The sequence below is a fragment of the Microbacterium sp. XT11 genome (assembly GCF_001513675.1).
GTDB lineage: Bacteria > Actinomycetota > Actinomycetes > Actinomycetales > Microbacteriaceae > Microbacterium.
The window spans coordinates 2,339,285-2,390,587 of the sequence record NZ_CP013859.1 but is presented as its reverse complement, the minus strand read 5'-3'; the positions used below and the strand labels follow the sequence as shown (position 1 = coordinate 2,390,587).

General features: G+C 66.2%; 76 protein-coding genes, 1 tRNA gene and 1 other RNA gene (2 of these 78 only partly in view). 15 read left to right on the top strand and 63 right to left on the bottom strand.

Features of this window, described 5'->3' with window-relative positions:
• The 4 genes from AB663_RS11190 to AB663_RS11175 all read left to right on the top strand — a co-directional run.
• Positions 1-3, top strand: the end of a protein-coding gene (locus tag AB663_RS11190; RefSeq protein WP_067198964.1) for an IclR family transcriptional regulator. The gene continues 783 nt to the left of window position 1, outside the view; the window shows 3 of its 786 coding nt (coding positions 784-786); the start codon falls outside the window, past its left edge; its stop codon occupies positions 1-3.
• A 33-nt stretch (positions 4-36) separates the two neighbouring features.
• Positions 37-474: a MarR family winged helix-turn-helix transcriptional regulator gene (locus AB663_RS11185; protein ID WP_067198963.1), complete on the top strand. Its 438-nt coding sequence runs from the start codon at positions 37-39 to the stop codon at positions 472-474.
• The gene (locus AB663_RS11180; protein WP_067198962.1) at positions 471-1,697 is read left to right on the top strand and encodes an MFS transporter; all 1,227 of its coding nucleotides are present in this window, start codon (positions 471-473) and stop codon (positions 1,695-1,697) included. Before AB663_RS11185 ends, AB663_RS11180 begins: the two co-directional genes overlap by 4 nt.
• 105 nt (positions 1,698-1,802) lie before the next feature.
• Positions 1,803-2,279: a YbaK/EbsC family protein gene (locus AB663_RS11175; RefSeq protein WP_067198961.1), complete on the top strand. Its 477-nt coding sequence runs from the start codon at positions 1,803-1,805 to the stop codon at positions 2,277-2,279.
• Between the two features lie 63 nt (positions 2,280-2,342).
• Here AB663_RS11175 and AB663_RS11170 read toward each other — a convergent pair whose 3' ends face one another.
• Both AB663_RS11170 and AB663_RS17760 read right to left on the bottom strand, forming a co-directional pair.
• The gene (locus AB663_RS11170; protein ID WP_157541046.1) at positions 2,343-3,851 is read right to left on the bottom strand and encodes an Ig-like domain-containing protein; all 1,509 of its coding nucleotides are present in this window, start codon (positions 3,849-3,851) and stop codon (positions 2,343-2,345) included.
• Between the two features lie 482 nt (positions 3,852-4,333).
• The gene (locus AB663_RS17760) at positions 4,334-4,561 is read right to left on the bottom strand and encodes a DUF3263 domain-containing protein (RefSeq protein ID WP_198147860.1); all 228 of its coding nucleotides are present in this window, start codon (positions 4,559-4,561) and stop codon (positions 4,334-4,336) included.
• Between the two features lie 259 nt (positions 4,562-4,820).
• On the opposite strand from AB663_RS17760, the gene AB663_RS11165 reads away from it, so the two are divergent.
• On the top strand, positions 4,821-5,084 hold the full coding sequence (locus AB663_RS11165; protein ID WP_067198958.1) for a hypothetical protein: 264 nt from the start codon (positions 4,821-4,823) through the stop codon (positions 5,082-5,084).
• Between the two features lie 60 nt (positions 5,085-5,144).
• Here the strand turns inward: AB663_RS11165 and AB663_RS11160 are convergent, their stop codons facing one another.
• The 4 genes from AB663_RS11160 to AB663_RS11145 are packed head-to-tail and all read right to left on the bottom strand — an operon-like array spanning position 5,145 to position 7,067.
• The gene (locus tag AB663_RS11160; RefSeq protein WP_067198956.1) at positions 5,145-5,483 is read right to left on the bottom strand and encodes a hypothetical protein; all 339 of its coding nucleotides are present in this window, start codon (positions 5,481-5,483) and stop codon (positions 5,145-5,147) included.
• On the bottom strand, positions 5,480-5,758 hold the full coding sequence (locus AB663_RS11155) for a hypothetical protein (RefSeq protein WP_067198954.1): 279 nt from the start codon (positions 5,756-5,758) through the stop codon (positions 5,480-5,482). The genes AB663_RS11160 and AB663_RS11155 overlap by 4 nt, the downstream gene beginning before the upstream one ends.
• A 2-nt stretch (positions 5,759-5,760) precedes the next feature.
• Positions 5,761-6,189 carry a hypothetical protein gene (locus AB663_RS11150; protein ID WP_157541044.1) on the bottom strand — a complete coding sequence of 143 codons (429 nt, stop codon included), beginning with the start codon at positions 6,187-6,189 and terminating at the stop codon, positions 5,761-5,763.
• Positions 6,186-7,067: a hypothetical protein gene (locus AB663_RS11145; protein WP_067198949.1), complete on the bottom strand. Its 882-nt coding sequence runs from the start codon at positions 7,065-7,067 to the stop codon at positions 6,186-6,188. Before AB663_RS11145 ends, AB663_RS11150 begins: the two co-directional genes overlap by 4 nt.
• Positions 7,068-7,141: 74 nt before the next feature.
• On the opposite strand from AB663_RS11145, the gene AB663_RS11140 reads away from it, so the two are divergent.
• The gene (locus AB663_RS11140; protein ID WP_067198947.1) at positions 7,142-9,238 is read left to right on the top strand and encodes an acyltransferase family protein; all 2,097 of its coding nucleotides are present in this window, start codon (positions 7,142-7,144) and stop codon (positions 9,236-9,238) included.
• Here AB663_RS11140 and AB663_RS11135 read toward each other — a convergent pair.
• Positions 9,223-10,944 (bottom strand): collagen-like triple helix repeat-containing protein, encoded by a 1,722-nt coding sequence (locus AB663_RS11135; protein ID WP_198147859.1) that lies wholly within the window; start codon positions 10,942-10,944, stop codon positions 9,223-9,225. The two genes, AB663_RS11140 and AB663_RS11135, sit on opposite strands and share 16 nt — an antisense overlap.
• A 4-nt stretch (positions 10,945-10,948) precedes the next feature.
• Entirely contained in the window at positions 10,949-11,374 is a 426-nt protein-coding gene (locus AB663_RS17190; protein ID WP_067198941.1) for a hypothetical protein, read from the bottom strand.
• A 153-nt stretch (positions 11,375-11,527) separates the two neighbouring features.
• Between AB663_RS17190 and AB663_RS11125 the strand changes: the two genes are divergently transcribed.
• Positions 11,528-11,977: a DUF732 domain-containing protein gene (locus tag AB663_RS11125; protein ID WP_067198939.1), complete on the top strand. Its 450-nt coding sequence runs from the start codon at positions 11,528-11,530 to the stop codon at positions 11,975-11,977.
• Here AB663_RS11125 and AB663_RS11120 read toward each other — a convergent pair.
• The 18 genes from AB663_RS11120 to AB663_RS17405 form a co-directional block, all read right to left on the bottom strand.
• Entirely contained in the window at positions 11,974-12,666 is a 693-nt protein-coding gene (locus AB663_RS11120; RefSeq protein WP_067198938.1) for a hypothetical protein, read from the bottom strand. The two genes, AB663_RS11125 and AB663_RS11120, sit on opposite strands and share 4 nt — an antisense overlap.
• Complete coding sequence (locus AB663_RS11115; RefSeq protein ID WP_067198937.1) at positions 12,666-13,757, bottom strand: hypothetical protein; 1,092 nt, start codon at positions 13,755-13,757, stop codon at positions 12,666-12,668. Before AB663_RS11115 ends, AB663_RS11120 begins: the two co-directional genes overlap by 1 nt.
• A gap of 11 nt (positions 13,758-13,768) precedes the next feature.
• Positions 13,769-14,551 (bottom strand): hypothetical protein, encoded by a 783-nt coding sequence (locus AB663_RS11110; RefSeq protein WP_067198935.1) that lies wholly within the window; start codon positions 14,549-14,551, stop codon positions 13,769-13,771.
• Positions 14,551-16,716, bottom strand: coding sequence for a hypothetical protein (locus AB663_RS11105; protein WP_157541041.1), 2,166 nt, complete (start codon positions 16,714-16,716; stop codon positions 14,551-14,553). Before AB663_RS11105 ends, AB663_RS11110 begins: the two co-directional genes overlap by 1 nt.
• 345 nt (positions 16,717-17,061) lie before the next feature.
• A complete protein-coding gene (locus AB663_RS11100; protein WP_067198931.1) occupies positions 17,062-17,460 on the bottom strand; it encodes a hypothetical protein in 399 nt (132 codons plus the stop codon).
• A gap of 98 nt (positions 17,461-17,558) precedes the next feature.
• Positions 17,559-18,128 (bottom strand): phage tail tube protein, encoded by a 570-nt coding sequence (locus AB663_RS11095; RefSeq protein ID WP_067198929.1) that lies wholly within the window; start codon positions 18,126-18,128, stop codon positions 17,559-17,561.
• 70 nt (positions 18,129-18,198) lie between these two features.
• A complete protein-coding gene (locus tag AB663_RS11090; protein ID WP_067198927.1) occupies positions 18,199-18,624 on the bottom strand; it encodes a hypothetical protein in 426 nt (141 codons plus the stop codon).
• Positions 18,621-18,890 carry a hypothetical protein gene (locus AB663_RS11085; RefSeq protein ID WP_067198925.1) on the bottom strand — a complete coding sequence of 90 codons (270 nt, stop codon included), beginning with the start codon at positions 18,888-18,890 and terminating at the stop codon, positions 18,621-18,623. The genes AB663_RS11090 and AB663_RS11085 overlap by 4 nt, the downstream gene beginning before the upstream one ends.
• A 4-nt stretch (positions 18,891-18,894) precedes the next feature.
• On the bottom strand, positions 18,895-19,287 hold the full coding sequence (locus AB663_RS11080) for a hypothetical protein (protein WP_067198922.1): 393 nt from the start codon (positions 19,285-19,287) through the stop codon (positions 18,895-18,897).
• A complete protein-coding gene (locus AB663_RS11075) occupies positions 19,287-19,703 on the bottom strand; it encodes a hypothetical protein (protein ID WP_157541039.1) in 417 nt (138 codons plus the stop codon). Before AB663_RS11075 ends, AB663_RS11080 begins: the two co-directional genes overlap by 1 nt.
• Complete coding sequence (locus tag AB663_RS11070) at positions 19,630-19,965, bottom strand: hypothetical protein (protein WP_067198918.1); 336 nt, start codon at positions 19,963-19,965, stop codon at positions 19,630-19,632. The genes AB663_RS11075 and AB663_RS11070 overlap by 74 nt, the downstream gene beginning before the upstream one ends.
• 18 nt (positions 19,966-19,983) lie before the next feature.
• Positions 19,984-20,925, bottom strand: a complete 942-nt coding sequence (locus tag AB663_RS11065) for a phage major capsid protein (RefSeq protein ID WP_067198917.1) — start codon at positions 20,923-20,925, stop codon at positions 19,984-19,986.
• A 68-nt stretch (positions 20,926-20,993) separates the two neighbouring features.
• Positions 20,994-21,638, bottom strand: coding sequence for a phage scaffolding protein (locus AB663_RS11060; RefSeq protein ID WP_067198915.1), 645 nt, complete (start codon positions 21,636-21,638; stop codon positions 20,994-20,996).
• 8 nt (positions 21,639-21,646) lie between these two features.
• On the bottom strand, positions 21,647-23,107 hold the full coding sequence (locus tag AB663_RS11055) for a phage portal protein (RefSeq protein WP_067198913.1): 1,461 nt from the start codon (positions 23,105-23,107) through the stop codon (positions 21,647-21,649).
• Positions 23,104-24,522, bottom strand: a complete 1,419-nt coding sequence (locus tag AB663_RS11050) for a hypothetical protein (protein WP_067198911.1) — start codon at positions 24,520-24,522, stop codon at positions 23,104-23,106. The genes AB663_RS11055 and AB663_RS11050 overlap by 4 nt, the downstream gene beginning before the upstream one ends.
• Before the next feature lie 28 nt (positions 24,523-24,550).
• Complete coding sequence (locus tag AB663_RS11045) at positions 24,551-24,916, bottom strand: hypothetical protein (protein ID WP_067198909.1); 366 nt, start codon at positions 24,914-24,916, stop codon at positions 24,551-24,553.
• Between the two features lie 462 nt (positions 24,917-25,378).
• On the bottom strand, positions 25,379-25,672 hold the full coding sequence (locus AB663_RS11040) for a hypothetical protein (RefSeq protein ID WP_067198907.1): 294 nt from the start codon (positions 25,670-25,672) through the stop codon (positions 25,379-25,381).
• 17 nt (positions 25,673-25,689) lie between these two features.
• Positions 25,690-26,079 carry an NINE protein gene (locus AB663_RS17405; protein ID WP_198147858.1) on the bottom strand — a complete coding sequence of 130 codons (390 nt, stop codon included), beginning with the start codon at positions 26,077-26,079 and terminating at the stop codon, positions 25,690-25,692.
• Between the two features lie 22 nt (positions 26,080-26,101).
• On the opposite strand from AB663_RS17405, the gene AB663_RS11030 reads away from it, so the two are divergent.
• Positions 26,102-26,569 (top strand): hypothetical protein, encoded by a 468-nt coding sequence (locus tag AB663_RS11030; protein ID WP_067198905.1) that lies wholly within the window; start codon positions 26,102-26,104, stop codon positions 26,567-26,569.
• 149 nt (positions 26,570-26,718) lie between these two features.
• On the opposite strand, the gene AB663_RS11025 is transcribed toward AB663_RS11030, so the two are convergent.
• Genes AB663_RS11025 through AB663_RS10885 form a run of 30 tightly spaced genes read right to left on the bottom strand, consistent with a single transcriptional unit; the run spans position 26,719 to position 40,682 of the window.
• Positions 26,719-26,961: a hypothetical protein gene (locus AB663_RS11025; protein ID WP_067198903.1), complete on the bottom strand. Its 243-nt coding sequence runs from the start codon at positions 26,959-26,961 to the stop codon at positions 26,719-26,721.
• Positions 26,954-27,178 carry a hypothetical protein gene (locus AB663_RS11020; protein WP_067198901.1) on the bottom strand — a complete coding sequence of 75 codons (225 nt, stop codon included), beginning with the start codon at positions 27,176-27,178 and terminating at the stop codon, positions 26,954-26,956. The genes AB663_RS11025 and AB663_RS11020 overlap by 8 nt, the downstream gene beginning before the upstream one ends.
• On the bottom strand, positions 27,171-27,620 hold the full coding sequence (locus AB663_RS11015; RefSeq protein ID WP_067198899.1) for a hypothetical protein: 450 nt from the start codon (positions 27,618-27,620) through the stop codon (positions 27,171-27,173). Before AB663_RS11015 ends, AB663_RS11020 begins: the two co-directional genes overlap by 8 nt.
• Positions 27,617-27,859, bottom strand: coding sequence for a hypothetical protein (locus AB663_RS11010; protein WP_067198897.1), 243 nt, complete (start codon positions 27,857-27,859; stop codon positions 27,617-27,619). Before AB663_RS11010 ends, AB663_RS11015 begins: the two co-directional genes overlap by 4 nt.
• Complete coding sequence (locus tag AB663_RS11005) at positions 27,852-28,061, bottom strand: hypothetical protein (RefSeq protein ID WP_157541034.1); 210 nt, start codon at positions 28,059-28,061, stop codon at positions 27,852-27,854. The genes AB663_RS11010 and AB663_RS11005 overlap by 8 nt, the downstream gene beginning before the upstream one ends.
• Positions 28,061-28,810, bottom strand: coding sequence for a hypothetical protein (locus AB663_RS11000; RefSeq protein WP_067198893.1), 750 nt, complete (start codon positions 28,808-28,810; stop codon positions 28,061-28,063). Before AB663_RS11000 ends, AB663_RS11005 begins: the two co-directional genes overlap by 1 nt.
• Positions 28,803-29,417, bottom strand: a complete 615-nt coding sequence (locus AB663_RS10995) for an ead/Ea22-like family protein (RefSeq protein WP_067198891.1) — start codon at positions 29,415-29,417, stop codon at positions 28,803-28,805. The genes AB663_RS11000 and AB663_RS10995 overlap by 8 nt, the downstream gene beginning before the upstream one ends.
• On the bottom strand, positions 29,410-29,727 hold the full coding sequence (locus AB663_RS10990; protein WP_067198889.1) for a hypothetical protein: 318 nt from the start codon (positions 29,725-29,727) through the stop codon (positions 29,410-29,412). Before AB663_RS10990 ends, AB663_RS10995 begins: the two co-directional genes overlap by 8 nt.
• Positions 29,720-30,373 carry a hypothetical protein gene (locus tag AB663_RS10985; protein ID WP_067198887.1) on the bottom strand — a complete coding sequence of 218 codons (654 nt, stop codon included), beginning with the start codon at positions 30,371-30,373 and terminating at the stop codon, positions 29,720-29,722. Before AB663_RS10985 ends, AB663_RS10990 begins: the two co-directional genes overlap by 8 nt.
• Entirely contained in the window at positions 30,370-30,639 is a 270-nt protein-coding gene (locus AB663_RS10980; RefSeq protein ID WP_083511214.1) for a WhiB family transcriptional regulator, read from the bottom strand. The genes AB663_RS10985 and AB663_RS10980 overlap by 4 nt, the downstream gene beginning before the upstream one ends.
• Positions 30,636-31,676 (bottom strand): hypothetical protein, encoded by a 1,041-nt coding sequence (locus AB663_RS10975; protein ID WP_067198885.1) that lies wholly within the window; start codon positions 31,674-31,676, stop codon positions 30,636-30,638. The genes AB663_RS10980 and AB663_RS10975 overlap by 4 nt, the downstream gene beginning before the upstream one ends.
• Entirely contained in the window at positions 31,673-31,852 is a 180-nt protein-coding gene (locus tag AB663_RS10970; RefSeq protein WP_067198882.1) for a hypothetical protein, read from the bottom strand. Before AB663_RS10970 ends, AB663_RS10975 begins: the two co-directional genes overlap by 4 nt.
• On the bottom strand, positions 31,852-32,055 hold the full coding sequence (locus AB663_RS10965) for a hypothetical protein (protein ID WP_067198880.1): 204 nt from the start codon (positions 32,053-32,055) through the stop codon (positions 31,852-31,854). Before AB663_RS10965 ends, AB663_RS10970 begins: the two co-directional genes overlap by 1 nt.
• On the bottom strand, positions 32,052-32,537 hold the full coding sequence (locus AB663_RS10960; protein WP_067198878.1) for a hypothetical protein: 486 nt from the start codon (positions 32,535-32,537) through the stop codon (positions 32,052-32,054). Before AB663_RS10960 ends, AB663_RS10965 begins: the two co-directional genes overlap by 4 nt.
• On the bottom strand, positions 32,527-32,910 hold the full coding sequence (locus AB663_RS10955) for a hypothetical protein (protein WP_067198876.1): 384 nt from the start codon (positions 32,908-32,910) through the stop codon (positions 32,527-32,529). The genes AB663_RS10960 and AB663_RS10955 overlap by 11 nt, the downstream gene beginning before the upstream one ends.
• A gap of 21 nt (positions 32,911-32,931) precedes the next feature.
• A complete protein-coding gene (locus tag AB663_RS10950; protein ID WP_067198873.1) occupies positions 32,932-34,122 on the bottom strand; it encodes an AAA family ATPase in 1,191 nt (396 codons plus the stop codon).
• Positions 34,119-34,859 carry a helix-turn-helix domain-containing protein gene (locus tag AB663_RS10945; protein WP_067198871.1) on the bottom strand — a complete coding sequence of 247 codons (741 nt, stop codon included), beginning with the start codon at positions 34,857-34,859 and terminating at the stop codon, positions 34,119-34,121. The genes AB663_RS10950 and AB663_RS10945 overlap by 4 nt, the downstream gene beginning before the upstream one ends.
• On the bottom strand, positions 34,856-35,260 hold the full coding sequence (locus AB663_RS10940; protein ID WP_067198869.1) for an HNH endonuclease: 405 nt from the start codon (positions 35,258-35,260) through the stop codon (positions 34,856-34,858). The genes AB663_RS10945 and AB663_RS10940 overlap by 4 nt, the downstream gene beginning before the upstream one ends.
• A complete protein-coding gene (locus tag AB663_RS10935; protein ID WP_067198868.1) occupies positions 35,257-35,523 on the bottom strand; it encodes a hypothetical protein in 267 nt (88 codons plus the stop codon). Before AB663_RS10935 ends, AB663_RS10940 begins: the two co-directional genes overlap by 4 nt.
• On the bottom strand, positions 35,520-35,999 hold the full coding sequence (locus AB663_RS10930; RefSeq protein WP_067198866.1) for a hypothetical protein: 480 nt from the start codon (positions 35,997-35,999) through the stop codon (positions 35,520-35,522). Before AB663_RS10930 ends, AB663_RS10935 begins: the two co-directional genes overlap by 4 nt.
• A complete protein-coding gene (locus AB663_RS10925; RefSeq protein ID WP_067198864.1) occupies positions 35,996-36,340 on the bottom strand; it encodes a hypothetical protein in 345 nt (114 codons plus the stop codon). The genes AB663_RS10930 and AB663_RS10925 overlap by 4 nt, the downstream gene beginning before the upstream one ends.
• A complete protein-coding gene (locus AB663_RS10920; protein WP_067198861.1) occupies positions 36,337-37,263 on the bottom strand; it encodes a RecT family recombinase in 927 nt (308 codons plus the stop codon). Before AB663_RS10920 ends, AB663_RS10925 begins: the two co-directional genes overlap by 4 nt.
• Entirely contained in the window at positions 37,260-38,405 is a 1,146-nt protein-coding gene (locus AB663_RS10915) for a YqaJ viral recombinase family protein (protein ID WP_067198859.1), read from the bottom strand. The genes AB663_RS10920 and AB663_RS10915 overlap by 4 nt, the downstream gene beginning before the upstream one ends.
• Positions 38,402-38,662: a hypothetical protein gene (locus tag AB663_RS10910; RefSeq protein ID WP_067198857.1), complete on the bottom strand. Its 261-nt coding sequence runs from the start codon at positions 38,660-38,662 to the stop codon at positions 38,402-38,404. Before AB663_RS10910 ends, AB663_RS10915 begins: the two co-directional genes overlap by 4 nt.
• Complete coding sequence (locus tag AB663_RS10905; protein WP_067198855.1) at positions 38,662-39,201, bottom strand: crossover junction endodeoxyribonuclease RuvC; 540 nt, start codon at positions 39,199-39,201, stop codon at positions 38,662-38,664. Before AB663_RS10905 ends, AB663_RS10910 begins: the two co-directional genes overlap by 1 nt.
• Complete coding sequence (locus AB663_RS17400; protein ID WP_067198853.1) at positions 39,198-39,380, bottom strand: hypothetical protein; 183 nt, start codon at positions 39,378-39,380, stop codon at positions 39,198-39,200. The genes AB663_RS10905 and AB663_RS17400 overlap by 4 nt, the downstream gene beginning before the upstream one ends.
• Positions 39,377-39,910, bottom strand: a complete 534-nt coding sequence (locus AB663_RS10895) for a hypothetical protein (protein WP_157541028.1) — start codon at positions 39,908-39,910, stop codon at positions 39,377-39,379. Before AB663_RS10895 ends, AB663_RS17400 begins: the two co-directional genes overlap by 4 nt.
• 27 nt (positions 39,911-39,937) lie before the next feature.
• Entirely contained in the window at positions 39,938-40,204 is a 267-nt protein-coding gene (locus tag AB663_RS17185; RefSeq protein ID WP_157541024.1) for a hypothetical protein, read from the bottom strand.
• A complete protein-coding gene (locus tag AB663_RS10890) occupies positions 40,201-40,392 on the bottom strand; it encodes a helix-turn-helix transcriptional regulator (RefSeq protein WP_157541021.1) in 192 nt (63 codons plus the stop codon). Before AB663_RS10890 ends, AB663_RS17185 begins: the two co-directional genes overlap by 4 nt.
• A 14-nt stretch (positions 40,393-40,406) precedes the next feature.
• A complete protein-coding gene (locus tag AB663_RS10885) occupies positions 40,407-40,682 on the bottom strand; it encodes a helix-turn-helix domain-containing protein (protein WP_067198846.1) in 276 nt (91 codons plus the stop codon).
• A gap of 88 nt (positions 40,683-40,770) precedes the next feature.
• Between AB663_RS10885 and AB663_RS10880 the strand changes: the two genes are divergently transcribed.
• From AB663_RS10880 to AB663_RS10870, 3 genes are read left to right on the top strand one after another with little or no spacing between them, the layout of a single operon-like run.
• Positions 40,771-41,220 (top strand): hypothetical protein, encoded by a 450-nt coding sequence (locus AB663_RS10880; RefSeq protein ID WP_067198844.1) that lies wholly within the window; start codon positions 40,771-40,773, stop codon positions 41,218-41,220.
• Positions 41,217-41,675 carry an ImmA/IrrE family metallo-endopeptidase gene (locus AB663_RS10875; protein ID WP_067198842.1) on the top strand — a complete coding sequence of 153 codons (459 nt, stop codon included), beginning with the start codon at positions 41,217-41,219 and terminating at the stop codon, positions 41,673-41,675. The genes AB663_RS10880 and AB663_RS10875 overlap by 4 nt, the downstream gene beginning before the upstream one ends.
• On the top strand, positions 41,672-42,838 hold the full coding sequence (locus AB663_RS10870) for a tyrosine-type recombinase/integrase (protein WP_157541018.1): 1,167 nt from the start codon (positions 41,672-41,674) through the stop codon (positions 42,836-42,838). Before AB663_RS10875 ends, AB663_RS10870 begins: the two co-directional genes overlap by 4 nt.
• A 114-nt stretch (positions 42,839-42,952) precedes the next feature.
• Here the strand turns inward: AB663_RS10870 and AB663_RS10865 are convergent.
• Positions 42,953-43,028 (bottom strand) — tRNA-Lys (locus tag AB663_RS10865).
• 144 nt (positions 43,029-43,172) lie between these two features.
• On the opposite strand from AB663_RS10865, the gene AB663_RS10860 reads away from it, so the two are divergent.
• Both AB663_RS10860 and AB663_RS10855 read left to right on the top strand, forming a co-directional pair.
• Positions 43,173-43,970: an inositol monophosphatase family protein gene (locus AB663_RS10860; protein ID WP_067202616.1), complete on the top strand. Its 798-nt coding sequence runs from the start codon at positions 43,173-43,175 to the stop codon at positions 43,968-43,970.
• Positions 43,971-43,980: 10 nt separating this feature from the next.
• Positions 43,981-44,550, top strand: coding sequence for a hypothetical protein (locus AB663_RS10855; protein ID WP_067198837.1), 570 nt, complete (start codon positions 43,981-43,983; stop codon positions 44,548-44,550).
• 67 nt (positions 44,551-44,617) lie between these two features.
• On the opposite strand, the gene AB663_RS10850 is transcribed toward AB663_RS10855, so the two are convergent.
• The 4 genes from AB663_RS10850 to ssrA form a co-directional block, all read right to left on the bottom strand.
• The gene (locus tag AB663_RS10850) at positions 44,618-45,595 is read right to left on the bottom strand and encodes a cation transporter (RefSeq protein ID WP_067198835.1); all 978 of its coding nucleotides are present in this window, start codon (positions 45,593-45,595) and stop codon (positions 44,618-44,620) included.
• Entirely contained in the window at positions 45,592-45,996 is a 405-nt protein-coding gene (locus tag AB663_RS10845) for a hypothetical protein (protein WP_232304529.1), read from the bottom strand. Before AB663_RS10845 ends, AB663_RS10850 begins: the two co-directional genes overlap by 4 nt.
• A gap of 206 nt (positions 45,997-46,202) precedes the next feature.
• Positions 46,203-46,901, bottom strand: a complete 699-nt coding sequence (locus AB663_RS10840) for a GntR family transcriptional regulator (protein WP_067198832.1) — start codon at positions 46,899-46,901, stop codon at positions 46,203-46,205.
• Positions 46,902-47,283: 382 nt separating this feature from the next.
• Positions 47,284-47,653, bottom strand: a transfer-messenger RNA (tmRNA) gene (gene ssrA / locus AB663_RS10835).
• Positions 47,654-47,784: 131 nt separating this feature from the next.
• Between ssrA and AB663_RS10830 the strand changes: the two genes are divergently transcribed.
• Positions 47,785-48,447: an SIMPL domain-containing protein gene (locus AB663_RS10830; protein WP_067198830.1), complete on the top strand. Its 663-nt coding sequence runs from the start codon at positions 47,785-47,787 to the stop codon at positions 48,445-48,447.
• Positions 48,448-48,521: 74 nt separating this feature from the next.
• On the opposite strand, the gene hflX is transcribed toward AB663_RS10830, so the two are convergent.
• Positions 48,522-50,030 carry a GTPase HflX gene (hflX, locus tag AB663_RS10825; RefSeq protein WP_067198828.1) on the bottom strand — a complete coding sequence of 503 codons (1,509 nt, stop codon included), beginning with the start codon at positions 50,028-50,030 and terminating at the stop codon, positions 48,522-48,524.
• A gap of 66 nt (positions 50,031-50,096) precedes the next feature.
• Here hflX and AB663_RS10820 point away from each other — a divergent pair, with 66 nt between their 5' ends.
• Complete coding sequence (locus tag AB663_RS10820) at positions 50,097-50,738, top strand: class I SAM-dependent methyltransferase (RefSeq protein WP_067198826.1); 642 nt, start codon at positions 50,097-50,099, stop codon at positions 50,736-50,738.
• 53 nt (positions 50,739-50,791) lie between these two features.
• Here AB663_RS10820 and dapF read toward each other — a convergent pair whose 3' ends face one another.
• Positions 50,792-51,303 carry the 3' portion of a diaminopimelate epimerase gene (dapF, locus tag AB663_RS10815; RefSeq protein WP_067198824.1) on the bottom strand. It continues 361 nt past the right edge of the window, so only the last 512 of its 873 coding nucleotides appear in the window; the start codon falls outside the window, past its right edge; its stop codon occupies positions 50,792-50,794.

Genomic DNA, 51,303 nt, shown 5'->3' with positions numbered 1-51,303 from the left:
TGACCCACTCATACCATCGGGTATATACTTGTTGGTATGAATCGCGTCGACGTGATCCCCTCGCTCGTCCTGAGCGGCTACGCACTTGCGCGGATCGCCGCCCAGGATGCAGGCAATGAAGCGCCCGCCGCGCAATGGCGCGTGCTCAGCCTCCTCGATCAGGGCGGTCCGAAACGAGTCGGAGAACTGGCGGCCGCGGCGAGGACGACTCAGCCCGGCATGACCCGCCTGATCGGGGCGCTGGAGCGAGAGGGTCTCGTGCGTCGCTCGCCCGACCCGGACGACTCTCGGGCGATCTCGGTGGATGTCACCCCTCAGGGCTCCGCTGCCCTGGCCGCGTGGCGCACCGAGTTCCGGGACACGCTCGCGCCGCGATTCGCCGATCTCGACGACGCAGATTGGGCGGCGCTGACCCGTGCCGCCGAGATCCTCGCCACGCACACCGCACTCGAACCGACAGGAGCAGCACGTTGAACACCACCGCACCATCCGTGTGGAAGCAACCCGCACAGGTTTGGGCCGTCGCATTCGCCTGCGTCGTCGCCTTCATGGGAATCGGGCTCGTCGACCCGATCCTTCCCGCCATCGCGGAGTCTCTGCAGGCGTCGCCGTTTCAGACTGAATTGCTCTTCACCAGCTACCTCGCCGTGACCGGGGTGGCGATGCTCGTGACGAGCTGGATCTCCAGCCGCATCGGCGCGAAGATGACCCTCCTCATCGGCCTGGCGCTCATCGTGGTGTTCGCACTCCTCTGCGCGCTCAGCGGCAGCGTGGACGCCGTCATCGGCTTCCGCGCCGGCTGGGGGCTGGGCAACGCGCTCTTCATCTCCACCGCGCTCGCGACGATCGTCGGTGCGGCGTCCGGCGGGAGCGCGGCGGCCATCGTGCTGTACGAGGCAGCGCTCGGCCTCGGCATCGCCATCGGCCCGCTGCTCGGCGGCATCCTCGGGGAGCAGAGCTGGAGGGCGCCGTTCTTCGGCGTCGTCGTGCTCATGGCGATCGCTTTCATCGCGGTGCTCGCGCTCCTGCGCGGGCCGCAGGAGGCTCGCCGGCCCGTGCCGTTCTCGGCGCCTTTCCGTGCGCTGCGCCGCCCCGCGCTCGCGATCCTCGCCGTGGCCGCCCTGTTCTACAACATCGGGTTCTTCATCTTGCTGGCGTTCTCGCCCTTCCCGCTCGGCTTCGGCGCCATGGGCATCGGTCTCACGTTCTTCGGCTGGGGCGTCGCGCTTGCCATCACGAGCGTGTGGGTCGCGCCCGCGCTGATGCGCCGGATGTCCCGCACGTCGATCATCCTCACGGTGCTGCCGCTTCTCGCCGTCGACCTCGTCGTCGCCGGTGTGCTGGTGACCTCGGCGACGGCGCTGGTCGTCTGCATCGTGGTCGGCGGCCTGCTGCTCGGCGTCATGAACACGGTGCTCACCGAGGCGGTGATGGAGGCGACAGACCTGCCGCGTTCGGTTGCTTCGTCGGCGTACTCCGCCGTGCGCTTCATCGGCGGAGCGGTGGCACCACCGCTGGCAGCAGCCCTTTGGCACGGTTTCAGTGCCACTGTGCCTTATCTCGTGGCAGCCGCCGCCGTGCTCCTCGCCGCGCTCATCGTCCTGCTCGGCCGCTCGGTGCTGGCCCACATCGACGACCATGCCGCTGACCCTGCATCGGAGGATGCCGAGGCGATCCTGCTCGGCGATGCGGCCTGATCACCCGCTCTCCGAACGCACGACAGACGACCGAAGGGAGCCCCGATCCCGGGGCTCCCTTCGCCGCGAGATCGACCGTACGGCGGCATTCGGTACGGTTGGGGCATGAGCGAACCTCTCCCTGAACGCAGCAGGCTCGTCCAGCAGCATCTCGACGCGGCGGGCGTCGACACGGAGATCCGCGTACTGCACGACTCCGCGCGGACGGCCGCGGAGGCCGCCGCAGCCATCGGATGCGAGGTTTCCGCAATCGCCAACAGCCTCGTGTTCCTCGCCGACGGCGAACCCGTGCTCGTCATGACGAGCGGAGGCCATCGCGCGGATCTCACAACCCTCGCGCACAACATCGGTGCGGAGGGCGTGAGCATGGCACCGGCAGCCGTGGTCCGCTCAGCGACGGGGCAGGCGATCGGAGGGGTCGCACCCGTGGGGCACCCGTCGCCCCTACCCACCTACATCGACGAGGATCTGTCCGTGCACGAGACGCTGTGGGCGGCTGCAGGCCATCCGCACACCGTGATGCCCCTGAGCTTCGAGACCCTGTGCGCTCTCACCGGCGGAAGGGTCATCGCCGTAGGCTGAGCCGACCGTCGGCCCACCCGCCCGTCGCCCGACCGATGCGGTCGAACGACGGGCGGGCATATCTCATCGACGCCGACGGAGCACAGCGGCCCTCGTCGTCAATGCGAGTCCGAGCAGGACGACTGCGGCGCCTGCGTACAGCAGCGGCAGCGGGAGGTCAGAACCGGTTGTGGCAAGCGTCTCCGTGAGCGGAAGCTCCGGCGGCGCCCCGGGCGTCGTGGGTGTGGGCGTCGGAGGTTGGGTCGGGGTGGGCGGCGGAGGCGTCACCACGCGAGCCGAATTGGTGAGGGTCACCGCGGCATCCGTGTACGCGCCGATCGTGATCTGCGCCCGTCCGCCGTCGAGGGCGACGACTCCCGGACCTGTGAAAGTCGGCGTGCCCCATTCGACTCCGTCGACGGCGGGGATATCGACCTCCTCGAGAATGACGACGGTGCCCTGCGGCAAGCGGATGCTCTGGCCGACGTTCGCGGTCGTGAAGCTGACCGTTTCCGTGACGGCCGGGTCGCCGTACGTGTAGCGCACCGTGAACTCGGCGTCGGTCGGCACCGTCGACGCGGCGTCGCCGTCGATGGCCTTCGTGATGGCGAAGCCTCCCATGGGCGTGCCGTCACCGATGCCGCCGCCGGCGGAGGTCCACACCTGCGTGTCGCGCACGGTGGTGCCGTTGATGGTGGCGACATTCGCGAAGGTCGCGCCCTGAGATGGAACGGCGGGCTCCGTGTAGTACTTCACCATGTAGTACCGAGACGCGTCGATCGGCGCCGGGATCTCCAGGTGGAACGCGGTCCCGTCCTCGTTCCATGCGGCGGTCCACCCCGGCACCGAGTAGCTGGGGCCGTTCGTCTCGTCCGTCGCCCAGACCGTGACCTGCCCGTCGGTGTTATGGTGCGCGGCGGTCGTCTCGCCGGCGGGAGTCAGCACGTCGTCCACGACGATCGATTCGGCTCCGATGAACTGTGCGCCCGGTATCACGAGAACCCACTCGATGCGGCCGTCGTCGGTGAGAGATGACCACTTCTGCGGCTCTGCGGGGAGCGTCTTGCCCGGGGTGATACCGCCTCCGGGGACGGTGACCGGAGTGGTCTTCCCGTCCACGACGAACTCCACCGTGCTGCTCTCGGTCGACTCGTCGGCGGATGCGACGAACCACAACGATCCTGCGATGCCGTTGCGCCCCTCGACGTAGTCGGTGAGCGTGCAGGTCACGACGGGAGCTGCATCCGCCGACACCGTGCAGTGTGCGATCGGGGTCGCCGGGTCATCCGTCGAAGGGACGACGAAGCTCGTGCCGAGTCGTGCGAACTCGGTCGGCAGCGTGAAGCCGAATGTCTGGCCCGCTGAGGCGCCGTCAGGCACGCTCCAGGTCGCGTCGATCCGGATCTGCTCGTTCACGCCCGTGCCAGGCGAGCCGTCCACCGTCGACACGACGATCGACGCCGGATCGATCGCCCCCGGGTAGTCGTATTCGACGGCGGCAGCGGCACCTGCACCCATACCGAGTGCTGTGCTCAGCACAGCGAGGGTGCCCGCAACCGCTGCTGCAGTCAGGCGTTTCTTGATTCTGGGCATGACGTGTCGTCCTCCAAGTCACCTTGCTCCTTCGCGTCCCCGCGCGAAGGCCCCACGTACCAAGAGACCACACCGCGCCCATCCCATTTGCGGTATTCCGGCATCTATTGACATCGCCCGCAGAGGGCCGCGGATTCTGCTCCTTCTTGGAGAGCAAAAGTGACATGAGAACCCGCACTTTCGCCAGCCTCCGCGTCGCGGTCGGCGAGGTGAGCAAGACCCGGGCACTGAGATCCGTGGGCAGAGCCTGGGCAACGCGTCTTGGTCCGAGAAACGGACAAGGCCCCGATCCCAGTGCTTCCACGGGATCCGGGCCTGTCGAGAAGTGGTGCGCCCCCAGGGACTTGAACCCTGAACCCACTGTTATCCGGTGAGCCGTACCTGGATATCCCTGCCTCTACTTTCCGGGACTGGGGGTGCTTCAAGTATGTCCAGGGCTTACGAGGTACATCGTCAATTCGACGAGTAAATGGCGGGCTGCGCTATGCCGCTCGCATCGATCTGGAATGACGACCTTGTGAGGTGCGGTCGCGCACCATCCGCGCCGTGATCGGGTGCGCCGCGATCCCCTCGGCAGACGACGCTGCACGGATCAGCAGCCGGTAGTAACGGATCTCGGACATGCCGAGCCTGGTACGTATCGCGTGGCTCTTCGCCGGGGTGTGTCGGGGCCACTGCGCTTCGAATGCAAGCAGGTCGGATGGACTCACAACCTCGATCCTCCCCGCTACCTCCGACACTGGGGGTCGCACGCCAGGCAGAAGTGGCCACGGTTACCGCAACGAATGACGAATGGCGGCCGAATCCGTCCCTCTCGACACTTGGTACCGGCACGGGTTTCGTCGTGCTGTGTTCGATGTCTGGGGCGAGACGTAGACTCGTTGCCTCGGCCGGAGAAAAGGACACCCGGCCATGCCATCCCGACCCTTACACCCCGACACACGCCTCAGCGTCAAGCTGAGCGCCCTCATGGGACGCAACGCCTACACCACCGACCCCGAACCGGTGATCGCCGAACTGCGTCGCGTCGCCGGACCCCGCATCGACATCCTCACCGAGGAAGTCGGCCTGTGGATCGGGTTCCACGACAGCGAACACACCCGCACCCTCACCACCGCTCTCCGGGCGCTCCCCCTCGACATGGACGACTGGATCGCGGAAGGCGACCGGCGACGCCGTGCAGGGCACCACTCCACTACCGGGTTCAACGGTCCCCACGGCACCGGCCTCTGACCCGAAACGACGAAAGACCCCCACCCGCCCGAAGGCAGGTGGGGGTCTGTGGCGACGGCGTCAGCGCAGGTCGCGGCGCAGGGAAGCGCCGGGAGTGAATGCGCGCTGGGCGGCGACGGAGAGTCCTGTGGGCTTCCAGATGCCGTAGTGCATACCGACCGCGATGAGGAATGTCGGTAGTGCGAGCAGCAGGCCGGTGCCGAGGTCGTAGGTGGTGCCTGCGGCGATCGCTTCGCCGAGCTCGGTGAGCAGGGATGTGATCAGCGCGAGCGCGGCGAGAAGAATGGCCTTCGCGCCGGGGCTAGTGACGGTCTTCGTGACGAGACCCACCAGCAGCGGGAGGACGGTCGAGACGAGCAGCTGGATGATCAGTGCCACGTCCAGGGTGAAGGAGATCATGAGGTTTCCTTGTCGTATGTTGGGTATTCGGGGATCTCACTGCTGTCGACGCATGGGGCGGCGATGAGCAGTCGGCGTAGGAGGGATGCGTGCTCTTCGATGCGGCGGCGCTTCGCGGCCTCACGGTCAGCGCGCTGCCACGCCCGGTCGACCTCGTCGCGCCGCTTCCGACCACGCCCGGAGGCGGCGTCGAGGACACGCTTGGTGAGTTCGAGCAGGATCGCCCCGCCGCCTGCGGACAGCAGCACGGCCGCGGGGGTGGCCCAATCGGTCATGTCTACCTCCGGGGCTCGTAGCTGTACTCCCGGATGACGAGCGCCCGGATCGTGAAAGGTGCAGAGGCGAGCAGGATGATGCCGACCTGCGTCAGGCGCGACGAGCCCGCATCGGTGCTCTGCAGGTGCAGGATGGTCACCACCGTGAGGTAGATCGCGAGGCCGAGCATCACCGGACCGATTGCGAGGAGCCGTTCAGCCCACCACCATCCGGGGAGCACGGTGATTGCCCCGATCGCGCCGCCGACGATGAAAAGCATGGCCCACACGGTTGTGATGAGCGGCCCCGCCTCCCCCGCGATCGACTGGGGTGGTGAGATCAACGTCACCACACCGATCACGACCGTCAGCATGTAGATCGCGAGGTACGCGACCTTCATATGACGCGGCTCGGTGATGCGCTCCCAAGCGGCACGGAGCGCGCGCATCATGCCGCCCCGTACGGGACCGTCTTTGCGAGCGTCTGCTCGTAGGCGCGGGTCTGCGTGGAGATGAGTTTCGGCAGCTGCGCGATCTGCGACCGGGCGACGTTCGTCGCGGACCACATGTTGCCGGGGCGCACGCTCCCGTCGAGCGGGTCGAGCACGACGAACCCACCATCGCTGGGACGCCAGTCCCAGATGTGCAGGTCACACCCCCAGGTGCGCAGCGTCGCCGGCAGCTCGTTGATGTCGAGATCCTGCCAGTCGTCGGCGGTGCGTCCGATGCGCATGATCTTCTGATACGGGTCGGTCGGGATGAAGTGACGGAACACCCCGAGGCCGAGGGCGACGTAGTGCAGCCCGGACCCGAGCCCGGAGATCTTCAGGAACAGCATGGTGTTGTCCTCCTCAGGGACGATGACGGGAGTACTGGCGCCTGCCGGTGCGGGGGTGTCGATGTGTCCGAGCGGTCCCCAGTACGTCCAGTGCCAGAGCTCCCGGAAGTTCTCGCCCTCGCGCGTGATGTTGTGGCGTCCGGCGAGCTGCTTCGCGCGGCGAGCGGCCGGGGTGTCGGCGTTGTACGGGGCGCGCAGGTCGTTCGACCGGCGCTTCTCGTGGTTGCTGGTGTTCGGCGGCGCGACCGTGTCGGGGTGGATTTGATACCAGGTCTTCCCCTGCCACGTCCGTTTGCCATAGACCTTGCGGCCGTTCGGGGTCAGCGTCATCCGCTCGTTCCAGATGCGCAGCTGATCCTCCGGCTCGCGGTCGCCGGAGCGGGACACCATCGGCGGGTATCCCTCCCGGACGAGGTCGTCCGAGAGGGCACCGAACGCGTCGCGTGTGCCCGAGGCACGGTTGTACGCGCCGTCCGTGAATCCGAGCGGCATGATTCCTCCTTAACGACGAAAGCCCCACCGATTGATGGGGGCTGCTTCGGGTTCGAACACCTACAGTGGGTCGAGTGAACTCTGTCTCCCCGGTCGCCACCACTGATGTCGCCAAGCGATCCGCGTTCCGGCGCGACATCCAAGGGCTTCGGGCCTTGGCAGTTCTGATCGTCTTTGCAGACCACCTACTGGGCTGGCCGATCGGTGGATTCGTTGGCGTCGACATCTTCTTTGTGATCTCCGGGTTCTTGATCACCGGACTGCTGCTACGCGAACACGACAGGACCGGACACATCTCGTTCCGCGGTTTCTACCTGCACCGCGCGCGGCGGATCTTGCCTGCAGCCACGGTCACGCTCGCCATCACCGTTGTGTTCGCTTGGGCGTTGTTCACCTTCGACCGATTCACTCGTGTCGGCCTCGACGCCCTAGCCGGGCTGCTGTTCGTCTCCAACTGGCGATTTGCCGCAGTGGGGACGGACTACTTTCAGGCTGACGGACCGATCTCGCCACTGCGGCACTATTGGTCTCTCTCCGTTGAAGAGCAGTTCTATTTCGTGTGGCCCTGGCTACTACTCGCGGCCCTCGTAGTTGTCGCGCGATTCGCCAAAGTCACCCCACGTCGCAGCCGCATCGTCGCCGGCTCCATCATCGTCACGCTGAGCGCCGCATCGTTCGGCTGGGCTCTTTTCCAGTCAGTGGACGCACCGCTGTCTGCCTACTTCTCTACTTTCACACGCGCATGGGAACTCGGTATCGGCGCAATTGTGGCCGTGTCCGCCAGTCGGCTCGAACGCCTCCATCCAGCCTCCCGCTCAGCTCTCGCGTATACAGGTATCGCCCTGATGCTCGCCGGAGTCTTCCTGATCTCACCTGCGACAATCTGGCCAGCCCCTGGGGCTCTGTTGCCAGTTATCGGGGCGGCCTTGTTCATCGCCGCAGGAACCGGAACACAAGCGCGCGGACTCTGGATGTTCACGAACCCTGTTGCCGTGTTCACCGGGAACGTGTCATACAGCCTCTACCTGTGGCACTTCCCTGTGATCGTGTTCGCCTCAGCACTGTTTCCTGACCGCGGGCGCATAATCACGGCACTCATATTCGTCGTCGCATGCGCCCTAGCGATCGCCCAGTACTACGCCGTCGAGCTTCCCATCTGGAAAGGCGGATCCCGAAAAGGTTACGAGAAGGCGATCCGCCTTCCCGCCGCCATCCTGGGCGGCATAGCGCTAGTCGCACCCGTACTTGTCGCATCCGCGTCGGCCGGTAACACGCCCGTGCCCGCCCTCGCCCCACAAGTGTTCACATCGTCACACCCAAACGCACAGACGATAGAAGCGCAGATGCGATCCGCTATCGAGATGACTACGTGGCCGGAACTCACCCCGTCCGCATCGTTGATCGGTCCCGATCTGAAGGTGGGAGCCTGGGTGGATGACTTCTGCCTCGCTGGCGAATCAACCAGCGAGGCAGATCCGAAGACAACCAGTGCACGTTGCGTCTACGGAGACCCCAGTAGTTCCAACACCATGGTGCTCGCCGGAGACTCAGTCGCGCTGAGCTACCTTCCCGCACTTCTCCAAGGCTTCCCGACCTGGCGGATCCATGTGCTCACCATGCAGCAATGCCCGTTCGCGGATGTCTCCGTCGAGAAGGGAGACGGATCGGATCACCCAGCTTGCAACGACTGGCACCAATGGGTAACGTCGCAAGTCGCCGCCCAAAGGCCCGACCTGGTGATTCTTTCGCAATCCGAAACGGCGCTCCACCGGTTGAAGGGTTCGGGTACCCCCGAAACTGTGATGGCATCGGGAGTCTCACGTGCGGTCAGAGACCTTGCGCCATGGTCGGGGCGCGTCATCGTGCTATCCCCTCCACCGAACATCAAGAACATAGCCGACTGCTACACCGCGACTAGCTCACCAACGGACTGCATTAGCGCTCCCAGCGACGACTACGCCGGCACCATCACCGCGCTGAATCAGGGCGTCAATGATGCCGACGTGCCATCGTCCTCATTCCTGGATCTCACACCACTCTTCTGCTCAGGCGATGTTTGCCCAGTGTTCGCAGATGGGAAGATCATGCGTGCGGATACCAGCCACCTCACCGAGAACTACTCCCGGCACCTCGGTGACGCCATTCATGAGCTGATTCAGCGACCGAAGTAGAGGCCGCCAACCTTCACCGTGAGAGCGGCTCCGGTAGGGTTCGACACGACAACGCGAGGTCGAATCCCCGCAGCCTTCAGAAACAAGGGCATAGCCGCACTCGCCATTCCCGCAAGCGCCCGCGGCATGTGCCACCCGCCCACCGGAATCCCCGTGACGCCGAACGCGGCGACGGTGCCCGAAACCCCTAGTGATGCACCGTCGTACCCTCGGAGATCCAGCGCGAAGGACGCATTCACACCTACAGCAGAGGTCGACAGCACCAGCGTCTGGTAGAACTCGTCCAGGTCGTTCTTCGGGATAGTGTACTTGTAGTCCAGTCGGATTGACCCGCCCGCAGGAATCGTCACCGACAAAGCCTGGCCGGCGCTGAACGGCGTCTCCGCGACGATCGCATACGTAACCGCGCCCGTGAGGGTGACGTCCCAGTCCAGCAGTGACGTCTTCGCCCCCACGGTCTCTTTCTCCCACCGCGGGTCGCCGATCCGGTTGGTGTCCCAGGTGATCAGGTTGCGTGCCGACCGTTGCAGGTTCCGCAGCATCACCGCCCGCACAGCGGATTCCGCCATCACCAGACTCGCTGCCGCGGTGGCCGTGTCAGTGTCGTAGGTGCGCCAATAGAACGTACCCGCGACATGCACGTTCGTGCCGCGCAGCAGGGGCTGCTTGTTCAGCAGCATCGTCGTCCCCGCGAACTCCAGATACACCTCTCCGGACGATGCGGTGGAGAACACCAGCGCCCCGTCTGAGGTCGGTGTGGGGTAGTTCACGGCCTCGATGTGACCGCCCGAGAAGAAGTACCGGTGGTAGCCGACCGAGGTGCGGATCACGCCCTTGTAGGTGAAGTCGAAGCTGCACGACTGGAACGTGTGATCGAAACCGACCGAGTACACGTCGAACGCCCAGTCGACCGACGCGAACACGCAGTGGTCCCACGTGAAGTTCTCCCCCGAGTTGACGTTGCCGGGCATGATCTTCACGCCGATCCCGTTCGTCTCGATCTGGAACCGCGAATACCGGCCCAAGAAGTGGTTGAACGGGTTCATCTGGATCGCGATGTCGAACCCGGTGATCGAGATGTTCGACAGACCGTAGCGCGCCAACTTCCGGTTGATGTTCGTCCGAGACCCGAGCTCCAGACCCACATTCGCGGACGTGGACGTGCGAGACATCCGGTTGATGATCGTCAGACCACCCATCGTCGCATCGATGATGTCCGAGTTCTGCTCCTGCTCCTTCGTCATCGGCGGGTACAACACGGCCGGGTCGTCCGCGAGCGGCGTCACCCACACACACGAACTGTCCGACCCGTACCACTCGAACGTGACCGCCCCCTCGGTGACCAACTTCACATACGGCGGCACCACCAGAGACTGAGTGATCTTGTACTTCCCCGCCGGGAGAGTGACCAGCGACCGTGCACCGAACCCTGCCCGCACCGCATCCCGCGCCTCGTCGATCACCCCCTGGATCACGGCCGTGTCATCGGCGGCACCATCACCCACCGCACCAGCCACACGCACGTTCCGGCCGGTCGCCTGCGCATACCTGGCATCTGCGGCAGTCCGCGTTTCCGACGGCACCGTGAGCAGAGCCGCCACACCAGGGTCTGTCGGGACATTCTCCAACCCCGGAAGCCCCTGCGGACCCTGCGGCCCAGCAGGACCGGGCTCACCGCGCAGGTTGACCATCTTCATCTTCGCCATCGGGTCACTCCCATCGAAGTTCTTGCGTGTCCGGGTTGAACCAGAACTGGTAATCGGAGTTGTCAGTCGCACCGACCCACACCTCGCCGGCCTCGGGCGGGGCATCGATCGCCTCGTCCAAAGTCACCGTCGGTGCGTCGGGGATGCGTAGTTTCCACGGCAGACGGTCTTCGCTAACGAAGTTGCCAGCCTCGTCGAGGTAGACCAGGGTCATCCAGTACCAGCGATCGCCACGCATCGTCGTTGTCGGTGCCAGGTCCACGCTGAACGATCCCGTCTGATCTGTCGCGACCATCACGGGACGATCAGCAACAAACGTGCCCGCCGCCGTCAGAGTCGGGTCATCCGACAGCGTGAACTTCACAGTCGTAGACCGGTAGTCGATCACCGAGTACCGCGCGTCGAGCGCCTTACCAATGAGCAGCGTCATGTCGCCTCCGGGTCTGGAACGAGAGATTCATGAAGCGCAGTGTCAGCTCGCGCTCTTCCGTACGGCGCGTGGCCGCGATAGACTCCGGGCACGAAGAAGGCCCGAACGAGGTGGAGCTCGTCCGGGCCAGACGCCGACTAACGAGGAGTCGACATGCCCAAGGTTACAGCCGCAACAGTAGTTCTCGCGGCACTGGTTTCGATCACTCTCACAGGATGTGCGAGCGGGACCGGGAACGCCGCCGACGAGCGCACGGCTTCCGCCGCGGCCGAGACGGACGCACCGGCGGAGACGCCCGAGCCGCTCGTCGCTGAGACGCCTGCGCCCACGTCAGATTCGGCGAGCGAGGCCGACGCCGCATTCCTTCAATACGTGCGCGACGAGCTGCCTCCGACAACGACGATCGGGAACGCTACTGATGCCCAGCTCATCGCTGCCGGACATCAGGCGTGCGAGCAGGTGCTTTCCGGCGTCGCCTGGGAGGATATCCGCCTCGTTGAAGGCGAGGAGCCTAGCTCCACGGGCTACTACCTCGACACGTCGGCGATCCTCAATGGCGCGCTCTACAACTACTGCCCCGAGCTGATCCCTGACGTCGGCTAGTTCACCACTCGGTAGACCTGTCCGGCGCTGTCGATGTAGAGAGAGCCGACTGTCGCGTTGTTCGCTGACGCCCGAGGGATCGTCGGAAGCCCGTTCAGGGACACCCCGCTCGTCTGCACAGCGAGGCTCTTGGTTCCCGCCACCAGGCTGACGCCGCCATTGTTCAGAACGACCTGATTCCCGCTCGCGTGCAGGATGGTGAGCACGGCGCCGCTCACGTAGATCGAGTGTCCACCGACCTTGATCGTCCCGCCGTTCGCGCTCGGATTGATCTCGATGTTCCCGGCCGTGATCTTCCCCCCGCCGGTCACGTTCACGTTCCCCTGCTGGGTTGTGTTGCCGGTCTGGGTGACGTCGCCAGCGATCGTGCCGGGGCCGTTCAGGTTCCACGGACCGTTCAGGTTCGAGGTACCCGTCTGCGTCAACGTTCCGGACCACACCCACGTCCCGCCACCCTCCAACGTGCCAGTGATCCGGAGCGTGCCGTCCACGATCTGCAGCCCCGTGACCCGCATACCGGGCGCGCCGCCCGTGACGGTCTTCACCTGAATCCCGTCCGGGGACTGCACCCGCAACCCGCCACGCGTGATCGACGAGAACCCCAGCGGAGCGTTACGTTCCTGCCGTTGCAGTCGACGCTGCAACCCCGTCGTCGCGCCCGGGAGGTCGAGGCGCTGCCGAGCGACCATTACCCCTCCTCCAAGATGAGCGTGAACTGGTCCGACTCGGTCGTCCCCTTGTACCCGATCACCCTGCGGGAGATCACGCCGTCATCGATCCACGGGTCACCGTCCGTGAGGATGCGGAGCATCGACCCGACACGCAGCTGCGCCGGCGACACGTCCCGGGTGAGGACGTCCGCGGACCACTGCACGCGCGGCCCCGCATGAGACTGCACCCACGACTGCGCGAGCGTGTTCAGACGGGCCGTGTCGTCGACGTCCTTGTACGGGACGACGTAGTCGCTGGACACCGGGTACGACGACGGCAGGGACGCTTCACCCCACCGCATGTCCTCCTCGGAACCGCGGCCGAGCGTGAACACACCCGTCGCCTGCTCCGTCCCATCCGCCTGCACCTTCACGTTCAGCAGCGACCCGCCATCATCGACACCGGGAGTCGCGGACGCGGTCAACGGCAGCTCGAACGTCGGACCGGTGAGGAACGGGGTGCCGATGCGGGCTTCCAGCCACGCCACCCCAGACCGGTACACGGGCTCGAGCTCGATGTCGGGCCCGTTCAGGTCGTCCTCGATGTCCTGCAGGATCTCGTCCGCGGTCTGCAGGTCGTACCCGAAGTACAGCGCCCACGGCGACGACCCCAACTCCGCCCCACCGACGTCGACGTTGATCGGCCACGCAGGCGAGTACGGGTGCACGAACGCGTAGTACAGGATCTGCCGTACCACGCCACGCATCGAGTAGCCGCGGAAGTCCATCGTGAACGCCGGGTTGTAGGAGCTCACACCCCACAGGTGCCGTTTCGCGGCGAGAGTGCGGAAGTCCTGGTGGGTGAGCGTCAGCTCCTGGGTGTTCTTCTCGTAGTCGACGTTCGTGATCCGCCCGAAGTAGACGGGGGTGTCGTCCCAGCAGACGGCGACGGACCGCACGCGCGGCTGGAAGAGGTCCTTTCGCTGCGCCCGGGTGAGTCCGTCGTCGCCAAGGTTCAGGACGGTGCGGTTCGGCATCCTGTCGCCACGCGACCAGGTCCCCGACCTTGGGGTGATGATCTCGATCGGTGCACCCGTCTGGGTGTCGAAGATGCGAGTGCTCCACGCCACCGGGACCTCCTCTACTCGAACGCGTCGAGGGTGCGAACCACCATCGACCCGCTACCGCCCGCACCCGTCAGGGCATGCGTCACCTGCACACCTCCGGGGATCGCCCACCGTCCCGGCACACTGATCGCCCCCAACAGGCGGGAACCATTGCGGAACAGGCGGGACCGTCCGATCTCGATCCGATCCACCGACCCCGCAGGCAGCGGAGCCGTCACCGTCAGAGTCCGACCGGCCGCGGTGACCGTGTACCCGTTCGGGAACGGTCCCGTTACCTCCACAACTGGCGATACTGGGGCGTTTCCCCGGTGGTAGGCCTGAACCGTCGTCCCCCGCGTTGAGACGTTCGTCTCGCCGTACTTCCGCGGGTCAGGGAACACCCACTGCTGGAAGAACCCCGCATGAAGCAGCCGGGACCGGATACCGGAGTCCGTGAACTCCGCCTGTCCCCCACGCCGCGCCCACGCCCACAGCGTCTCCCCGTGATGATCAACCTCGACCCGGAACCGGACACCACCGGCGCCGATACCCATCACGTGGTGCTTCCACCACCCGAGACTGTCCAGACTGTCCGCCAGGACAACACCGTCGACCTTCACGACCCGCGCCCCGGAGTAGACGGGAAGATCGAACTCCCCATCTTCCCCGGGACGCTCGACGGACTCACGCCGCACATCCGCGGTCCCGTCCCACCCGCTGAACCCGTCCGGCTTGATGTACAAGCCAGGCTCGTCCACGTCAGGACGCGACCGGATGATGCGGGACTGCACCCGGATCGTAAGATCAGCGATCGGCATCAGTAGCTCCTCAGCAGGTGATCGAGCTGGTCGCGCGCGAGCTGCGCCGCGACCTGCGGGTCCTCATGCGCGTACGTGTTCGACTGGTTCACCACCACGCCGCCTCGAGGAGCACCACCACCACCGGCGGTGCCGGGGGCGGGGAACGGACCGCCGCCGGGGAACTCCGGGAACCCGGGGCCCTCGTCGCCCATCCCGCCGACCCACTGCTCCCAGAACGCCTCACCGGACTTCCGCAGCTGCGACCACCCGGAACCCGAGAATGGGCCGCGCTTCGCCGGGGAGTGCGGGAAGAACCCTGCGACCCAGTCGAGGACACCGCTGACCGCGTCACCGATCGGCTTGGTCATCGCCTCGATGCCCTTGAGGAACCCGCCCATCAGGTCCTTACCGGCCTGGACGAGAACCCCACCGATATCGACCAGCGCTTGCGCGGCGCGGGTCGGCAGGCTCGTCACGAACGCGACGATGTCGTTGATGCCCTGCTGCACCCACTGCTTCGCGTTGAAGAACGCCACGCCGATCTTGCTTCCGGCGTCCATCGCCCACTGCCAGACACTCGCCAGCGGCCCCTGCAAACCGAGCAGGTCACCAGCGAACTCCGTGAGCGTCGTATCGCCGGCCAAGAACGAGAACAACGCACCGACACCGGTGATGAACGCCGACGCGTTGTTGGCCCCATCGACGAACAACGGGATGAGCAACCCCAGCAGGCTGATCAGCTCGGGCAACGTTTCGGCCGCCTGCTCGAACAGGAAAGGCAACTGCGGCAGCAGATCCTTCGCGATCTCCGTCAGATCCGGAAGGATATCCGCGAACGCCTCAGCGAGCTTCGGGCCTTCCTCCTCCGCGAGAGCCCCGATGACCGGCAGAAGATCATCACCGATGATCCCCGCAAGCTCCTCCGCAACCGGAAGAAACCCGGCACCGAGCTTCGCTTGGATGTCCTCCCAAACAGCCGCGTTCGTGCGGTTCCTGTTCGCGAGCTCATCCTGCGTGTTGACGAAGTCACCAGCGACCTGGTTTGTCTGCTGCAGCAGCGCCCCATAACGGGCCTGCACCTTCTGCGCTTCGGTGAGCTGCTCGCCGGCGGCAGCAATGCCGTTCGCGTACGCGTACTGCTCAACCGTGGCAGCAGACAGATCGATGCCATACTTCCGCAGCGGCTCCGTCTCTCCGGCAAGACCAGACTGGAACACCTCCAACGCATCAGCCACGTCGAGGTTCATCACCGACGCGAAGTCTGTACCGCGGCCAATCAGCTGCTCGAGAGTCCCCGCGACGTCTCCACCGCTCCCGGCGATCGTCTTCACGAAGCTCGAGAACTGCGTCGCGTAGGCGTTGAGTTCGTTATTGCTCAGGCCGAATGCCTTCGCCGAGTTCTCTCCGAGCTTGAGCACTTCGTCGGCGGCGTCCCCGTAGGTGACCTGCACCGCGTTGACGGACTCGTTCAGGTCCGATGCGATGGAGATCGACTCAAGGACAAAGTCCTTCGCCTGGTCGAACGCGTCCGCGACGATGTTGCCGATTCCGAGGGCTGCGAAAGCGGCAATCAGTGGTGCCGCGAACGACTTCACCCCACCGATCACGTTCGATCTGAAACCGGTGACGCCGCGGTCTCCGGCCTGGGCCAGTTCGTCACCAGCTCGGTCGGCGGCACGAGCCAGTTCACTCTGGGAACGCTTCAGATCGTCCGTAGCCCGCTCTGTGCCCTCGTGTGCTGACTCGAGCTGGCGCGACGCGGTGGCGAGACGTTCCTGTGCCCGGATCACCTGGGACGAGTCAGCCGCGTACTTCTTGTTCGCCTCGTTCAGCTGTGCCTGAGCGACTCGGACCTTGCCGATCGCGTCCTGCTCCTTCAGGCGCGCAGCCGACAGGGCACGGGACGCCTTCGCGACATCCGCCTCGAGCGCCTTCGCGACCTTGTCGCTGGTGCCCTTCGCGGACTGCTCAAACGCCTTCTTGAACCCGGAGCCGGTCGCCTTCCCAGTGTCGTTCCCCGTCTTCGCGAACGCACGCGAGAAACCCGACGTGGCAGACTTCGCGGCCCCGTCGGTCTCCGCCGTGACCAGCTTCCGGAACCCCTTGAACGTGGGGACAACCGCGACCTCGGCGACGGCAACCTGAGAGCCCATGCGCTCCTCCTCATCGGTCCCGGAGCGCACTCCGTTCCAGGAGCTTCCGCTCCAGCTCGGCGCGCTGCTCCGCCGTCACATCCGCGTTCGGGTCCTTCTCGGGCCACGGCCGCGGGAACCGGAACGGCTCACGAGACTTCGTCGGGTCGCGGTGCACGTTCGCATACCACTCAGCGAGCGTGATCAGCGCGACATCTGCGTCCGACGCGACCCAGTCGTACCCGCGCAGCGCAGCGACAACGTGGGAACCGCGCTCCCTGAACAGTTCCTCGATCAGATCCGCGCACCGCCGATACCGCAGACGCCCCGACCCCAGATCGTCAAGATCAAGGCCGAGGCGTTGCAGGTCGAACCGGACGGGCTTGCGGTGCTCCTCTACGAACGAGAGGAGCCCGAGGATTCCCCCATGGTGATACCCATGGCCTTCTGGAACTCGGTGAACACGGCCGCCTGGAGGCGCTTCCGCTCGAGGACACCCATCGACTTGTACGCGTCCTGGAAGTTATCGCCGAACGTGCGCGCCATGATCTCGAACTGCTCGTCTTCGTCACGGTCTTCGTCGTCCGTACCCATCGCGAGCTTCAGCAGCTCCGGTGGGAAGTCGAGGTCGATCGCCAGGTCGAACCCGGCCTTGGTCGTGTAGTGCAGGACGTCGTCCTCGACCGTGTACGTGCGAGTGGCCTTCTTTACCTCCACAGGTGAACTCTCGCGCGTCGAATCGGTCTTCTGGGCCTGGGGGCGCTTCGTGGTCTTTCGAGGGCTGGGAGCAGCCATTTCCGTCTCCTGTTCGTGGGTGGTGGTCGTGGGTGGAGAGGAGAGTGAAAGTGGGGTGCCGTGCCACCCACGAAGGACACGGCACCCCACACCTGGGGTCAGGCGGGCGGGAGCACCCACTCGCCGAAGTGGTCGTTGTTCACCAGCGGCGACCGGTTCACCTTGAACGTGAACGCGTCACCCAGCACCTCGCCTCGGGTGTTGCGGTCCTCCACCACCGTCTGCACCTGCACGTTAGGAGCGACACGGCGCCGGATCGCCCCGTTCTTGAAGATCTCCTCCGAGAACAGGACGTACTGGGTCGCGTGGCCGCCACCGTCGAACGTGATGTACCCGTTCGCGTCCGGGGTCTTCCCGGACTTGATCTGCCGAACCCACTCGTTCATCTCGGCCGCAGTCGCCGCCACAGCGACGTTCGCGAGACCAGACGGGATGCTGTACCCGTCCTGCCAGAACTCGATCGGGTCGCCGTCCTGCTCCCACGTCCACCCCGGCCCGCCGTCCGTCTTCAGCAGACCGAGCTTCTTGAACGCCGCCGGGAGCACGAAGGCCGCGTCGGCGCCCTCCACGGGCGTCGGGATGGCCGTGCCGAACGGTGCCAGGGCCACGAACCCGGTGACGGGAACGGAGACCAGCGTGATGTCGTTACCTGCGGAGTCCGCAGCCATAGTTCTTCCTCCTGGAATGAGGAAGACCCCCGGCTGCCGCACAGGGGTCTTCAGATGATGGTGTGGGTGGTCAGAGAGCCGAGCCAACGACGGTCAGCTCGAACGTCAGATAGCGGACCGCCTTCTCGCCCTCGTCAGGGACGGGGATCGGTCCGTTCGAAGCGGTGACCGCGGCGACCGGGTTCCCCGGCTCCACACGGGCGCTGTCACCGATCAGGGCACGCACGATGCGCGCGAGGTCATTCGCGTCCTTCGGGAGCGCCTTCGTGCCCGCGTAGATGGTCACGCCGAGCGCGGCCGAGTCGGTGACGATCTCGCCCAGGCTGGACCCGTCGTACCGGATCACGACGAGCTTCGACGGCCAGGTAGCGCCCGGCTGCGGCTCCTTGTTGTCGACCTTCACCCCGGCGCACACCGGCTCCGGTCGCGCCGCAAGCTGCGCACGCAACCACCCGGTGAAGAACAGCTCGAGGTCGGCGTGGATGATCGCGGTCATCGCTTCCTCGCCGCCTTCTTCACCGCGCGCGCCAGGTTCCCCGTCTTCGCCTCGATGATCAGCGACTTCGGGTCCGTGGCCTCCACAACGCCGACCGCCCGGTCCTGGTACTTGATGCGGGTACGGATGCCCGCCTTGTAGGCGTTCGTGTCCGTCGGTGCGTCGGCGCGCGCGATCTCCGCGATCCGGTCGGTCGCCTGCTGCACAACCGAGACGATGCCCGGATCACGTGTGAGAGCGTCCAGATCCCAGTTGCTGATCGCCATGACCTCATCCCTCCGACATGTCGAGCGGGATCTCCACGACCGGCTGCCATCCCGTGAACGGGTTCGTGTCGGCCGCCGGGCGCACGTTCACGTACAGCACCTCGCCGCCAGACCACACACCCGTCTGCTCGTCCAGCACGCCACCGCGGCGGATCCGGTCGCCTGGCCGAACATCCGCATCCGGGTCGGTCAGGTACAGCGACTTGTCCGTGAGGATCTGATGCCGTGTCGCATCCACCGGCGCTGTGGACGAGGACGACGCGACGAACGCCTGCTCGAGCACGAGATAGTCGAGCGGGTCGCCCCACGACCCCGGCACCTGCGCACCGGGGTCGTAGGGGTCGATGACCGGCTGCCGGCGTTCACGCACCACCTGCTCACCGAACGGGAACTCCATCAGAAGTCCTCCTCCGGTGGGAACATGTCAGCGCGTCGCATTCGGTTCCCGAACCGGATGCCGTCCGGTGCTGGCGTGCGCACGGAGCGGACGTTCCCGACTCCCACGATCGCGTCGAGGTCGTCGAGCTGTTCCGGGTAGAACCACTTCAGCAGCGCCGCACGCGCGTTGTAGCGGACGTTCGCAGGCCCGACGGTCTGCGAATCGATCTGCCCTCCCGGACGCGACAGACGGGTCATGATCGCATCCGCAGCAGCCGACACGAAAGCCGACTCGTTCTCCACGGTGATCCGGTCCCCGTACCGCGCGTTGAGACGCAGTGCGAGGACCGGAAGCCACGCCTCAGCCCTGGTCGTCTGCGCCGCCGTCAGCGTCGGCAGGAACGGCTGCAGCTTCTGCATCGTCAGCGTCAGCATTCGCGTCCTCCTCCGAGCTGGTGGCGGTCTCGATGACCGTCAGAATGTCGGCCTTCTTCTTCGCGTCGCCGAGGTCGATGCCGTGCTCCTCGGCGTACGCCTTGAGCTCGTCGACCTTCAGCTTCGAGATGTCCACCGTCTCCTGCTCAGCAGGGGCGGGCGATCCGGGGACCACCCACCCCTGCGAGATGTAGGAGTCGGCGACGTTGTCCGGCACGGTGACCTGACGGCCCTTGCCGGGGTGCTTCAGCGTGATGCTCATGCTCGTCGCCTCCTTCGCTTACGGCGTGACCGCGGCCGGGGTGACTGCGGCGGCGGGCTCGGCCTTGCCGGTGCCCGTGATGGTGTTGCCCAGCGCGTACGCGTACCGGGCCTTGAAGCGCAGCGCGACCATGTCACGCTCCGCCAGGTTGATGCCGCCGACCGTGGCCTGGTCGAGGAACTTCACCTGGATGTCGGACCGCTGGCCGATCTTCACGCGGGCGCGGTCCGCGACGATCGCCGTGGCGAGCGCGTTGTCCCACGCACCGTTGTCGACGAACTCAGCGGACAGGCCTGCGATGTCGTCGCTGAACGACCCGTCGGCGCCGAGCGTCCGCGACAGGATCGCGGTGCCGTCCGACGCGCGGAGGTTCGCGAGACGGAAGCGGAGGCGGGGAGCCGAGAGGATCGAGGTCGGGTTCGCGCCGGAGTCCGCGACCGCGCCGGCAGCCTGGAAGATCGACCCCGCGAGGTCGTCCTCGCCCGGCGTGGTCGAGACCTGGAACACGTTGCCGTCCGCGGTCGCCGAGGCGAGCAGGTCCGGGTCGGTCCAGGTCGTCGGCTTATCGACGCCGAACAGGATCGCTTCGTCGAGCTTCTTGCCGATCGCGTGACCACCGAGCACGGACAGGTTCGTCAGCCCGTCCTCGGTCATGTCCTCCAGGACGTCCTCGTGGATCGGGATGATGACCGCGAGCTCCTCGACCACGAACTTCTTGTTGCCCCAGACGGCCTTCGACGTCGGCTTGACGCCGGCGGCGTCGGTGGCCGACTCCGAGACCCACTGAGCCTCGGGAAGGGTCGTGAGCACGGGTGCGTTCGTGATCTTCGTGCCCAGCGGCACGGTGCCGAAGGCTCGGATCGCTGCCGAGCCTTCGCTGTCGCCAGCCGCGTCCAGGAAGACGTTCGAGTACTCCTCCTGGATCAGCGTGGCGACGTCGTTGCGGGTGATGTCCGCCATGATGTGTCTCCTTCAAGACGAAAGCCGCCCCAGAGGGACGGCTGAATGGTTGAGATGGGGATGCGGGGTTAGGACGCCTTGCGGGTCGCGCCGAGTGCACGGAGCGCCGCGGCCGCCTTCCCCTTGCCGGCCGTTGCGGCCGTGTCGGACTGCTCACCCGTGCCGGGCTTCGGCCGCGTGCGCGGCGTCGGCTTCCCGGCCTTCAGCAGGTACGGCTTGTCCGCCGCGAGCTTGTCGATCGCCTTCTTGATCGCGTCGACATCCGGCTCGTCGTCCTTCACGAGCTCCTCGGAGTTGAGGAACGCGAGAACGTCGCCGGGATCGGTGAACCCGGCCGACGTCGCAGCGAGCTTCACCTCCGTCGACACGATCCGACCAAGGAACTTCGACCGGGTCTCGCCCGCAGCCTCCGCGCGAGCCGCCTCGAGGGCCTTCTCGTGCTCGGTCTTCTGCGACTCGAGGTACTGGTCGTGCTCCTCAGCCTTCTTCTTCAGCTCCTCGTAGTCGGCGTACTTCTGACGCTCACGTGCGAGGCGCGACTCGACGATGCGGTTGAACTCTTCCTGCGTCGCGGGAGGCGTGTACGCGGGCGGCTCGTTGCCGTCCTGGCCGCCCTGCGGGGTGGCCTCACCTCCCCCGCCACCCTCGGCACCCTCGCCGTTGAAGCGAAGGAACGGGAAGCGGGTCTGCAGGCTCTGCTGATCGGTGAACATGGATCCTCCTACGGAGTGGTGGTGGGTTGACCGGCGGATTCGACAGGTGCCGTCCCTGCATCCCCGCCCGAAGCGGGTGTGATCTGTGCGTTCGGATCGATCGGTGCTCCAGCGGCGGCCAGCAGTTGGCGCGCCTCCTGCTCCGAGATGACCGCCTTCCCCGGCGTTCCGAGGTACAGCTGCTGCACGAGGCGACCGATCTCGGCATCCCGCGCGTGCTGCGTCTGCGCTGCCGCTGCAGCGATTGCCGCGTCCTGCTTCGTCCATCCCGGGACCATCCGGAACAGTGGTTCGAGCGGGCCCGTGATGCTGTCGAACTTCTGCACGAAGTCGGACACCTGGGACAGCGACCAGGAGGAGACGTTCTCCCACTCGACCTGATCGCTCGTGGACTTCGCCGCTGCCTCGTCGCCGAGCATCGCCGCCGCCGTCCGCATCGCGAGCTCGTACCCCTCGCCGATGGACTTCTTCCGCGCGGACAGGTTCCGGTGGTACCCGGCCTCCGCCGCCGCGATGCCTTCCGCGCTCATGTTCACCACGGCGCCGAGCAGGTAGTGCGGCGGGACCTGCACGACAGCGGAGAAGTGCTTGATGTGCGCATCGAGCGCCGTCACTGCCTTGTCCAAGTCGGCGGCGGGGAATGCACCGAAACGGGCAGTCTCCCCCGCCTCACCGCCGGCATGCAGCAGCGAGTCCACGGACGCGCGGACTTCCGGGTCAACGTCGCCGCCGGCCATCCACTTCTGCGGGAAAGCTCCATACCGCTGCAACATCTGCAGCGTGAACGTCGCGTCAACGATCCGCTTGTACACAGACACCTTGTCCGCAATCGAGGAACGCGGCGCGGCATCGAGAGTGTTCGACACCCCGACCACCGGAGCCGCGGCCATGCCGTGCTCCTCGGTCCTCACATCGACCGGGGTCGCCGGCGTCCCAGAGAAGCGGTAGATCAACTCATCGTCAATGAGCATCCACTCGCCGTCCCAGAACGGCTTCGCTGTGTTGCGCGGCTTCCGGCGGTGCAGCACGTACCGGGGATACTCGTCCCACGGATCGTCGTAGACCGCGTAGGTGTCGAGCGCACCCATCGGCCGCATGACCACGCTGCCGGCATCCGCGCCGGGAAGGACCGCGACGAACCCACGGCCGAAGCCGACAGCATCCCGAGTCACGACGTCCTGGCGCCCGTCCATCCCGTTCGCGCGCCAGGCCCGCTCCCAGATGTCCGTGTTCGTGTACCCGGAGACGATGCAACCCTGCGCGATCGCGTCACGCGCGAACCCCAGCCACGGTGACGCCGACTTCCGCAACAGGTCCCGGTACTCCGCGTCCGCGTTGTCCGGCATCCACGTCTTCAGCAGCTGCCCGTCGATGTGCTTCTGCAGCGTCTGCAGCGGCGCCCACGCGGCCCGCGCATCCTTCTGCAGGTCGGCGCCGAGCGCACCCAGCGCAGCGTTGTCGAGGCTCATGCGTACCCCTTCACGATCGGGCGTTCACGCTTCGGCGTCGCCTCGGACTTCAGAACGCCCCACAGGGCCCACGTCACGGCCTGCGCCTGCGTGATCGGCTTCTTCGCATCGGATGGCTCCCACGTCTGCCCGCCGCCCCGCGTCAGCGTCCGGGTGCCGGCGAACTGCAGCGACGCGGTGACCTCCGGCTGGTCACGGTGAACGACGCCACCGCTGTTCGTGTGCTCAATGAACAGGGCGTGTGCGGCGGCGATCTCGTCGAGGTTCATCGCGAGGTACTTCACTCCGGCGCCCTGCAGCGCGTTGATCACCGCGACAGCGTTCTTCGGATCCAGCACGACCAGCGCGTTGCCGAGCTCCGCTTTCAGCGCCTTCACATACCCCGCGACCCACAGCGTCCCTGCGCCGGTCTTCTTGTGTTCGACGGCGATCCGATCGGCATCGACTCGGCGGGCAGCAGCGACCGTTGCGGACCCACCGCCACGTGACACCGCGAGCGCGATCACCGCGCCCGGAGCATCTCCCGCCACCGGGAACGGCCCAGCGTGATCGATCCACGCCTGCAGGTCGAGATCCGACAAGGACTCGGCCACGACCTCAGGGCGGTTCGGCCAGACCGCGAACCGCTCCCGCAGCAACTCGTCACGGTCCAACGCCCGGTCGACCTGCTCCTGCACGGTCTCAGGTTCGATCCATGTCCCCATCGCCGGGACGCCCTGCTGCCAGGTACGCGGGTCCGTCACGTCGATGCGCTCAGCGGCCTTCGGATCCTCCGCACCCTCGGGAGACCACTCCTGCCACGCCGTGCGGCGAGCACCTGCGCGGCCGCGATCACGGACGCCCTCGAACACCTCACCGTCGTTCTCCTCGCCAGGCACCGTGCCTGCAAAGATCTCCTGCCGGTTCGGGATCGTCGACTGCGTGTAAGTCAGCGCCTTGCGCGCGGCCGGCGAGAGTTCCTGCGCCTCGTCGTAGACGATGTCGTTCGCGGCGAATCCACGACCTGAGCCCTTCGAGCGCGCCACGAACCGCAGACGGTCCCCGAGCAACTGGCCCGGCCGCTTCTTCAGGACGATCGCTTCCTTGCCGTTCGCCGTATAGACGTGATCGACCATGTCCATCAGCCGCTCGTTCGCCGCGACGATCGCAGCGACCTTCTCGAACGTCTCCGTCGCCGTCTTCAACTCGTGCGCCGTGTGCAGCACGGTCCGCCGGCGCCGGTCAGGAGTCGGGAACAGGAACAGCCTGGCCAGGTCGAACGCGACCAGCGCCTCGCTCTTGCCGTTCTGCCGAGACACCAACAGCCCGCACTCCGACGCCGCCCACCGACCATCCGAGTCGATGTCGTGCCACGCCCAGACGACGTACTCCTGCCAGTCCTCGAGCTTCATCCCCGCCGCCGTGGCGAAGTCCACAGCGAGCTCGCCCCAGGACCCGACCGCGTCAGGACGATTTTCGAGGCGCGGGCGCTGGTCGCCGAGAAGCGTCTCCAAGGAAGGCAAACGGATCAGCCTCCTCCGCTGCAGGACCCGCCGGGGCGGTCCCACTGACCTTCACCAACTCGTCGACGAGCTCCGAATGCCGCTTCGACAACTGCACGATCTTCAGCGGATCAGCCTCCGCGATCGCCTCCATCGCCCGCTTCACGAGCGCCATGTTCGCCAGCAGCTCCGCACGCGCATCCACGTCACCCTGCGGAGCCGCCGGCATCGCCACAGACCCACCCGGCAACGCCACAATCGGCGCCGACTGCGCATCATCGTCCGCGCTCGCACGACGAGCAGCCGAATCGGCCTTCATCGCCGCCATACACGCGGCGTCGACAGCCTCACCCTTCCGCCTATGTCTCTTGTACGCCGACAACGTGCCGCACGGAGCGGGAGGACGAGCCATACCAGCCTCCAATGCGATGCGAACACCAATACGAATGCGAACAACACGCCAATCGACCCGGAGAGAGACGAGGGCAGGCCGAGCGGGAGGTGGCCCTTGTCTGGGTCCTTGGGGTGTACCCCTGGGGTCCTGGGGCATACGATGACCGCATGGCAAAGCACCTCATGTTGGGTACCACCGGGAGTAGCTGGCGCTTGGCGCCCGGAGTTGATGTCGACCGATTGTCTGCGCAGTTGCGAGATGCGACTCAGACCGGCGTTGTTGTTCCGGTCGCCTGCGTCCCAGCAGACAGGCTGGAGCCGCAGACAGTCTGGGTCAATCCTTCTCAGCTCGGATGGTGGTCGATCGTCGACCTCGCTGACGCTGACGCGTAGTCGGCTAGCTGGCCTCCCAGATCTCTACCTCTGCCGCGTCACCCTTCCGGCTATTGCAGCCGAGGTGCATCGGGACCAGGTCCTGCTTGACCATGTGTCCACCGTTGCCGAGCGCTTCGGGGTGGTCGGCGCTGAACGACATCGGGTCGGGGTACGGGATCGATAGGTCGAAGGGCTCACCGCATCCGTAGTTCCCGCCGTATCCGCACGGCAGGTTCTCTCGTTCGACGCGGCGTTTCAGTGCGGCGCGCTTGCGGCGGTACGCCTTGTATCCGCGGCCGTGGTGGAGGTCTCCCATGCTGACCTCCCGCCTACTCACTGGGACCGCATGCCGTTCGCAGTTCGGACCATGCTGGGGATGATGAAGAGGTCGACGATCCACCAGACCGCGGCGATCGCGACCATGACGAAGCCGATGAAGATGAAGGTCAGCGCCCAGCCTCCCCACCACAGGACCAGGAACGCTACTGCGGAGCCGATCTGGCCGAGGTAGAACCGGTGGGCTGCGAAGCCGCCGAGCAGGATCGCGAGGAGGTAGGCGATGCCTGTGTCCTTCATGGGTCGCGCGGGCTGGTAGTACGGCGCAGGTGCGACGGCTGACGGTGCGTGCGCGAGCTGGCCCCATTGGTGCCCGTCCCACCACTGCATGTGTCCTTGCTGGTTCGGGTACCAGCCGGGAGGCGGGGTGTTGGGCGCCATGGTCATGCGATCACGATAGCGTGACCGCATGGACTCCCAAGCGGAACTTGCTCTGAATGTCGTGCTCGCGATCACGAGCGCAGTTGGAGCTGGCATCGCCATCTGGCAAGCGGTCGTCGCGAAGGGAGCCCGGGATGACGCCGAAGTGCACGCGAGGCGGGCGCTCGAGATCGCCGAACGTCAATCGGCCGCGCAGGAGGCCATCGCTGCGCGACTGAAGCCTGCGCCTTGGAGCGACCTCATCAACGTGTCTGGTCAGCTGTACGCGACGAAGAACACGTCGGGTGAGGCGTTGACGATCACCAACGTGTCAGTGACGCCCGATTCAGCGTTCCCGATGTTCAAGCCGCGGACGCCGATTCCGTCGACTCTCCAGCCTGGCGATGCGTTCAGGGCGATGCTGGTCGGCAGATACGGTCTAGCCATCGACACTGTGGTGGTCGAGTGGACAGCCGCGTCCGGCGAGACCGGAACGACGAGGCTCGCCAAGCCTTGATCCGAGCGGGCGGCTGGCCGGAGATCCAGCCGCCCGAGTGGGATGGGGCAGTACACGACGAACGCCCCGACCGGATTCGGTGCGGGGCGTTCCTCAGTTCTGTCTGATCATTACTGTGCGGTATGACAGTACTCGTCCGCAAGATCTGATCATTCGGCGTGTCGCGTGTCGTCGTCGGTCAGCATTCTGCGTAGTCGGTACTGGTGTGGTGGCCATGCGGTGAGGCGGTCCCGCCACCAGGCGAGGAGGATGGTCTCGTCGACGACTCGGACGCGTTGCCCGTCGCGGACCTCCCACCCCATCGGCATGCCTTGTCGTCGCCACCTGTTGATGGAGCGGATGCTGCGCCGCACCCTCGTGGCCGCTTCCCGGTAGGTGAGGTATTCAGCCATCGGGTGCCCTTTCGATCGGCACGCCGCAGGACGTGCACCAGGGACGTGTGAGAGTCGCGCCACCCCATGAGCGGATCGGCTCGGCCAGGTCGTGGCCGGCGTGATGCTCGGGTGTCCGCGGGATCTGCTTCCGCACGAGCGCGTCGTATTGCTGCTGCCACCACTCGGGCGTCTGGTCGAGCTCAGCGCGGATGCTTGCCGCGATCGGCTCAGGCATCGCCGTCTCCCTGCTCTACCGGCACCACGGACACTGCCAGCACGTCAGCTTCGCCCAGGGCCTTCCACGCCTCGCGAGTGAGGGTCAGGCTCGACACGTCGCCGCCGATGCCGCCGAACTTCGCGTGGTACATGCCGTACCGCTCAATGAAGACGTGTTCGCCTTCCGGTTCCTCGGCTACGACACCAGCCCGCACCTCTTGGAGCTCGTGCAGGCCGATCTGCACGCCGCAGTCGCCGCACACCACGATGTCCGAGTTCAGGGCATCGCTCGCGACGACAGGCTTCGCTCCGCACCGTGCGCACGAAACGATGTGCTGGGCTGCCCGTACCTCGGCATCATGAGCAGCCAGGGCCCGGTCCCATTCAGCCTCGGATGCCATCGCGGTGTACGAGGTGGCGTAGTCCTTCAGCTCCTGCATCGTCGGGGTGTACTCGCTCATCGATCTACCTGCCCTTCCTGCTCAGCCAGAGCGTGCTTCCGGCCTCGCTCGTACTCGTCACGCAGCCGCTGCTCCTGGTGCTCCTCGAATCCCCTGATCCACTCGCCACCGTCGAGTGCGTCCGCGGCTAACCTCAGCCGCATCGACGCCTCACGGAACGCATCTTGGACCGTCTTGTCGATCTGATCGCGTAGCGCCTGCTCGTCGATCTGGATGTTGATGCTCGGCGATTCAGCCACGGTTCTCTCCTCCTTGTCCGACGACGGCCGGAACTTCAGTCGTGCTCATCTCGCGTGATAGGACGATGTAGCTCGGCTCGACCGTCCACGTCGCGTCTTCGATGCCGAACTCTGACAGGGCGTCCGCCAGTTCCGCCACCGAGTTCTCGTTGTCGATTCGCACGTACGCGACCTTGTAGTTCACCTGGCGGTCATAGAACATCAGGCCCATCGCTCACCCCGCACCTCGGCAGCGGCGCGCAGGGCGGCGCGACTAAACCGCTCCCACACCCAGTCATCCCAGATCGGAGTGTTGGCCGGTCCCTGCTCACACATGGCCTCAGCCCCGGCTATCACCGCCGCGTCGGACGGTTCGCCCTGCGGCTCGCACGGGGTCTCGCCGTCCAGCACTTCCGCCGCAGTGAGGGCGTGACCGCAGCGTCGGCAGATGCCGTCCCGGTCGCGGCCATGCGCAGATGGGTCGCCGTCCAGGATGCTGAGGATGTCATCACAGGCGTTCGCATACCCGGCATATGTCGCCGAGTCTGCACCGTACCGACCCCGGATGCTGTCACGCTCCTTGGTCGCGAACTCGCGCACCCGGCGCAGCACTTCCCGCTCGTCGTCGGTCGGGGTGTGCACGGCGCGGCGGGCGTTCAGCCCGTCCTCGAACCCGCGCATGTGCCACCGCAGGGCGGCATCACGGCCTACGGGGTCGTCCTGCCACGTCGGGGCACCCTCGTGCTTCGCGAATGCATCAGTGGCGGCATCCATCAGACTGACCCGCTCGTCGTCGGTCTGGGTGTGCGCCTGCTCGGCCGCGAGCACCTCTGCGCGAAGCTCGTCCAGGACGCGGAGCGTGCGCTCGGTGAAGCAGTCCGCGCGTACGAGGCGGTCGACGGCGAGGTCGACTCCTCGGAGGATGGGGTTCGTCGCGATGGGGTCGCTCTCACCCTGGAATCGGTCAGCCACGGTCGGCCTCCTTCTGCTTGTCGTAATCGGTGAGGATGTTGATGGCGCTTCCCCGGGCCTGCGTATCCGACACGTCGTCGGCATCAAGGATTGCCAGCGCCTTCTCGATGGTCTCCTCGGCGCGGGAGAGGGCGGAAAGCACGTCGGAGACTGTTGCCCCTGCGAGTATCAGATTCGCCTCCAACTCGTCCCGCTTCTCCTCGGCGCGGGAGAGGGCGGCTTCGGCGCGATCTGCGCGCTTCGCCAGACGCATGAAATTTCCCGCTTGCTCATCGTCGGTCGGGTCGTATCCGTGCTGAGCCGCACCGATCCTCCACGCCTCGTCCGCCCGTTCCCGCTCCTGTCGGAGCTCGGCAATCAGGGCGAGGACGGTGGACGGGTCAGCGGCGGCGATGTACTCGGCGTCCTCGTCGCGAGACCAGGAGCCTCCGCCTTGCTCGTCCTGCGGTGTGATGACATTCGTCCAGTCATTTTCTGAGATTCCCCCAGCGATGCGGTCTGGGACGCTGTAGGGCCGACTCCATCCCGAGTTGTCGAGAACCCACGGTCCCGGCGTTGCCGCCTTCGCGAGCGCTTCGAGCGCGTCCAGGTCTACCTTCTCACTCACTTCTGTCCCCCTTCTGCTTGTCGTAGTCGATGAGGATTTCCTCGATGGCAACTATCGCGTCGTTGTCGGACTGCTCGAAGTCCTTCACTTCGCCGTCGATGCGCTCGATGGTCTCCTCGGCGCGGGAGAGGGCGGCTTCGTACAGCGCCGCATCGGACTTGTGCCGTCCTGCCGCGTGACTCGCCTCGTCCCGTTTTCGGGCGTGGAACCTGACCGCCTGGCGCAGCGCAGAGTTGATCGCTTCCAGCTCTCGAATGTCGGATGCGAGCTTCTTGGCTGTCGCCTTCCACAGTGCTGCGAAGTCAGTCATGAGTGTCTTCCTCTCTCGTGTAGACGGCTCCACACACTGCGCATCGGGCCTCTCCTACGTCGCCGATGATCCAATCCACGACCACGGCTCTCTCGCCGCAGCCGACCATCCGGCCTTCCTCGTCCTCCCCGATGCACAGGCGCCGATGCGAGGGTCGCTCGATCGGTGGGATCACGTACCGGGTCATGAGCTTGCGGATGAGCGAGAACAGGTGATCCTCAGAGTCCTTGAGCGCGAGCGCGTGGACCTTCTCCGCCCGATCGATGAGCCACGCGATCAACTCGTACGCGGCCCTGTACGCCTCGTCCGGGCCCATCCATGCCGGGATACCCCGGACGCTCCCTTTGACCGCCCAGGACGCTCCTGCGGCCCCTGGTGCGGGGTCTTGCAGCCTCTCCGCCACTTCCCCGATGTACTCGACCAGGGAGGACCAGAGGTCGTCACAGTCGTCGACGGGATCGAGGCGGAATGGTGCGGGTGTATCTCCCCCACCTCCCCCGACACGCTCTTCGAGGCTTCCGGCCTTCATCGGGTTCGCGCGGTCACGGAGGTGCTCCAGGAGGACGGGCAGCTGATCGAGGTGCTGCTCGTAGCGTTCAACCCACCGGCGGAGTTCCGCCTGGAAGATGTCGGTGTCCGTGATCATGCGGCCCTGCCCTCTCTCCTGATGCGTTGCCGCTCCTTGGGGCTCTTCCCGCCCCAGATGCCCACGGTCTCGTTGTGCTCGAGCGCGTAGGCGAGGCACTGCCCGATGACGTCACAGCTCTGGCAGATGCGCTTCGCTTCCGCGCCGCCCTCACCACCCTTCGGGGGGAACCAGAGGTCTGGGTCGCTCTGCGCACAAAGCGCGTCCCGCATCCACGGGGCCGGGGTGACGAGAACTTCCGTGAACACCCTCATCGTGTCGGTCATGCCGCGCGCCTCACCTTCGCCCAGAAGGGACGAGCGAGATCCAGCCGGTGATGCCGTTGCGCGAGCTTCGCGATCGCATCCATCGACCGGCCCAGAGTCATCGCGACCTGCTCCACCGGTTCCCCGGCCTCCAGCAGCCACTCCACGTCCTCGAGGATCCGTTCGCCCTTGGTCTGCTCATCGACCTCGACGGTCGGCGGCTCCGGGTCAGTGTCGATGTCGTCCCACGCGAGAGCCGGCAACCAGCCGTGCAGCTTCGCATACCGCTGCGACCGTGAGAACGCGATCTTGTCCCGCCACTCGGCGTGCGGCGGCTCCTGATCCCAGAGCTCGTCGAACAGGTCACGGACGGCGATCCACGTCGACACGAGCACGGTGTCGCGCTGCATGAACGTGGAGAAGTTCGACGGGTCCAGTCCGAGGAGGTTCGCCAGCTTCGACATCGACCACCCTGCGACGACGAGCGCTTGCAGCCGACGATGAGTGCCCGATGCCGCGATCTTCTGCCCGGGCGCGAGGTTGTCGATCACCGGTTGGATCGCGAGGATCTTCTCCGCCGTTTCCCGCTTCACTCGCTTCTGCATCTCCCCGAACCGCGGTCCCGGGTCCTGCCGTCCCCAGACGATCGTGCGGACCGGTGTGGACGACTTGAAGCCGGCGAGCTGCGCGACCCGCTTGTACCCGATACCGAACTCGCCCAGCTTGAGGACGTGCTCCCGCACCGGGGCGACATCGACCAGGCCCGTGTCGAACCGGCCGTACGCCTTCTGCTTCTTCCGGTTCCGTTCGCGCGCGTTGTGCGCTTCCACGCAGGGTTCGCAGCGGCACTGGTGCTGGATGAAGCACGTCGAAGCCGAGGCATGCTTGTGGTCGTCCGGGCACACGTGGTCGTGCTTCTTCGGGCGGGGTGGGAGCTTCGCGTGCGCGGTGAGCTCCCCCGCCTTCCACGCGGCCTGGTAGTGCGCGTGGCAGAGGCGGCGGGCGACCGGCTTCCGTGAGCATCCGCGGTGGGTGCACGTCTGCGGCTTGCCGGTCATCGCTCAGCCCTCCTGCATTCGGCCTCGTAGCCGTGTGCGCGGCGCATCTCATCGACAGCGGCCTTCACGACCTGCGGGCGAGAGCACACGTCCTGGCCGCAGGTGCGGCAGGTGGCCTGCCAGCGCTTTTCACCGTCGACCTCGACGGCGCGGATGGGTGGGTATGAGAGCGGCATCAGCCTGCCTCCTTGTCTGCTCGTGCTGCCGCGTGGCAGTCGCTGCACGTCGCGTCCTTGAACGGCGCCGTGCGGTCGTTCTTCCGGCCGCAGTACCCACGGCCCTTCACCGGGGACGGGGCGCACACACGGTGCGCGTCAGGGGTCGAGACACGGTCGGTCTTGTGACCGTCCCGCCACTGCTTGATCGGACCCTCGCTCATGAGTCCATCTCCGCGAGAGAGAACAGCGCACAGTCGTCGGCGGGCGCCGTCTTACGATCAGGGACGTACTCGTCCACGGCGTGATCAAGGACGGCCTGCGATTCCCGCTGCTCCGCCCTCACCTGCCCGTAGATCGCGCGCGCCCACTCCGGGATGATCTGGTCCAGGTCGGCGGCGTTTCCGCCGTCCCATCGGTCCTGCCAGATGACCTTGCCGGTTGAGAGGTCGACGACGCGCATCGCGGGGATGCAGACGCCTCCGGTCCAGGCGATGCACATGTGCACGGCCTCGTACCGTGACTTCTTCGGCGCCCAGTGCTTCGACGCATTACCGTTCTCCATCGGCGTCCAGACACCATCGTGGTACGACTGCATCTGGAACCCGGTCGGTGACCAGCCGAGAGCTGCGAGGCGCTCCTCAGCGGTGTGGCCGAGCGCCTCAGCGGTCTTCGTGCACGCGGGGCAGAGAGCATCAGAACTCACCTCCCCAGGTGTCGCTCGACTGCGGGGTGCTCCATGCATCGCCTGTGGCCTGCGGCGTCCACGAGTCGGTCTCCGGTGCCGGATCGATCGGCGGCGCTGATTGGATCAGACGCGCCGAGTACACCGACACGTCGACAGCGGTTCTCGTCTCGCCGTTGCTCTCGTACTCACGGACCTTCGTGCCGAGGAATCCGGATGCGGAGATCCGCTGCCCCTCCTCGACTCCCGGGTGATCGTTGAACCAGAGCGTGTACCGCTTCCGCCCCGTCTCCCCGTTGCGCATCTCGAACGTCTCCGTGACGCCCACGCCGTACCCGTGCTGAGTGCTGAACACGCGATCCACGATCACGTTCTCCAAGATCAACTTCGCCATGTCCCCAGTTCCTTTCGTTGGTCAATCCACCGGCCGCCACGGCCAGCGCTGAGTTCCTGTCACACCGGGAGCGGCGCGCCCGAGCTTCGCCGGCCACCCTCGGGCATCCCGGTCGCCCCGCCACCGCACCATGTCCACGTGCAGCGGGTTCTTCTTCGAGCGCCGCAGCCCGTAGCCGAACTCCGGCCAGCCCATGAGCTGCGACGACCCGCGAGGTCGCAGGTCGCGTTCTCCCTGCGGGTTCGTCTGATGCCCTGCATGCGCTTCGATGACGAGCGCCAGCCCCCTGTCCCGGAGCGTGTCGAGCGCACCCAGCAGCGGGGCTGCATCCTCGTCGTTGTTGAGCTTCGGAGCGAGGCGGTACATCGGGCCGATGAAGAGCATGTCCGGGGAGTACTGGTCCACCAGACGGTGCACCATCCCGAGGTCGATGTCCTTCGTCAGGTCGAGGCGGCGCATGCAGGCGAGATGGAGGCGCTTGTACATGTCCTGCCCGTCGAGCATGTTCATCGACGGCGCCCACCGTCGGGTCTCACGCCCCCACTGCTTCTCCGTGTTCTCCGCATCCACGACCAGCACCCGCACCGGGTCGATCGGGTACTCCCGGAACGGGTGGATACCGGCGGCCGCGGTGATCGCGAGTTGGCGGATGAGGGTCGATTTCCCGCCGCCCTCGATCCCGGTGATCATGAACCGGTCCCTGCGTTCGAGCAGGTCCGGGATCACCCAGTCGTACTCGACCTCCTGTGTCAGCACCTCGTCCAGCGCCATGGCGTGTACGTCCTCGATGGTGTGATGCTCACGGAGATCACGAAGCTCGTCGGCAGTGCGGGAGATCAGCTGCTCCGGTGGCATCGTGTCCGCTGCTTCCTGGACGCGTGCAGCGATCACCTTGAGACCGCGAGCGAGCGATGCTTGCCTCACCTGTGCCGCGTAGAAGTCCGCATTCGACGCCGTAGGCACCGCATCCACCCATGCGGCGAGCTGTGGGAGCTCGACACCCACCACACCCCACTCCGCCAGATGCCCGTACACGGTGAGGTAGTCGATCGGCTCTCGCGTCGTCGACATGTGCGTGATGCCTCGATAGATATCCCCGAGACGCCCGTCGTAGAAGTCCGACGGCATCACCTCGGCCTGGACCTTCCGCAGCACAGACGAGTCCTTGATGATCGCCCCGATCACCGCGCGCTCCGCATCCACGATGCTCATGCGCGGTACATCCACTCATCACGCCCGTAGTCGGGCACCTCTGGATGTTCGGCGCCGACGCGAGGAGGAAGCGGCTCGTCATCCCACCGGCCGGCATTCAGCCACGTAGCAGGGTGAGGGATGAATTGCTTCTCCGGCAGATTCGGGTCCGCAGCGAACCGACGAGCGCCCTCAATGATGACCTCGGGCTCGGTGCTCTTGGCGGCCTTCTCGAACGCCTTCCGAGCGGCCTCCTTGCCCACCTTCCGCGGGTAGATCAGATAGAACTCAGCGAAGCCAGGACGCACTCTCGCTACGTCTATTACGTCTTTACGTATAAGAGATGCGTGCTCGTCGGATTTGGAACCGAATTCTTGCTCGGTTGGAACCGAATCCGTCTCGGATGGAACCGAATCATTAGGCCCGTCCGGCGCGATCGGTTCCAACTTGGAACCGGATTGCCGAGCCCAGGGGACGATGATCCGAATCTCGTTCGAGCGCCCCTTGACGCCCTTCACCTGCTCAATGAGATTCGCGTCTCGGAACTTCGCCATGATCCGAATGACCGTCGATCGAGAGACGCGCGCCTTCCGTGCGAGCCCACGGTAGGACAGGTCATCGTCTTCGGTCAGGAACCGGCATCGCCCGTTGTCGTCCGCGACATCAGCGAGGGCGAGCAGGAGGATCATCTCGTTTCCCGCGAGCTCGGCAGTCTCCTCGCCGTGCCAGACCCAGCTCGATACCTTGACGCTCATCACGCCACGTCCTTCCACATGCTCTCCGGTGAAGGCCCTTCCTCCACCGGGATGAATCCGCCCTCGTCCGTGAGGAGCACATGCCCCAAGACGGCGTGGACGATCGATACCTCGTCGGCCCTCAGCACGCCTCGCGGCACGAGGAAGCCGAGCTCACGTGCACGGTCACGGTGCTTCTCCACCCACCCGTGGCATCCCGTTGTTCCGCTGCCGCACAGCACAAGCCCGTTCGCGGCACGGTTGATCCAGTCCGCACCGGCACCACCCATCCCGCGAGGGCGACGATGATGCACAGACCACGCGACACCCCGCTCGAGGTGAGCGACGTGACGGCCGCAGCGCGCGCAGCATCCGAGGTCGCGGACGATGATCTGCTCCGACACTTCAGCGCTGAACCCGCTCACAGCGGCACCACCGTCACGAGGTCGTCGACGGTGTACGCGACGGTCTTGCACGACGCGCACGCCACCATCGAGAGGATCGACGTCGACAGGAACTCCTCGATCTCCCGCCGCTTCCTCGCCCAGTGATCCGTGCAGTAGAACGCCTGGTCCTGGCATGTGCGGCACGCGATCGACAGCTGCGCCGCATGACCGCCCGTCAGGCACGGCACCTCGAAATCCAGACCCTCCAGCACGACGGTCTCTTCATCCAGCAGGACGCTCATGCCCCACCCCCGAAGCCCTGAGCCGAAGCCCGATCCGCCGCGCGCTGATCCGCACGATCAGTCCGGTGGTTGTCGAGAGCCGACTCGAGCGTCTGCAGGAAGTTCCGCATCGCGCGTTCCCGCTGCTCCGCCACCAGGTACGCCAGGTGCAGCTCGTACGCCCGATCCGACGCACGAGCGATCTGCTCAGCCTCCGCACGAGACGGCGGCTTCTCCCCCGTCGCGCGGAGACGCACAGTCTCAACGTCGATGTACCGCTCATACGCGGCCTTCGCTTTCGCGAATGCCTGCCCAGCGTCGAGCAGCTGCCAGTTGAAGACGTAACGGAGGGCGACCACCCGGGCGCCGAACGACGCCCCCGGGCCCGCGTTGGTGATCGCGTCGGCCAGCTGCCTGTGCAGCGGGTTCTCCTCGTCCACCTGGTCGAGGCCGATGATGTCGCGGAGGATGGCCGCGACGCCCGGGTGCACGGTCATGACAGGCCCAGCGCTTCCTTGATCTCGGGGCGAATGACAGGGTGATCCTCCGCGTCGCTGATCTGCGTCGCCTCAGTACGCTCGTACTCGATGAGACCGTGCAGGCCGTCACTCGCCAGAGTCGCTCCCTCGTCGTAACTCGATTCCTGGATGCTCGCGTTGCCGCTGAGTGCAGTAAGCGCGATGAGGTTCGCGATGCGCTGCTGCTCGACGAGTGCCAGAGTTGCGTTCACCTGCGCGGCGGCCACCGACGCCTGCGCCTGGTCAGAGGTCATCGCCTTGCTCCCGACGAATGCCAGGAGTCCACGCGCCTCCGCAGCGTGGTCGATTCGCTCGCTCACGACGCACCGCCCTCTCCGGGCTGCACAGTCGGCCACGTCAGCGTCTCGGCCGGCTGCTCCTCGACGACCTCGGCGTCCTGCACGTCCTCTGCCTTCGGCGCCGACTCGAACACGCCCTTGAGGTTCTTCAGCAGGGTGCCGAGCATCACTCCATCGACCGCCTCCGAGAGCGCCCCGAGCGGCTGAGCCTCAGCCCAGATCGCCCCGAGCTCATCCACCGTCCTCGCCGCAGCAGCCTGGTCGAACCAGCGCTGCACGTCCTCGTCCGTGAACTTCGGCTGCTCCACCTGTGCGGGCGGCTGCTCCTGCGGGGCCGATGCGGGGGCATGATCCGCCTGCGCCATCTCGTCGCTCGTGTAGAGCCCCGAGAAGTCCTGCGGGTACGCCTTGCGCAGCGCCAGCGCCTCGGCCACCTTCGACGTCATCAGCGCGGGCATCTTGCCCCACTGGCCTGTCGGCTGACCGTCCTTCAACGGCACGTACTCGTCGTACCGAGCGACCGCCGTCACCGGCTTCACGAACCCGTCGAGGTAGAGCGTGATCCGCGCCGCCGCCGGCGGGCCAGGCTCCAACCAGACGTCACGCCACACCCCGTCAGGACCACACCAGTGCTCCTCCATCCCGCGGAACGTCTTCTTCCGATCCCGGATCACCCGGAACCCATCGATCGACGTCTGGATGGTGTACTTCGTCACCCACTGGCCGTTGACCTTCGACCGCCGCCCGATCATGTAGATCTGCCGCGCGAACGGGTCCAAGCCCGAGCGCTTCGCCTGATGGAAGAACGCCTCGATATCCCCACGAGGAGCATCCCCGAGACCCATCTGCACCAGAGCCGCGCGCTGCGCGTCGTTGAAGAACGTCTGATCCGATGCGATGACGAGGTTCGTTTCGACCTCACGTGTCGCTATTGCCGTGCTCATTCCTCTGATCCCTTCTTGACAGCCGTCACCGTGAGCGGTGAGCGCGGCTTCACGATCTGCGTCTCCGTGCGCGTGGTGGTGTGCTCTTTCAGCACCTCGGCCCACGCGATAGCCGCTGCCTTCGACTCCTCCGTGGACCTCTGCAGGCGCTCCCATACCTCCGGCGCGGCGGCACGAGCGGCCTCGATGTCCTGCTCGACGACCTCGACCTCTTCCTCATAGGGAGCCGTATAGGTGATGCGGGCGGAGGATGACTCCTGCTGGTAGTCCTCGCCGATCTCATCGAGCTGCGCGAGCAGTGCCTTCCACGCCGGGTCCTTCTTCGCCTTGCCCTCAGCCTCGATCTGACGGCCTCGGATGACGTCGACGGCCAGAGCGTCCAGGACGGGCGAGAACGGCTTCTCAGGCGTCTGCTGCGCCTGCGCGAGAGCCTCATCGAGCTTCACCAGCCACCGGTCGGCAGCCTTGATGAGCTTCGCGATCAGAGGCTCCACGAACGAGCGCCGGATGCGCACCCGCTGGATCGGGAAGGGCTTCGGCCCGGTCTCCATCCGCCACGTCTTCCGGTCGTGCTCATCCCAGCCGGACCAGTCGTCGTTGTGCTGCTCCCAGACGAACTCGATCTCTGTCGCGCCGCAGCAGTAGAACTGCCACGCCATCTGCGACAGGTAGCCCGACCTCGCGAAGTATGAATCCTGATCGACATCGAGGAGGTATCCGTCCTCGTCGATCGGCCCAGGGGTGAGGTCATGCTTGGAGGTCTTGATCTCCGCGAGATGGATGTCGTCGTCCCAGGTCACGAGGATCGCGTCAGGTGTCGCCGCGTGACGGGAGTTCTCCTGTGCGTGATAGAGCACCCCGCACTCGGAGTAGCCAGACCCCGCGAGCTGCGCGATGATGTGCGGCTCGCGGAGATTCCCCCACTCCGTGTACTGGTTTCCGTGGAACGACTGGACCCCGGAGACCTTCTCCTCGATGATCTTGTTCTTCTCACGCGCAGTGCCAGCGAGGAAGACCTTCGCCTCGGTCGCCGTCACGACACCGCGGCGCGCTTCCAGCCACCGCTCACGATCAGCCGACGAGCCGAGCGAGCGAGATTCGAGGTCCGCGAGTACCTGCGGGACGTACGTCTGAGCGCTCACGCCGACACCTCCTCGTCGTCAGCGATCTCGGCGTCGGCATACCCACGCACCACGTCGACGAGCTCGGCGGTCTTGTCGAACGTCGTTCCGATCAGCTGCATGTAGTCGGCAGGACGGATGAAGTTCCCGGCGTACGCATCGGCACGGTCAGGGACAGGCACGTCGATCTCGATCAGGTCGGGTGTGCCGACGCTGACCGGCCCGTGCCCACCGCTCGTGTACCCGCCGCGAGAGACGGTGATCTTGATGGAGGCCATCAGTTCTTTCCCTTCGTCCACGCCTTCGGCATGTGCGCCGCTGGCAGATCAATCACCGGAGACCCGGCGAGAATGGATGCCCCCACCGCGATCCACACGGCATCGGCTTCGTCGTTGTTGCGCACCTGCGCCTGCGGGATACGCCGCTCCGTCGCGAGCAGCACCTCGTCCTTCTGCGCCGTGCCCTTGCCCGTCGCGAGCTGCTTCACCTGGTTCGTCGTGACGATCAGCGGCTCCGTCGCCGTGCGCACCAGGTGCTCGGCGGTGCGATGCCAGGCGTAGTGCAGGCGGTCCACCGCGCGGCCCTTGCCCGCGAACGCGATCCCCTCGATGCCGATCACGTCACCCGGCCGCCAGTCGATAGCCGCGCCCAGATCCCATGACAGGTCCCGGATGCGGTCGTAGTAATCGGCCAGGTTGTCGCCCGTCGGCTTCGATCGGAGAGTGAAGACCTGCCAGTGGACAGAGGTCAGCCGGTCGTCGACGATCGCGATGCCGCAGCTGGTGGTCGAGTAGTCGATCCCGATGTACCTGGTCATGCGATCACCGCGATCCCGTACACCGCCGCGACGATCGCGACCACGGCCAGCACACCGCCCGTGACGACGTTCGCGAGGAACCGCGCCCGTCCCGGTACCAGCCTCGGCAGCTTCACCGGAGACGTCACCGCCGGGATGCTCTCGGCGTACTTCGGAGCGTTCACCTTCCGCGCGATCACGACGCATCCTCCGGCCAAATCCGGCGGGCGGCGATGATGTCGTGCGCGTCCCACGATCCACCGTGATCGCGGAACCGGTCCGCCTGGAAGATCGCCGGATACTCACTCGGCTCGTCGCCCATGGTCAGAGACCTCGAGGGCGTGATGATCCACACTTCGCCCTCCTTCGCGTCCTCCCACGGCTTACGCTCCGGGTGAGCCTCGAAGTACTCGAACGCGACTTGCGCCGGCACGCGGTTCTCGGCATCGTCGACCACGTCGCGTGCGAACCTCTCCGAGAGGCCCACGTGCTCACCGACCACCAGCGCGTCGTAGCCGATCAAATAGACGACGTAGTTCGGGTGGACCCTCGACCGCCACCGCCCGAGCTCCTCGTCACGCTTCGCCTGGAAGTACTCCTCGGCATCCATCGCCGTCTCTCGCGACAGGTACCCGTGACCGTGATCGAACCGGACCGACCCGTCCTCCTGCGGCTTCACCAGCCGCCCGCTACGTGCCCTGAACTGCGCAGTTTTCTCCTGCATATCCATCCCCATCCCTGAGATTCGTGTTGAGAGTCAGCGGGTCCAGAACCCGCGAGTGAAGGCGCCGATCGCCCAGAGGAAGACGGCCAAGAAGACCGTCGCGAGAAGCAGCAGCCCGTCGCGCTCACGCGACACGAACAGCCACAGCACGAGCGTCGAGACCGAGAGCACGAGCGACGCCATGCCGATCACGACCCGCGCTGACCCGATCCGGTCAGATCCGGGCTGCTCCCCAGCAGAGCCCGGACCTGCCGTGGACCCGTCCCCACGGGTCTGCTCCGGCCCCACACCGGAAGTCATGACGCCACCCCATGCACGACGTCGTAGTCGTCCATCTCCGAACGGAGGTGGGCGTCCAGCTCGTCCTGAAACCAGCCGTTCAGCCGCCCCCGCTTGTGCGGCTCCGGGAACTCCCCGGCCGCGAGCTTGTTCCGCAGCGTCTGGACCGCGATCCCGCAGTACGCCGCCGCGGCCTTCGTGTCGAACACCCGCCCGCGGCTACTCACGACGCCACCGCCATGGCGTCCTCATCGGCCGGGACCTCGACCATCTCGACAACCTCGCCGAGAGCGAGACCGAACGCCTGCGCGATGCCGACCACAGTTCGGAGCGTCGGCTCTTCTCCGGCCTTGAGCCGGTTCAGCGTCGCGCGGCTGACGCCGATCATGCGGGCGAAAGCCTCGTCGCTTCGGATGCCCGAGTTGAGCTTGAGTCGGTCGAGCAGGCCCGGCCGGATCTGCGCCGACTGACTGGCCTGCGGTTCGTTTGCCTGAGTCATGAGGCAACTATCTAACGCATGAGTCATTGTGTCAACTCAATTCATCAAATGACTTGCGCGCGATACAGGTGTGCCTCATAGTTGAGACATGAACATCGCCATGAAGTGGATCGACGAGGTGCGCGGAGCTGACTCCATCCGAGAGGTCGCGCGCCGGACGGGCATGAACCAGGCCACGCTCAATCGACAGATCAACCTCGACATGCTCAGCTTCGAGTCTGTGCGCGACATCTCACGCACCTACGGTCGCGTGATCCTCGCGGACCTTGTCGCCACAGGCCACCTCGCGCAGAGCGACGTCGGCGTTGACGACATCGCCAACGCGCTCAACGCGGCCACCGACGCTCAGCTCGTCGCAGCCGTCGCCAATCGACTCGGCGTAGACCTCAGCATCTTCGACAAGCCGATCACAGAAGCGTTCTCCGAGGCCGCGAACGTCACTCACCTGCACCGCAATGTCGGACCCTCCACGGACGATGAGGAAGAACTGCCGGCCGTCGCACGACCGGCAGAGACGGAACCCACGGACGAGCAATGACACCCATCGACAAGCATCTGCTGGACATCGCCGACGCGCTCGACGTCCGCATCGACTACAAGCCCCTGTCCCCCGACCGGGACGGGCAGTACGTCCACGCCCGCAAGGTCATCCACCTCCGCCCAGGCATGCACGCCCGCCACCACAGGAGCGTTCTCGCGCACGAACTCGCCCACGCCGTGTTCGGGGACGTCCCGTCGAAGTTCGGGCCCGTGAACGCGAAGCAGGAACGGCGTGCGGAGGAATGGGCGGCACTGCAGCTCATCGACCTGAACGAGTACCGGTACCTCGAGCATGCCTACGGCGGGAGCCCCGCCGGCATCGCGCTCGAGCTCGGGGTGATGACGAGTATCGTCAAGGCATACCAAGGCCTATTGCTCCGCATCGGCGACACCACCTACCTCGACGCAGGCATGGGCGCCGGTCAGTGGCGTCACCGAATCGAGGTCGCATGATGGGGCGACCTCCACTCGAGCTCGAGACGTGGGGGAAGATCCGCCGGACGACGATCGACGGCAAGCCCACCGCTGTCTGCCGGTACCGTGACAGTGACGGCGTCACCCGCTCTATGCAGCGCCAGGGCCGCACCCCTGCTGAAGCAGAACGGAACCTGATCAAGGCGCTGAAGAAGCGTCTCGCGCCGGCCGGCGAAGATCTCACACGGGAGTCGACCATGCGCCAGCTCGGCGCGAAGTGGCTCGCCGATGAGCTCCCGCAGCGTGACCTGGCCACGCAGAGCGTGCGCCGGTACACCGACCTCATGAACCGGATCATCGTCGGCGGGATCGGTGACGTTCGCTTGGGAGAGCTCACCGTACCGAGGGTCGACCGGTTCCTCGCGAAGGTGAAGGACCACAACGGGGAGGCCGCGGCCGCCACGGTGCGGACGCTTCTGCTGCAGACGCTCGGCTATGCCGTCAGGCAGGGAGCGCTCGAGCGGAACCCTGCCGAGGCGGCCCGCACGATCCGCCGGCAGAAGAAGGCGGAGGTCGCGCTGAGCGTCGAGGACATCTGGAACATCCGCGACCTTCTGCGGGCTCGCGACGAGGGTCGGGACAAGCAGGGCAGGCGACGCTACACGCGGATCGCCGACGTCGCTGACATGTACATCGGCACCGGCGCCAGGACGAACGAAGTCCTCGCGTTGCAGTTCGAGGAGAACGTGTTCCTCGCCGGCGCCGTGCCGTTCGTCCGCCTCGACCGGACGCTGATCGAGCGTGACGACGGGAAGCTCGACGTGCAGGCGAAGCCGAAGACCGACTCGTCCATCCGTGACGCGAAGCTGCCGCCGTTCCTCGTCGACATGCTCATGCGCCGGAGGGTGGAGTCTGACAGCGGCATCGTGTTCCCGTCATCGACAGGCACGTACCAGTGGGACAACAACCTCATGCGGCAGTGGCGGGACGCGCTGCGCGACTCACCATATGGGTGGGTGACGCCGACGAAGTTCCGGAAGGCGGTCGCGACGCTGCTCGCTGACGAGGTCGGGACGAAGGCCGCAGCTGACCAGCTCGGAAACTCCGAAGAGGTGGCGGAGAAGCACTACGTCAAGCGCGCCCGTCGGCAAGGCCCGGATGCCGCCCGAGAGGTGTTGGAGACGTTCTTTCATCGGGGCTAGGTGTCGGCTCAAAACGACGAGTAAGTGGCGGATCCCCGGCGAGGTGTCATCCGGAAACACAAAAAGGCCCGGCCAGGAAACGAGTCCTGGCCGGGCCTTTTCTGGTGATTGGTGTGGTGCGCCCCCAGGGACTTGAACCCTGAACCCACTGATTAAGAGTCAGTTGCTCTGCCGATTGAGCTAGAGGCGCGTTGCCGGTTTCCCCGGCCGAGGAATTACATTACCAGCCGAGACCCGAGGCGCGAAATCGACGCATCGCGTACGGATGTCCGCGCGTGTCGCGCTGGGCGACTCACAGCAGGCCGCGGGAACCCGGCCGACTATCCTGGGAATCGTGACTTCCACCATCCGCCACGACGACCTTTCGCGCGATCTCGATCTCGCCCTTCGACTCGCGGATGCCGCCGACCGGCAGTCCTTGCCGCGCTTCGACAGTGCGGACCTCGAGATCTCCACCAAGGCGGACATGTCCCACGTCACGGACGCCGACCTCGCGACAGAGCGCGCGATCCGCACGCTCCTCCAGGCCGAGCGCCCCGACGACGGGATCTTCGGAGAGGAGTTCGGCACCGAAGGCAGCACGCACCGTCAGTGGATCATCGATCCGATCGACGGCACGGCGAACTTCCTCCGAGGCGTCCCGCTCTGGGGCACCATGATCGCACTCGCCATCGATGGCGTCCCCGAGGTCGGCGTCGTGAGCATGCCAGCGCTCGGCCGACGGTGGTGGGGCAGAACCGGCGCCGGAGCGTGGACTGCGACGGACAACGGACCGCGGCGCATCCGCACGTCTTCGGTGAACTCGCTCGACGATGCGAGCGTCAGCTTCCAGAGCATCTCCCAGTGGGCGGAATCGGGCCACCTCGATCAGCTGCTGCGACTGGCCGACCGCGTGTGGCGTGATCGCGCATACGGCGACGTGTACTCGTACATGCTCCTCGCCGAAGGACGCATCGACATGGTGGCGGAGTTCGGCGTGAAGGAGTACGACATCGCCGCTGCCGTTCCGATCGTGCGTGAAGCAGGCGGCCGCATGACCGGGTTCGACGGCAGCGACTCCATTTCGGACCTTTCGGCTCTCGCGAGCAACGGCCTCCTCCATGAGGCGTTCCTCGAGCTGCTGCACGCCTGAGGAGCCGGCCATGTCCCTCCGCCACACAGCCGCGCCTCTCGCAGCGCTGCTGCTCACTGCGACCATCGCCGGGTGCACCGGAGCACCGCAGACGTCCACCACGACCTCACCACACCCCACCACGACGTCAGCACCGCAGACGCGCACGCCCACACCGGTGCCCACACCATCGGCGACAGCCGCCGCCGCGACGTGTGAATCGATCATCTCGCCAGGGACGGTGAAGGCGCTCACCGACGTCGGTTGGAGTGCGGAAGAGCGCGAGTTCACGATCGGCGACCTTGTCCTCAAGGATGGACTGCTCTGCCTCTGGGCGGACTACTCTGTGGTCTCCGACCACGGCCAGCTCTACGGCTGGTCCCCCATCGAGGATGAAGATGCGGCGCAGGCGCAATCCTGGCTTCTGAGCCAAGGATGGATCCGCGAAGACGGCGACGACGGGACCTACATCACCGAAGACCCCCAGTTCTCGCTCGGCACGGACGACGACGGCTACGGCATGACGTATCTCTTCGGCGACGGATGGGTGAAACTGTCCGACACCAGGCAGGGTCTCATCCTCATCGACGGCGACGGCTGACGCGCCGCTCGTCCCCGCTCCCCCGCCCTCAGCCCGTCCCGCCGGAGTGCCGGAACAGGCCGCCCTCCTAGCTCGCGGTGTCAGCTTCAGCCGGGAGCCGGTCAGAGGGAATCACGACGACGTCCTGCACCTTCCAGTCGAGCCGGGAGATTCCGCGCGCTGCCGCGTTGACGCGGTCGACCGACACCTTCTTCTTCGTCGGTACGACGAAGGCTTCGACGTGGAAGACCTGCCCCTGGTCGCGTATCCGAACCGCGGCGTCTGCGACCCAGGGCTGTGCTCGAAGGTGGCGGACGATCTCCCCCGCGAGCGGGTGCGGTCGTTTGTCGTCGTACGTACGGGCGCGCTGATCCATGAGGTCGACGATGGCGCCCTTGGTGTTGCGCACGCCGTCCCAGATGATCCCGAGCGAGATGAACAGCGCCGCCGCCCCGTCCAGCCACCACAGGCCGACGCCGACGCCGAGCACGCCGATGATCGACGCGGCATTGGTCTGCCAGTCGGCCTTGGCCATGTCGGCATCCGCATAGAGCAGCTTGTTGTGCAGCACCGGCGCCAGCTTGGCCTTCGCCGGACCGTAGAGGAACACCGGACCGACCACGACGACGACCATGACGGCCACCATGAGCCAGCCGAGCCAGACGGTGGTCCCGAAGAGGTCGACCGTGCCGATGGTGGGATGCTCGGCGCTGATGAGCCCGGTGATCGCCTCGATGGCGAGGTTCACGCCCACCGCCAGCAACGCCACACCCGCCACGACGTGTCCGACACCCATCGCACGGTGCAACCCATACGGGTAGTCCACCGTGGGCTTACGACGCACGAAGAGGAGAGCAGTCAGGAACGCCACCTGCGGGATCAGCGACAGCATGTCTTCGACCCACGCCGTCCGCATCGCCTGAGAGTTCCCCACGACGAACGCGACCACGGTGATCGTGATGCTCGTGTAGCAGATGGTGAAGAACTCCCAGCGGATGGCCTTCTTCAGGGCCGTCTGCTGCTCGGGCGGGAGATCCGACCTTCCGAACGTGCTCTCGCCGCTCACGGCCCGACCTCCTCGTCGAGGTACGTCTCGAGCTCGCTGAGGAACGCGTTCTCACCGAGCGGGACGAGGAGAACGATGTTTCGGCCGTCAGCGCCGTCGATGTCGGGGTACCCGCGCGTCATGCCCGCACGTTCGAACCACGGCGATTCCGTCGTGAAACCGCCCACGAGGAGGTCCAGATCTCCGTCCTCGAGCAGCCCGACGAGCGTCTCCTCGCTTCCCACGGTCCACTCGGCCCGCGCGTCGATGCTCTCCGAGAACCCCTCGACGATGTCGACGAGCGGCCCCGAAGGCTTCTCCCCCTCAGCCGTGACGAGCCCGGGGTCCGGCGAGGCGCCGACCCGCAGGACTCCTCCTCGTGCATGCTCGAGGGTTCGGTCGGGATCTGCGGGAATGGACATGCCACAGCCGACGAGACTCGTCGCGACCACGACACCCGCGGCCGCCGCCAGGACCCGCCTGATCCGGGCAGCACTCCCGGAGGACAGACATGCCTGCATAATCGAACGGACCACACCCCCAACATGCCAGCGAATGTCCTGGGATACCAACTGGTTGACCAACCAGCTAGACCTCACTAAGGGGCCGTCTCCCCTGCCGAATCAGATCAGGAGCGGAAGAAGACCTCACGTGCGGCCCGCGCAGCTGCTTCACGCTCGTCGTCGCGAACCGCCGCGGCGAGCGCGGCCAGACCACCGGCGAATCGTTCCCGTACGTCGTCGGACGCACCGAGCACGATCAAGTTGCGGAGAATCAGGTACCACGAGTCTCCGAGCAGGCATCGGTAGAGGTCATTGCCGCTGTGGTCTGTGAAGTAGCCGAACAGAGCGATCTGCGCGGGCAGCCATTCGCTGCGGGAGTCGATCTGCGCGACAACGGCGTCGATCAGCTTCAGGACGTGGTCACGTCCGGCGGAATCGAGATGTGGAAAGGCCAGGTACACGACGTTACTGGCATAGAGCCCGGCGAACTCCCATGTCGCTCGGGCCATCCCATCGGTGATCTCGGTGACTGTGGTGTATCGACTCGGAAGCATCCGCACGAGTCCGATCCGCTCGAGCCGCTGCATCGCCTCCCGCACGGATGTGCGGGAGATGCCGAACTCCGCGGCCAGAGCGCGATCGTTGATACGGGACCCAGGCGGATAGTCACCGTTCATGATGCGACTGGCGATGCCGTGGAACACGTCCTCGGCGAGCACAGACACGGTGGGACGCCGACGCGTGACGGTGATGGTCGCCTCGGCATGCGGCGTGGGAGGGTCTGGGCTGTCGGTGATGAGAGGAACCGATCGGTCGGAGTCCATGAGGCGTCCTAAGGGTGAGGGGCTTCGGTACCGTAGACGGCGGCGCGCGGGCGAGGCACGCGCATGCAGTCCCGGTACCCGCGGAATGGTATCGATACCATTCCGCGGTCCTCGTATTATGTCGACCGGTGTCCGCGAAACTACGGCGTCCCCTCGATTGCAACAACCCATTCTGGAATTCCGGTGTGCCTCTTCTCTCCCCGCAGACCGATCCGTGAGCCCGATCCAGCAGGCGTGGTCCCAGAGGTACACGCGGCCGGACCGGTGAAACGTATGAAGAAAGGGCGAACCCTCGGGTTCTCGAGGCGTGGCCTCAGATGCAGAGAGGCCCGCCTCCCCGGTGTTCACCAGGGAGGCGGGCCTTTGACTCGCGACAGCGACCTGGTGGAGCTGGGGGGAATCGAACCCCCGTCCAACGCTGAGTCTCCACGCCTTCTCCGGGCGCAGTCTGTGCAGACGTTCTACTCGGCCCCGACCTTTGTCACAGACACCTAAGTCGACAGGCCCAGTCTGGGAAGAGTCCCACGTGACGTCCAGACGCCGTCACGCAGCAAGATTCCTAGATGACGCCAGGATCCGTATCGGAATCACATACGGTCTGACGGACTATCGGGCTCGCTTAGGCAGCGAGGGCGAAGTCAGTGCGCTTGGATTCGGCACTTATTGTTTTGCAGAGAGCGTTAACGAGATAACTCTGCATCCTCGGCCCGCTTCTCGTGGATTCACAGGCGCTGTCGAAACCGATCAGCCCCGTTGGCCTTCTCTCGAAGGAGCCGCTGTCGCGCTGTGGAGTTGTCACTCGGATGCCTGTGCACCCGAGCATCACAGACTACAACCATTTGAGCGCTCTCGCCATTCCATGCCCCTGGCGTAGAGTCACGGCATGAGCGAAGTGACGATCACCGTCCGCGGAGAGAGCGAGACGCGCGTCGCGCCCGAGCGGGCGACCGCGCGGGTGAGCGTGCGCGCCGAGGGCGATGAGCGGGCCCGCGTCGTCGACGGCGTGATGGGTCTCGCCGAGCCGGTGCGCGAGAGCATCGCGCACCTGGAGCCATCCGGAGCCGTCGCGGATTGGAGCAGCACGAGCATGACCGTGCGTGCCGAGCGTCCGTGGAACGCCGAAGGCCGGCGACTGGATCCCGTCTACCATGCGAGCATCGACGTCACGGCGACGTTCACGTCCGTCACGGAGCTGTCCACGTGGATGAGCGACATCTCGTCCTGGGACGGCGTCGAAGTCGGCGCGATCGACTGGCATCTCACGCCTGAGACGAGGGCTCGCGTCGAGCGCGATGTGGCAGCGGCCGCCGTCGAGGTCGCCGTCGGCCGCGCCAGGGCGTATGCCGACGCGCTCGGGCTCAGTCACGTGACGCCGGTGGAGATCGCGGACGTCGGACTCCTGTCCCCTGGCCAGCCCGGTCCCGGTCCTGCGGCGATGAAGGCGCGCGGCGTCGCGTTCGCGGCCGACGCCGGACCGTCGATGCAGTACGAGCCGGATGACATTCTCATCGCGGCGACGGTCGAGGCACGGTTCATCGCCCGCTGACCGTCTGGGCGACGCGGCCGCCCCGTACCGCTCGGTCCGCCGCCGCGTAGGCCGTGGCCGGCCGGCCGCACCACTCAGGGGGTTGTGGCGAAGGGCGCCAGATCTGCAGCGAGCCGCTCCGACACGCGAGCGTGCACGGCAGTGCCCTGCTCACGATGCTCGACAGAAAGCAGCATCCCGGTCTCGTGGATCGCCGCGACGAGATCTCCCCGGTCGTACGGGACGACAGCGTGAACCTCGACAGCGGGCTTCGGCAGGGCCTCCTCGATCGCGGCGCGCAGCTCGGCGATGCCCTCACCCGAACGCGACGAGACGAAGTGCGCCTTCGGCTCGAGTCCGCGCAGCACGAGTCGCTCGTCGTCGTCGATGAGATCCGCCTTGTTGAAGACGACGATCTCGGGCATGTCGCGCACTCCCACATCGCCCATGACGTCGCGGACGGTCTGCAGCTGACCAGCCGGGTCGGGGTGCGAGCCGTCCACCACATGCAGGATGACGTCGGCGTCGCCGACCTCCTCCAGCGTGGAGCGGAACGCCTCGACGAGCTGGTGCGGCAGGTTTCGCACGAACCCGACCGTGTCGGTCAACGTGAAGACGCGGCCGTCGGACGTTTCCGACCGGCGCACCGTCGCGTCCAGCGTCGCGAACAAGGCGTTCTCGACGAGCACGCCGGCGCTCGTCAACGCGTTGAGCAGACTCGACTTTCCCGCGTTCGTGTAGCCGGCGATGGCGACCGACGGAATGGTGTTGCGCCTGCGCTCCGCACGCTTCGCCTCTCGTGCCGGCGCGAAATCGCGGATCTGTCGACGCAGCTGCGCCATCCTCGTGCGGATGCGGCGGCGGTCCAGCTCGATCTTGGTCTCACCAGGACCGCGCGAGCCCATCCCGGCGCCGCCGGCGCCGACCTGGCCACCGGCCTGACGGCTCATCGACTCACCCCATCCACGGAGCCGTGGGAGGAGGTACTCGAGCTGCGCGAGTTCGACCTGCGCCTTGCCCTCGCGACTCTTGGCATGCTGGCTGAAGATGTCCAGGATCACCGTGGTGCGGTCGATGACCTTGACCTTGACCACGTCTTCGAGGGCTCGTCTCTGGCTGGGCGCCAGCTCGGTGTCGGCGATGACGGTGTCGGCACCCGTGGCCGCGACGATGTCCTTCAGCTCCTGCGCCTTGCCCCGTCCGATGTACGTTGCCGCGTCAGGGTGCGGTCGACGCTGGAGCACGCCATCGAGGACCACCGCGCCGGCGGTCTCCGCCAGCGCCGCGAGCTCGCGCAGAGAGTTCTCCGCGTCTTCCTGAGCCCCCTGCGGGTAAACGCCGACGAGCACGACGTTCTCAAGACGCAGCTGCCGGTACTCGACCTCGGTAACGTCTTCGAGCTCGGTCGACAGACCGGCGACGCGACGAAGAGCGTGGCGGTCTTCCAGATCCCACTGCTCGCCGTCGGCCGTTCCGTGCGCGGCGGTGGCTTCGTCCTGCAGCGCTTGCGCGGCGCCGAAGACCCTGACCTCAGTGCGCTTCTCGGCATTGGCAAGGACGCGCTCGATCGCTTCGCCGTCGTGGGAGGGTGTGGTTTCCGTCATCCGTTCCTGATCTCTGGTTTGTTTCGAGCCTTAACCTTAGCCCGCGGTGTCCGGTACGCTCGCCGTATGGGGTCCGACCATTACTTCACTGCGGCCCCGGCAAGCCCCGAGAACCTGCGTACGATCCGCGTGACGCTCGCAGGCCGTGAGCTCGACGTCACCACTGCGGGGGGCGTCTTCAGCCCGGATCGTCTGGATGCCGGAACTGCCGTTCTTCTCGCCAGCATGCCGCCCGTGCCCCCGGGGGGCAATCTTCTCGACCTCGGCAGCGGGTGGGGTCCGATCACGCTGTCGATGGCCCTCGCGGCCCCGCATGCCACCATCTGGGCGGTCGATGTCAACGAACGGGCGCTGGACCTGGTGCGGCGCAACGCTGCGTCTCTCGGGCTCATCAATGTCAACGCCGTCACCCCGGACGATGTTCCCGGTGACGTGACATTCCGCACGATCCGCTCCAATCCGCCGATCCGCGTGGGCAAGAACGAACTGCACGGACTTCTCGAGCGATGGATTCCGCGACTCGACGAACGCAGCGACGCGTGGCTCGTCGTGCAGCGGAATCTCGGCGCCGATTCCCTGCAGCGCTGGATCGCTGCGACGTTCCAGCCGGGATACAGCGTGTTCCGAACCGCGACGAGCAAGGGCTACCGGGTGCTGAAGGTTCGCAAGCACGGTTCGCCTCCGACGGAGCCGATCGCGATCGGCTGACACCCGCCGCGGGATTCGGATCCGACTCGTCGGGGGCCCAGCGCTCCGGGATGTCAGACGAGCTCGACCTCTCCATGGAACACCAGCTGCGCAGGTCCGGACAGTGCGACGTGCTCGCCGTCTTCGGCAGGGAACATGCGCACCCCGAGCGCGCCCCCCGGGACCTCGACGTGCCAGGCGTTCGGAGCGCTCTCCCCTGCCCAGTGCCGAACGGCCAGCGCCGTGGCGGCGACTCCGGTGCCGCAGCTGAGCGTTTCACCCACACCGCGCTCGAAAACCCGCATCCGCACGTAACCGACTCCGTCGCGCACGAGCGGCTCCTCGGGCACGGCGAACTCCACATTCGCCCCGGCTGCGGGCACCGGGTCGAGCGCCGGAGCGCGATGCAGTTCGAGGCCGGCAAGCTCGGCCTCCGCCGCCAACGCGACGACCACGTGCGGGTTCCCCACGTCGATCCCCAGGCCGGGACGAGTCACCGGCAAGCCGTCAGCCGTGACCAGCGGATCGTGCCCGGAGAGTCGCCAGCGGCCGAGGTCGACTTGATAGCCGGTGCCGCTGCGGACGA

What these genes read in the sequence shown, in the direction of transcription:
- AB663_RS10830 (WP_067198830.1), top strand. Translation starts at nt 47,785, where the DNA reads ATGAGCGAAGTGACGATCACCGTCCGCGGAGAGAGCGAGACGCGCGTC.
- AB663_RS17405 (WP_198147858.1), bottom strand. Translation starts at nt 26,079, where the DNA reads ATGACCATGGCGCCCAACACCCCGCCTCCCGGCTGGTACCCGAACCAG.
- AB663_RS10930 (WP_067198866.1), bottom strand. Translation starts at nt 35,999, where the DNA reads ATGACCGTGCACCCGGGCGTCGCGGCCATCCTCCGCGACATCATCGGC.
- AB663_RS10985 (WP_067198887.1), bottom strand. Translation starts at nt 30,373, where the DNA reads ATGATCACGGACACCGACATCTTCCAGGCGGAACTCCGCCGGTGGGTT.
- AB663_RS11150 (WP_157541044.1), bottom strand. Translation starts at nt 6,189, where the DNA reads ATGATGCGCGCGCTCCGTGCCGCTTGGGAGCGCATCACCGAGCCGCGT.
- AB663_RS10895 (WP_157541028.1), bottom strand. Translation starts at nt 39,910, where the DNA reads ATGGATATGCAGGAGAAAACTGCGCAGTTCAGGGCACGTAGCGGGCGG.
- AB663_RS11070 (WP_067198918.1), bottom strand. Translation starts at nt 19,965, where the DNA reads ATGAGCATCACGCTGAAGCACCCCGGCAAGGGCCGTCAGGTCACCGTG.
- AB663_RS11170 (WP_157541046.1), bottom strand. Translation starts at nt 3,851, where the DNA reads ATGCCCAGAATCAAGAAACGCCTGACTGCAGCAGCGGTTGCGGGCACC.
- AB663_RS10885 (WP_067198846.1), bottom strand. Translation starts at nt 40,682, where the DNA reads ATGACTCAGGCAAACGAACCGCAGGCCAGTCAGTCGGCGCAGATCCGG.
- AB663_RS11135 (WP_198147859.1), bottom strand. Translation starts at nt 10,944, where the DNA reads ATGGCGAAGATGAAGATGGTCAACCTGCGCGGTGAGCCCGGTCCTGCT.
- AB663_RS11065 (WP_067198917.1), bottom strand. Translation starts at nt 20,925, where the DNA reads ATGGCGGACATCACCCGCAACGACGTCGCCACGCTGATCCAGGAGGAG.
- AB663_RS11015 (WP_067198899.1), bottom strand. Translation starts at nt 27,620, where the DNA reads ATGAGCGAGTACACCCCGACGATGCAGGAGCTGAAGGACTACGCCACC.
- AB663_RS11025 (WP_067198903.1), bottom strand. Translation starts at nt 26,961, where the DNA reads ATGGCTGAATACCTCACCTACCGGGAAGCGGCCACGAGGGTGCGGCGC.
- AB663_RS11005 (WP_157541034.1), bottom strand. Translation starts at nt 28,061, where the DNA reads ATGTTCTATGACCGCCAGGTGAACTACAAGGTCGCGTACGTGCGAATC.
- AB663_RS11160 (WP_067198956.1), bottom strand. Translation starts at nt 5,483, where the DNA reads ATGATCTCCTTCACCCTGGACGTGGCACTGATCATCCAGCTGCTCGTC.
- AB663_RS11090 (WP_067198927.1), bottom strand. Translation starts at nt 18,624, where the DNA reads ATGACCGCGATCATCCACGCCGACCTCGAGCTGTTCTTCACCGGGTGG.
- AB663_RS10950 (WP_067198873.1), bottom strand. Translation starts at nt 34,122, where the DNA reads ATGAGCATCGTGGATGCGGAGCGCGCGGTGATCGGGGCGATCATCAAG.
- AB663_RS11110 (WP_067198935.1), bottom strand. Translation starts at nt 14,551, where the DNA reads ATGCCGATCGCTGATCTTACGATCCGGGTGCAGTCCCGCATCATCCGG.
- AB663_RS11185 (WP_067198963.1), top strand. Translation starts at nt 37, where the DNA reads ATGAATCGCGTCGACGTGATCCCCTCGCTCGTCCTGAGCGGCTACGCA.
- AB663_RS17185 (WP_157541024.1), bottom strand. Translation starts at nt 40,204, where the DNA reads ATGACTTCCGGTGTGGGGCCGGAGCAGACCCGTGGGGACGGGTCCACG.
- AB663_RS10840 (WP_067198832.1), bottom strand. Translation starts at nt 46,901, where the DNA reads ATGGACTCCGACCGATCGGTTCCTCTCATCACCGACAGCCCAGACCCT.
- AB663_RS10990 (WP_067198889.1), bottom strand. Translation starts at nt 29,727, where the DNA reads ATGACTGACTTCGCAGCACTGTGGAAGGCGACAGCCAAGAAGCTCGCA.
- AB663_RS10970 (WP_067198882.1), bottom strand. Translation starts at nt 31,852, where the DNA reads ATGCCGCTCTCATACCCACCCATCCGCGCCGTCGAGGTCGACGGTGAA.
- AB663_RS10870 (WP_157541018.1), top strand. Translation starts at nt 41,672, where the DNA reads ATGATGGGGCGACCTCCACTCGAGCTCGAGACGTGGGGGAAGATCCGC.
- AB663_RS10820 (WP_067198826.1), top strand. Translation starts at nt 50,097, where the DNA reads ATGGGGTCCGACCATTACTTCACTGCGGCCCCGGCAAGCCCCGAGAAC.
- AB663_RS11075 (WP_157541039.1), bottom strand. Translation starts at nt 19,703, where the DNA reads ATGCTGACGCTGACGATGCAGAAGCTGCAGCCGTTCCTGCCGACGCTG.
- AB663_RS10980 (WP_083511214.1), bottom strand. Translation starts at nt 30,639, where the DNA reads ATGACCGACACGATGAGGGTGTTCACGGAAGTTCTCGTCACCCCGGCC.
- AB663_RS10880 (WP_067198844.1), top strand. Translation starts at nt 40,771, where the DNA reads ATGAACATCGCCATGAAGTGGATCGACGAGGTGCGCGGAGCTGACTCC.
- AB663_RS10910 (WP_067198857.1), bottom strand. Translation starts at nt 38,662, where the DNA reads ATGGCCTCCATCAAGATCACCGTCTCTCGCGGCGGGTACACGAGCGGT.
- AB663_RS11120 (WP_067198938.1), bottom strand. Translation starts at nt 12,666, where the DNA reads ATGGTCGCTCGGCAGCGCCTCGACCTCCCGGGCGCGACGACGGGGTTG.
- AB663_RS10875 (WP_067198842.1), top strand. Translation starts at nt 41,217, where the DNA reads ATGACACCCATCGACAAGCATCTGCTGGACATCGCCGACGCGCTCGAC.
- AB663_RS11165 (WP_067198958.1), top strand. Translation starts at nt 4,821, where the DNA reads ATGGGACGCAACGCCTACACCACCGACCCCGAACCGGTGATCGCCGAA.
- AB663_RS11020 (WP_067198901.1), bottom strand. Translation starts at nt 27,178, where the DNA reads ATGCCTGAGCCGATCGCGGCAAGCATCCGCGCTGAGCTCGACCAGACG.
- AB663_RS17190 (WP_067198941.1), bottom strand. Translation starts at nt 11,374, where the DNA reads ATGACGCTGCTCATTGGTAAGGCGCTCGACGCGCGGTACTCGGTGATC.
- AB663_RS10855 (WP_067198837.1), top strand. Translation starts at nt 43,981, where the DNA reads ATGTCCCTCCGCCACACAGCCGCGCCTCTCGCAGCGCTGCTGCTCACT.
- AB663_RS11060 (WP_067198915.1), bottom strand. Translation starts at nt 21,638, where the DNA reads ATGTTCACCGATCAGCAGAGCCTGCAGACCCGCTTCCCGTTCCTTCGC.
- AB663_RS11175 (WP_067198961.1), top strand. Translation starts at nt 1,803, where the DNA reads ATGAGCGAACCTCTCCCTGAACGCAGCAGGCTCGTCCAGCAGCATCTC.
- AB663_RS10955 (WP_067198876.1), bottom strand. Translation starts at nt 32,910, where the DNA reads ATGGCGAAGTTGATCTTGGAGAACGTGATCGTGGATCGCGTGTTCAGC.
- AB663_RS10975 (WP_067198885.1), bottom strand. Translation starts at nt 31,676, where the DNA reads ATGACCGGCAAGCCGCAGACGTGCACCCACCGCGGATGCTCACGGAAG.
- AB663_RS11045 (WP_067198909.1), bottom strand. Translation starts at nt 24,916, where the DNA reads ATGGCGGCGATGAAGGCCGATTCGGCTGCTCGTCGTGCGAGCGCGGAC.
- AB663_RS11055 (WP_067198913.1), bottom strand. Translation starts at nt 23,107, where the DNA reads ATGAGCCTCGACAACGCTGCGCTGGGTGCGCTCGGCGCCGACCTGCAG.
- AB663_RS10905 (WP_067198855.1), bottom strand. Translation starts at nt 39,201, where the DNA reads ATGACCAGGTACATCGGGATCGACTACTCGACCACCAGCTGCGGCATC.
- AB663_RS11155 (WP_067198954.1), bottom strand. Translation starts at nt 5,758, where the DNA reads ATGACCGATTGGGCCACCCCCGCGGCCGTGCTGCTGTCCGCAGGCGGC.
- AB663_RS11100 (WP_067198931.1), bottom strand. Translation starts at nt 17,460, where the DNA reads ATGGCTGCTCCCAGCCCTCGAAAGACCACGAAGCGCCCCCAGGCCCAG.
- AB663_RS10935 (WP_067198868.1), bottom strand. Translation starts at nt 35,523, where the DNA reads ATGAGCGTCCTGCTGGATGAAGAGACCGTCGTGCTGGAGGGTCTGGAT.
- AB663_RS10920 (WP_067198861.1), bottom strand. Translation starts at nt 37,263, where the DNA reads ATGAGCACGGCAATAGCGACACGTGAGGTCGAAACGAACCTCGTCATC.
- AB663_RS11040 (WP_067198907.1), bottom strand. Translation starts at nt 25,672, where the DNA reads ATGGGAGACCTCCACCACGGCCGCGGATACAAGGCGTACCGCCGCAAG.
- AB663_RS11125 (WP_067198939.1), top strand. Translation starts at nt 11,528, where the DNA reads ATGCCCAAGGTTACAGCCGCAACAGTAGTTCTCGCGGCACTGGTTTCG.
- AB663_RS11085 (WP_067198925.1), bottom strand. Translation starts at nt 18,890, where the DNA reads ATGGCGATCAGCAACTGGGATCTGGACGCTCTCACACGTGATCCGGGC.
- AB663_RS10845 (WP_232304529.1), bottom strand. Translation starts at nt 45,996, where the DNA reads ATGTCCATTCCCGCAGATCCCGACCGAACCCTCGAGCATGCACGAGGA.
- hflX (WP_067198828.1), bottom strand. Translation starts at nt 50,030, where the DNA reads ATGACGGAAACCACACCCTCCCACGACGGCGAAGCGATCGAGCGCGTC.
- AB663_RS10965 (WP_067198880.1), bottom strand. Translation starts at nt 32,055, where the DNA reads ATGAGCGAGGGTCCGATCAAGCAGTGGCGGGACGGTCACAAGACCGAC.
- AB663_RS11080 (WP_067198922.1), bottom strand. Translation starts at nt 19,287, where the DNA reads ATGGAGTTCCCGTTCGGTGAGCAGGTGGTGCGTGAACGCCGGCAGCCG.
- AB663_RS11145 (WP_067198949.1), bottom strand. Translation starts at nt 7,067, where the DNA reads ATGCCGCTCGGATTCACGGACGGCGCGTACAACCGTGCCTCGGGCACA.
- AB663_RS11095 (WP_067198929.1), bottom strand. Translation starts at nt 18,128, where the DNA reads ATGGCTGCGGACTCCGCAGGTAACGACATCACGCTGGTCTCCGTTCCC.
- AB663_RS11030 (WP_067198905.1), top strand. Translation starts at nt 26,102, where the DNA reads ATGGACTCCCAAGCGGAACTTGCTCTGAATGTCGTGCTCGCGATCACG.